The 56,052-nt window shown below is 60.5% G+C and carries 52 protein-coding genes and 2 tRNA genes; 18 read left to right on the plus strand and 36 right to left on the minus strand.

Going from position 1 to position 56,052, the window contains the following annotated elements; translation table 11 throughout:
• Positions 1–96: 96 nt before the first annotated feature.
• From tsaA to rimO, 6 genes are all read right to left on the minus strand, one after another.
• Complete coding sequence (tsaA, locus tag AC07W4_RS21855) at positions 97–795, minus strand: tRNA (N6-threonylcarbamoyladenosine(37)-N6)-methyltransferase TrmO (protein ID WP_495033952.1); 699 nt, start codon at positions 793–795, stop codon at positions 97–99.
• Positions 796–950: 155 nt separating this feature from the next.
• Positions 951–1,721 (minus strand): SDR family oxidoreductase, encoded by a 771-nt coding sequence (locus tag AC07W4_RS21860; RefSeq protein WP_495033953.1) that lies wholly within the window; start codon positions 1,719–1,721, stop codon positions 951–953.
• 287 nt (positions 1,722–2,008) lie between these two features.
• Positions 2,009–2,476 (minus strand): YehS family protein, encoded by a 468-nt coding sequence (locus tag AC07W4_RS21865; RefSeq protein ID WP_008052166.1) that lies wholly within the window; start codon positions 2,474–2,476, stop codon positions 2,009–2,011.
• A 75-nt stretch (positions 2,477–2,551) separates the two neighbouring features.
• Positions 2,552–3,262 (minus strand): rRNA pseudouridine synthase, encoded by a 711-nt coding sequence (locus tag AC07W4_RS21870; protein WP_495033954.1) that lies wholly within the window; start codon positions 3,260–3,262, stop codon positions 2,552–2,554.
• 191 nt (positions 3,263–3,453) lie between these two features.
• Positions 3,454–3,927 carry an acetyltransferase gene (locus AC07W4_RS21875; protein WP_495033955.1) on the minus strand — a complete coding sequence of 158 codons (474 nt, stop codon included), beginning with the start codon at positions 3,925–3,927 and terminating at the stop codon, positions 3,454–3,456.
• A 112-nt stretch (positions 3,928–4,039) separates the two neighbouring features.
• The gene (gene rimO, locus AC07W4_RS21880) at positions 4,040–5,377 is read right to left on the minus strand and encodes a 30S ribosomal protein S12 methylthiotransferase RimO (protein WP_008052161.1); all 1,338 of its coding nucleotides are present in this window, start codon (positions 5,375–5,377) and stop codon (positions 4,040–4,042) included.
• A 293-nt stretch (positions 5,378–5,670) separates the two neighbouring features.
• Here rimO and AC07W4_RS21885 point away from each other — a divergent pair, with 293 nt between their 5' ends.
• The gene (locus AC07W4_RS21885; protein WP_495033956.1) at positions 5,671–7,572 is read left to right on the plus strand and encodes a potassium transporter Kup; all 1,902 of its coding nucleotides are present in this window, start codon (positions 5,671–5,673) and stop codon (positions 7,570–7,572) included.
• A gap of 254 nt (positions 7,573–7,826) precedes the next feature.
• Here the strand turns inward: AC07W4_RS21885 and AC07W4_RS21890 are convergent, their stop codons facing one another.
• The 4 genes from AC07W4_RS21890 to AC07W4_RS21905 all read right to left on the minus strand — a co-directional run bounded on the left by AC07W4_RS21890 (position 7,827) and on the right by AC07W4_RS21905 (position 12,429).
• Entirely contained in the window at positions 7,827–9,122 is a 1,296-nt protein-coding gene (locus AC07W4_RS21890; RefSeq protein WP_495033957.1) for a virulence factor family protein, read from the minus strand.
• On the minus strand, positions 9,122–11,764 hold the full coding sequence (mprF, locus tag AC07W4_RS21895) for a bifunctional lysylphosphatidylglycerol flippase/synthetase MprF (RefSeq protein WP_495033958.1): 2,643 nt from the start codon (positions 11,762–11,764) through the stop codon (positions 9,122–9,124). The genes AC07W4_RS21890 and mprF overlap by 1 nt, the downstream gene beginning before the upstream one ends.
• A gap of 279 nt (positions 11,765–12,043) precedes the next feature.
• Positions 12,044–12,120: transfer RNA gene (locus tag AC07W4_RS21900), tRNA-Met, on the minus strand.
• A 232-nt stretch (positions 12,121–12,352) separates the two neighbouring features.
• Positions 12,353–12,429 (minus strand) — tRNA-Met (locus AC07W4_RS21905).
• A 300-nt stretch (positions 12,430–12,729) separates the two neighbouring features.
• Between AC07W4_RS21905 and dinB the strand changes: the two genes are divergently transcribed.
• On the plus strand, positions 12,730–13,791 hold the full coding sequence (gene dinB, locus AC07W4_RS21910; protein WP_008052157.1) for a DNA polymerase IV: 1,062 nt from the start codon (positions 12,730–12,732) through the stop codon (positions 13,789–13,791).
• 89 nt (positions 13,792–13,880) lie between these two features.
• On the opposite strand, the gene AC07W4_RS21915 is transcribed toward dinB, so the two are convergent.
• The 4 genes from AC07W4_RS21915 to AC07W4_RS21930 form a co-directional block, all read right to left on the minus strand.
• Positions 13,881–14,834, minus strand: a complete 954-nt coding sequence (locus tag AC07W4_RS21915; RefSeq protein WP_495033959.1) for a hypothetical protein — start codon at positions 14,832–14,834, stop codon at positions 13,881–13,883.
• A 19-nt stretch (positions 14,835–14,853) separates the two neighbouring features.
• The gene (locus tag AC07W4_RS21920; RefSeq protein WP_495033960.1) at positions 14,854–16,569 is read right to left on the minus strand and encodes a proline--tRNA ligase; all 1,716 of its coding nucleotides are present in this window, start codon (positions 16,567–16,569) and stop codon (positions 14,854–14,856) included.
• 142 nt (positions 16,570–16,711) lie between these two features.
• Positions 16,712–18,271 (minus strand): AmpG family muropeptide MFS transporter, encoded by a 1,560-nt coding sequence (locus tag AC07W4_RS21925; protein ID WP_008052153.1) that lies wholly within the window; start codon positions 18,269–18,271, stop codon positions 16,712–16,714.
• Between the two features lie 44 nt (positions 18,272–18,315).
• On the minus strand, positions 18,316–18,669 hold the full coding sequence (locus tag AC07W4_RS21930) for an MGMT family protein (RefSeq protein ID WP_495033961.1): 354 nt from the start codon (positions 18,667–18,669) through the stop codon (positions 18,316–18,318).
• 162 nt (positions 18,670–18,831) lie between these two features.
• On the opposite strand from AC07W4_RS21930, the gene AC07W4_RS21935 reads away from it, so the two are divergent.
• Positions 18,832–19,839, plus strand: coding sequence for a DUF481 domain-containing protein (locus AC07W4_RS21935; RefSeq protein ID WP_495033962.1), 1,008 nt, complete (start codon positions 18,832–18,834; stop codon positions 19,837–19,839).
• Positions 19,840–19,988: 149 nt separating this feature from the next.
• Here AC07W4_RS21935 and AC07W4_RS21940 read toward each other — a convergent pair whose 3' ends face one another.
• Complete coding sequence (locus AC07W4_RS21940; RefSeq protein WP_002554837.1) at positions 19,989–20,198, minus strand: cold-shock protein; 210 nt, start codon at positions 20,196–20,198, stop codon at positions 19,989–19,991.
• 353 nt (positions 20,199–20,551) lie between these two features.
• Here AC07W4_RS21940 and dcd point away from each other — a divergent pair, with 353 nt between their 5' ends.
• Positions 20,552–21,118, plus strand: a complete 567-nt coding sequence (gene dcd, locus AC07W4_RS21945) for a dCTP deaminase (RefSeq protein WP_007940589.1) — start codon at positions 20,552–20,554, stop codon at positions 21,116–21,118.
• Positions 21,119–21,225: 107 nt separating this feature from the next.
• Positions 21,226–21,435 carry a hypothetical protein gene (locus AC07W4_RS21950; RefSeq protein ID WP_322616074.1) on the plus strand — a complete coding sequence of 70 codons (210 nt, stop codon included), beginning with the start codon at positions 21,226–21,228 and terminating at the stop codon, positions 21,433–21,435.
• Positions 21,436–21,566: 131 nt separating this feature from the next.
• On the opposite strand, the gene AC07W4_RS21955 is transcribed toward AC07W4_RS21950, so the two are convergent.
• The 6 genes from AC07W4_RS21955 to AC07W4_RS21980 all read right to left on the minus strand — a co-directional run bounded on the left by AC07W4_RS21955 (position 21,567) and on the right by AC07W4_RS21980 (position 28,560).
• Complete coding sequence (locus AC07W4_RS21955) at positions 21,567–22,331, minus strand: ABC transporter ATP-binding protein (RefSeq protein WP_495033963.1); 765 nt, start codon at positions 22,329–22,331, stop codon at positions 21,567–21,569.
• A 13-nt stretch (positions 22,332–22,344) separates the two neighbouring features.
• Complete coding sequence (locus tag AC07W4_RS21960; protein ID WP_495033964.1) at positions 22,345–23,463, minus strand: succinylglutamate desuccinylase/aspartoacylase family protein; 1,119 nt, start codon at positions 23,461–23,463, stop codon at positions 22,345–22,347.
• Between the two features lie 27 nt (positions 23,464–23,490).
• On the minus strand, positions 23,491–24,201 hold the full coding sequence (locus AC07W4_RS21965; protein WP_495033965.1) for an ABC transporter permease: 711 nt from the start codon (positions 24,199–24,201) through the stop codon (positions 23,491–23,493).
• Positions 24,198–24,926 (minus strand): ABC transporter permease, encoded by a 729-nt coding sequence (locus AC07W4_RS21970; protein WP_495033966.1) that lies wholly within the window; start codon positions 24,924–24,926, stop codon positions 24,198–24,200. Before AC07W4_RS21970 ends, AC07W4_RS21965 begins: the two co-directional genes overlap by 4 nt.
• 56 nt (positions 24,927–24,982) lie before the next feature.
• The gene (locus AC07W4_RS21975; RefSeq protein ID WP_008052144.1) at positions 24,983–25,765 is read right to left on the minus strand and encodes a transporter substrate-binding domain-containing protein; all 783 of its coding nucleotides are present in this window, start codon (positions 25,763–25,765) and stop codon (positions 24,983–24,985) included.
• Between the two features lie 344 nt (positions 25,766–26,109).
• Positions 26,110–28,560 carry a penicillin acylase family protein gene (locus tag AC07W4_RS21980; RefSeq protein WP_495033967.1) on the minus strand — a complete coding sequence of 817 codons (2,451 nt, stop codon included), beginning with the start codon at positions 28,558–28,560 and terminating at the stop codon, positions 26,110–26,112.
• 186 nt (positions 28,561–28,746) lie between these two features.
• Here AC07W4_RS21980 and AC07W4_RS21985 point away from each other — a divergent pair, with 186 nt between their 5' ends.
• Positions 28,747–29,304, plus strand: coding sequence for a cysteine hydrolase family protein (locus AC07W4_RS21985; RefSeq protein WP_495033968.1), 558 nt, complete (start codon positions 28,747–28,749; stop codon positions 29,302–29,304).
• 195 nt (positions 29,305–29,499) lie between these two features.
• Here AC07W4_RS21985 and AC07W4_RS21990 read toward each other — a convergent pair whose 3' ends face one another.
• The 4 genes from AC07W4_RS21990 to AC07W4_RS22005 form a co-directional block, all read right to left on the minus strand.
• Positions 29,500–29,706 (minus strand): SEC-C metal-binding domain-containing protein, encoded by a 207-nt coding sequence (locus AC07W4_RS21990; protein ID WP_007955014.1) that lies wholly within the window; start codon positions 29,704–29,706, stop codon positions 29,500–29,502.
• Positions 29,703–30,197: an LEA/WHy family protein gene (locus tag AC07W4_RS21995; RefSeq protein ID WP_495033969.1), complete on the minus strand. Its 495-nt coding sequence runs from the start codon at positions 30,195–30,197 to the stop codon at positions 29,703–29,705. The genes AC07W4_RS21990 and AC07W4_RS21995 overlap by 4 nt, the downstream gene beginning before the upstream one ends.
• Positions 30,198–30,284: 87 nt before the next feature.
• The gene (locus tag AC07W4_RS22000; protein ID WP_008052138.1) at positions 30,285–30,761 is read right to left on the minus strand and encodes a YchJ family protein; all 477 of its coding nucleotides are present in this window, start codon (positions 30,759–30,761) and stop codon (positions 30,285–30,287) included.
• Between the two features lie 4 nt (positions 30,762–30,765).
• Positions 30,766–31,263: a DUF6231 family protein gene (locus tag AC07W4_RS22005; protein WP_495033970.1), complete on the minus strand. Its 498-nt coding sequence runs from the start codon at positions 31,261–31,263 to the stop codon at positions 30,766–30,768.
• A 189-nt stretch (positions 31,264–31,452) separates the two neighbouring features.
• Between AC07W4_RS22005 and AC07W4_RS22010 the strand changes: the two genes are divergently transcribed.
• The 4 genes from AC07W4_RS22010 (at position 31,453) to AC07W4_RS22025 (ending at position 34,118) form a co-directional block, all read left to right on the plus strand.
• Positions 31,453–32,142 (plus strand): PA1041 family peptidoglycan-binding anchor lipoprotein, encoded by a 690-nt coding sequence (locus AC07W4_RS22010; protein WP_495033971.1) that lies wholly within the window; start codon positions 31,453–31,455, stop codon positions 32,140–32,142.
• Positions 32,143–32,233: 91 nt separating this feature from the next.
• Entirely contained in the window at positions 32,234–32,941 is a 708-nt protein-coding gene (locus AC07W4_RS22015; protein ID WP_495033972.1) for a PA1041 family peptidoglycan-binding anchor lipoprotein, read from the plus strand.
• Positions 32,942–33,088: 147 nt separating this feature from the next.
• Entirely contained in the window at positions 33,089–33,367 is a 279-nt protein-coding gene (locus tag AC07W4_RS22020; RefSeq protein WP_008052134.1) for a DUF1145 domain-containing protein, read from the plus strand.
• A complete protein-coding gene (locus AC07W4_RS22025) occupies positions 33,360–34,118 on the plus strand; it encodes a collagen-like triple helix repeat-containing protein (RefSeq protein ID WP_495033973.1) in 759 nt (252 codons plus the stop codon). Before AC07W4_RS22020 ends, AC07W4_RS22025 begins: the two co-directional genes overlap by 8 nt.
• A 143-nt stretch (positions 34,119–34,261) precedes the next feature.
• Here the strand turns inward: AC07W4_RS22025 and AC07W4_RS22030 are convergent, their stop codons facing one another.
• On the minus strand, positions 34,262–34,726 hold the full coding sequence (locus AC07W4_RS22030) for a CopD family protein (protein WP_495033974.1): 465 nt from the start codon (positions 34,724–34,726) through the stop codon (positions 34,262–34,264).
• A gap of 99 nt (positions 34,727–34,825) precedes the next feature.
• Between AC07W4_RS22030 and dinG the strand changes: the two genes are divergently transcribed.
• The 5 genes from dinG (at position 34,826) to pdxH (ending at position 42,889) form a co-directional block, all read left to right on the plus strand.
• Positions 34,826–36,970 (plus strand): ATP-dependent DNA helicase DinG, encoded by a 2,145-nt coding sequence (gene dinG, locus AC07W4_RS22035; protein ID WP_495033975.1) that lies wholly within the window; start codon positions 34,826–34,828, stop codon positions 36,968–36,970.
• Positions 36,971–37,066: 96 nt separating this feature from the next.
• On the plus strand, positions 37,067–39,469 hold the full coding sequence (locus AC07W4_RS22040; RefSeq protein WP_495033976.1) for a beta-galactosidase: 2,403 nt from the start codon (positions 37,067–37,069) through the stop codon (positions 39,467–39,469).
• 242 nt (positions 39,470–39,711) lie between these two features.
• Positions 39,712–40,857, plus strand: coding sequence for an EstA family serine hydrolase (locus tag AC07W4_RS22045; RefSeq protein WP_008052130.1), 1,146 nt, complete (start codon positions 39,712–39,714; stop codon positions 40,855–40,857).
• A gap of 340 nt (positions 40,858–41,197) precedes the next feature.
• Entirely contained in the window at positions 41,198–42,217 is a 1,020-nt protein-coding gene (locus tag AC07W4_RS22050) for an OmpA family protein (protein ID WP_495033977.1), read from the plus strand.
• Positions 42,218–42,241: 24 nt separating this feature from the next.
• Positions 42,242–42,889 (plus strand): pyridoxamine 5'-phosphate oxidase, encoded by a 648-nt coding sequence (gene pdxH / locus AC07W4_RS22055; RefSeq protein WP_495033978.1) that lies wholly within the window; start codon positions 42,242–42,244, stop codon positions 42,887–42,889.
• A gap of 5 nt (positions 42,890–42,894) precedes the next feature.
• Here pdxH and AC07W4_RS22060 read toward each other — a convergent pair whose 3' ends face one another.
• Positions 42,895–43,131, minus strand: coding sequence for a hypothetical protein (locus AC07W4_RS22060; protein ID WP_008052930.1), 237 nt, complete (start codon positions 43,129–43,131; stop codon positions 42,895–42,897).
• A 164-nt stretch (positions 43,132–43,295) separates the two neighbouring features.
• On the opposite strand from AC07W4_RS22060, the gene AC07W4_RS22065 reads away from it, so the two are divergent.
• Entirely contained in the window at positions 43,296–43,760 is a 465-nt protein-coding gene (locus tag AC07W4_RS22065) for an outer membrane lipoprotein (protein WP_007992400.1), read from the plus strand.
• Between the two features lie 104 nt (positions 43,761–43,864).
• On the opposite strand, the gene nhaA is transcribed toward AC07W4_RS22065, so the two are convergent.
• Positions 43,865–45,052 (minus strand): Na+/H+ antiporter NhaA, encoded by a 1,188-nt coding sequence (nhaA, locus tag AC07W4_RS22070; protein WP_495033979.1) that lies wholly within the window; start codon positions 45,050–45,052, stop codon positions 43,865–43,867.
• A gap of 247 nt (positions 45,053–45,299) precedes the next feature.
• On the opposite strand from nhaA, the gene AC07W4_RS22075 reads away from it, so the two are divergent.
• Complete coding sequence (locus AC07W4_RS22075) at positions 45,300–46,397, plus strand: PLP-dependent cysteine synthase family protein (RefSeq protein ID WP_495033990.1); 1,098 nt, start codon at positions 45,300–45,302, stop codon at positions 46,395–46,397.
• 117 nt (positions 46,398–46,514) lie between these two features.
• On the opposite strand, the gene AC07W4_RS22080 is transcribed toward AC07W4_RS22075, so the two are convergent.
• From AC07W4_RS22080 to AC07W4_RS22090, 3 genes are all read right to left on the minus strand, one after another.
• Positions 46,515–48,128, minus strand: coding sequence for an NAD(P)/FAD-dependent oxidoreductase (locus tag AC07W4_RS22080; protein WP_495033980.1), 1,614 nt, complete (start codon positions 48,126–48,128; stop codon positions 46,515–46,517).
• Between the two features lie 95 nt (positions 48,129–48,223).
• Positions 48,224–48,892 (minus strand): COG3650 family protein, encoded by a 669-nt coding sequence (locus tag AC07W4_RS22085; RefSeq protein ID WP_495033981.1) that lies wholly within the window; start codon positions 48,890–48,892, stop codon positions 48,224–48,226.
• 110 nt (positions 48,893–49,002) lie between these two features.
• Positions 49,003–49,599: a short chain dehydrogenase gene (locus AC07W4_RS22090; RefSeq protein WP_495033982.1), complete on the minus strand. Its 597-nt coding sequence runs from the start codon at positions 49,597–49,599 to the stop codon at positions 49,003–49,005.
• A gap of 107 nt (positions 49,600–49,706) precedes the next feature.
• On the opposite strand from AC07W4_RS22090, the gene AC07W4_RS22095 reads away from it, so the two are divergent.
• The gene (locus AC07W4_RS22095) at positions 49,707–50,615 is read left to right on the plus strand and encodes a LysR family transcriptional regulator (RefSeq protein WP_495033983.1); all 909 of its coding nucleotides are present in this window, start codon (positions 49,707–49,709) and stop codon (positions 50,613–50,615) included.
• A gap of 187 nt (positions 50,616–50,802) precedes the next feature.
• On the opposite strand, the gene AC07W4_RS22100 is transcribed toward AC07W4_RS22095, so the two are convergent.
• The 5 genes from AC07W4_RS22100 to AC07W4_RS22120 all read right to left on the minus strand — a co-directional run bounded on the left by AC07W4_RS22100 (position 50,803) and on the right by AC07W4_RS22120 (position 55,806).
• A complete protein-coding gene (locus AC07W4_RS22100) occupies positions 50,803–51,504 on the minus strand; it encodes an ABC transporter ATP-binding protein (RefSeq protein ID WP_495033984.1) in 702 nt (233 codons plus the stop codon).
• Positions 51,505–52,272: a high-affinity branched-chain amino acid ABC transporter ATP-binding protein LivG gene (gene livG, locus AC07W4_RS22105; RefSeq protein WP_008052918.1), complete on the minus strand. Its 768-nt coding sequence runs from the start codon at positions 52,270–52,272 to the stop codon at positions 51,505–51,507.
• Positions 52,269–53,525 (minus strand): high-affinity branched-chain amino acid ABC transporter permease LivM, encoded by a 1,257-nt coding sequence (locus AC07W4_RS22110; RefSeq protein ID WP_008052917.1) that lies wholly within the window; start codon positions 53,523–53,525, stop codon positions 52,269–52,271. Before AC07W4_RS22110 ends, livG begins: the two co-directional genes overlap by 4 nt.
• Positions 53,522–54,445: a high-affinity branched-chain amino acid ABC transporter permease LivH gene (gene livH, locus AC07W4_RS22115; protein WP_008052916.1), complete on the minus strand. Its 924-nt coding sequence runs from the start codon at positions 54,443–54,445 to the stop codon at positions 53,522–53,524. The genes AC07W4_RS22110 and livH overlap by 4 nt, the downstream gene beginning before the upstream one ends.
• 233 nt (positions 54,446–54,678) lie before the next feature.
• Positions 54,679–55,806 carry a branched-chain amino acid ABC transporter substrate-binding protein gene (locus AC07W4_RS22120; RefSeq protein ID WP_008052914.1) on the minus strand — a complete coding sequence of 376 codons (1,128 nt, stop codon included), beginning with the start codon at positions 55,804–55,806 and terminating at the stop codon, positions 54,679–54,681.
• Positions 55,807–56,052 lie beyond the last annotated feature (246 nt).

Consider the following 56,052-nt stretch of genomic DNA (forward strand, 5'->3'; position numbering starts at 1 on the left):
TTTTTATAAGATACAGGGCGGTGTGTCAGTCGACATTAAAGTTGACTGACACACCGCCTTCGCGAGCAAGCCCGCTCCCACAGTTGTTTCTGTCGTTCAGCTTATTGCGGGAATGACTTCCAGGACGCGGATCAGCTCCGGTGTCGGGTAATGCCAACGCACATCCAGATCCCAGAACTGCGCGCCGTATTCCCGCTCCGGTGCAGGGGTTTGATAGGCCGGGCGAGGATCTTGCGCCAGGCATTGCTCGATCAACTCGACCAAAGGCTCTGCAAGGCGCTGGGCATGCTCGTGAGCCTGTTGCAGCGCTGTGTCCGTCCACTGCACGGGAATCAGTTGCGGCGCAGCGCTGGCAATGCTGTTGGCGGCTGTGTCGATGATGTCGGCGTAGGGCACGTAGGGTTTGATATCGAGAATCGGCGTGCCATCCAGCAAATCAATGCCCGAGATCCACAACCGGCCGGCCTCGACCTTGTCCAGTTTCACTACCGACTGCCCGATGCCATTGGGGCGGTGGGTGGCGCGGGTGGCGAACACGCCCATGGATTTGTTGCCGCCGAGGCGAGGAGGGCGGACCTTCAGGCGAGGTTTTTCCTCCAGGGCCTGGTGGAACAGGAACAACAGCCACACGTGGCTGACCTGCTCCAGTCCTTGTACCGCGTCTCCTTGATCGAATGGTGCCACCAGTTCCAGCACCCCACGGGCAGCCGGGGCCAGTTGGGGTTGGCGCGGAATGGCGAACTTCTCCTTGAAGCAGGAGCGCACGAAGCCGATGGGGGAAACGCTGTAGGTCATGGTTTGGGGTCGAGGCGATAGTGGAGGCGGGCATGATAACCCGATCAACCATTGCTTAGGCGGTGCCTGTCAGTCCGTCTTCGCGGGCAAGCCACGCTCCCACAGGTTTTGTGATGGACACAAATTTTGTGTGCGCGAAGGCCGCGCCGCCGATTTCAGAGACTGAACCCGCCATCCAGCGGAATGATATTCCCGGTCATATAGGCTCCGGCAGTGCTCGCCAGACTGATCGCCAGCGCCGCCATCTCCTCCTCGCGGCCCCAACGCTTCATTGGAATCAGCGCCGTATCCTGCGCCAATGCCTGCTCATCATTACCGATGTGCTGGGTCATCTTGCTCGGAAAACGCCCCGGGGCGATTACGTTGACGTTGATGTGCTGGCTCACCAGTTCGCGCGCCAGAATCCTCGACAGTTGATGCAACGCAGCCTTGCTCGGCCCGTAGGCATACGCCTGCTCGCCGAAGGAGGATATGCCGGCCACCGATCCGATGTTGATGATCCGCGCCGGATTCGCTTCGGAACCGGCCTTGCGCAGCAGTGGCAGGAATTGCTGGATGCAGTTGAACACCGAGGTCACGTTGAGCTGCATGACTTTTTCCCAGCCCTTGATCGGGTAGCTCTCCAGCGGTGCGCCCCAGGTGGTGCCGGCATTGTTCACCAGGATGTCCAGATGGGTGATCTGCTCGCCAAGGCGCGCGGCCAGTTGCAGGACGCCTTCTTCGGTGGCGAGGTTCGCCGCGATGGCGCGGCAGCGGCCAAGTGCACCAAGTTCGTCAGCGGTTTGCAGGCAGGCTTCAACGTCGCGGGCACAGACGTACACGGTGGCGCCCGCCTCGACGTAGGCCTTGGCGATCATCTTGCCGATACCACGGGTGCCGCCGGTCACCAGGGCGGTGCGGCCTTGCAGGGAAAAGTACGGGTGCATGGCGAATCCTTCAGAACTGAGGTCTTTAAACCCTAGTCGTCAGCCGCCAGAAGCGGAGCCACTATTTTCGAAGGGAATGAGGGGCCATTAGGCCTAATGCCGGTCAGTTAAACGGTAATGCGATTTGTAGCAGCTGCCGAGCCCGCGAGGCTGCGTTCGGCTGCATAGCAGTCGTGAGCCCAGCTGACGCGGCCTGCCTGACGTATCGCAATAACTGATTTTACGACTGCTTCGCAGCCGAACGCAGCCTCGCAGGCTCGGCAGCTGCTACAAAAGGTGTCGCTGTTTTACGCTCTCACGCGCAGGGTCAGGCCCTTGAGGAAATTGCGCAACAGTTGGTCGCCGCACGGGCGATAGTTGGTGTGGCCGAACTTGCGGAACAGCGCGCTCAGCTCCGGCTTGGACACCGGGAACTCGGCGGCCTTGAGGATCGCGTGCATGTCGTCTTCTTTGAGCTCGAACGCCACTCGCAGCTTTTTCAGGATGATGTTGTTGGTCACCGGCACTTCGATCGGCTGTGGCGGACGGCTTTCGTCCTTGCCGCGCTTGAAGATCACCAGGCCGTCGAGAAAGTGCGCCATGACTTCGTCCGGGCAGCGTACGAAGCCTTCCTCGTCTTCCTCTTTCTTGTCGAGGTAGGTCAGCAAGTCCGGCAGGGTCACGTCCAGGCCGCCGAGCTTGATGATCTCGATGGTTTTCTTGTCGCTGATGTCGAGCATGTAGCGCACGCTGCGCAGTACGTCGTTATGAATCATGTGTGCAGTCCTGATATTCAACTGTGGGCGTCGCGGCCAGGCGCGGCGCCGAAATGTGTGGCGGCGAGAAAAGCCTTAGAACTTCTCTTTGCCGGACAGGTAGCGCCATTGCCCCACCGGCACTTTGCCGATGGACACGCCGCCGATGCGAATGCGACGGATGGCGACGACCTTGAGGCCGACCGCCTGGCAGAGCAGGGCGATGATGCCCGGCTGCGGGTTCTTCATGGCAAAGCGCAGGCGATTCTCGTTCTGCCAGCTGGCCTTGACCGCCGGCAACTCCTTGCCCTTGTAGGTCAGGCCGTGGTTCAGGCGGTTCAGGCCGTGGGCCGCCATCTCGCCTTCAACCTCGACCACGTACTCTTGTTCGATCTTGCTGGAGTCGGCGGTGAGTTTGCGCAGGATTTTCCAGTCCTGGGTGAACACCAGCAGCCCGCTGGCGTTGGCCTGCAGGTCGGTGCTGGCGGTCAGGCGCAGGAAGTGCCCGCGCAACGGGCGCTTGCCGTAGCGGTGCTCTTCGCTCAGGGTCTCGGCGCCGAGGGTGGCCATGGCGGTATCTGCGTCCATGCCGGCGGGCACGTTGAGCAGCAGGGTCACCGGTTCCGGCGCGGTGGCCTTGGCTTCGGGATCAAGCTCGACTTTCTGGGTGTCGACCTTGAATTGCGGCTCGTCGATGACCACACCGTCGACGGTGACCCAGCCGCCCTCGATGAACAGCTCAGCCTCCCGACGGGAACAGCCGACGAGTTCGATGAGGCGTTTGGAGAGACGAATCGGGTCAGTCATGTCAGGGCCGTAACAAAAAGGGGGTGGGCATTGTACCTGCCTGGCGCCGGTTAATCGCGGGTCCATTTACGCCGTGAGGCTTTTTGTGGGAGCGGGTTTGCTCGCGAAAGCGGTTTATCAGCCAATATTGATGTTGAATTTGATGGCCTCTTCGCGAGCAAGCCCGCTCCCACATTTGGTTCCTGGTTGTGTCAGCCATTGCGCGTGAGTTTTTCAGCCTGACGCATACGCATGTGCAACAACGGATACGGCTGCCCCATGCCATCGACTTCCGAGCGACCGATGACCTCGAAGCCCTGCTTGAAGTAAAAGCCCAAGGCTTGCGGGTTCTGTTCGTTGACGTCCAGTTCGCAGGCGTTCAGGTGTTCCAGGGCATAGCGCAGCAATTTCTTGCCCAGGCCCTGGCCGCGATGGTCGGGGTCGATGAAGAGCATTTCGATCTTGCCGGCCGCGACACCGGCGAACCCGGTGATGCGTTGGTTCGAATCCTTGGTGCAGATCAGCATCACCGAGTCGAGATAGCGAGTCAGCACCAGGTTCTTTAGCAGTTCAATGTAGCTGTCTGGCAGAAAATCATGGGTGGCGCGGACCGAGGCCTCCCAGACCCGGGTCAGTTCTTCGTAGTCGCCGAGTTTCGGCGTGTGGATGACCGAATGCTGACGCATGCCTGTCTGCCTCTTGTGCAGTGGTTGATATGAATCCTTTCAACCTCAAACAATAGCCGTAAAAAAGCCCCGCATCTCGTCAGGAGAGCGGGGCTTTGCGTATTTTTTGCGTTTAGATCTGTTCAGCCCACAGATCGTATTCGTCGGCGTCGGTCACTTTGCACCAGACCTTGTCGCCCGGCTTGAGGTTGCTGCCGTTGTCGATGAATACGTTGCCGTCGATTTCCGGGGCGTCGAAGAAGCAGCGGCCTACGGCGCCTTGCTCGTCGACTTCATCGACCAGCACTTCGATCTCGCGGCCGATGCGCATTTGCAGGCGCGCCGAGCTGATGGCTTGCTGGTGCGCCATGAAACGCTCCCAACGGTCCTGCTTGACGTCATCCGGAACAACTTCCAGATCAAGGTCGTTAGCCGGTGCGCCTTCTACCGGCGAGTACTGGAAGCAGCCGACGCGGTCGAGCTGGGCTTCGGTCAGCCAGTTCAGCAGATACTGGAAGTCTTCTTCGGTCTCGCCCGGGAAGCCGACGATGAAGGTCGAACGGATGATCAGGTCCGGGCAGATTTCACGCCAGTTCTTGATCCGCGCCAGGGTCTTGTCTTCGAAGGCCGGGCGTTTCATCGACTTCAGCACTTTCGGGCTGGCGTGCTGGAACGGGATGTCCAGGTACGGCAGGATCTTGCCGGCGGCCATCAACGGGATCAGCTCGTCAACGTGCGGGTACGGGTAAACGTAGTGCAGGCGAACCCAGACGCCGAGGGTGCTCAGGGCTTCGCAGAGTTCAGTCATGCGGGTTTTCACCGGCGCACCGTTCCAGAAACCGGTGCGGTATTTCACGTCGACGCCATAGGCGCTGGTGTCTTGCGAGATCACCAACAGCTCTTTGACGCCGGACTTGACCAGGCGCTGTGCCTCGTCGAGCACGTCGCCCACCGGACGGCTGACCAGTTTGCCGCGCATCGACGGGATGATGCAGAAGCTGCAGCTGTGGTTGCAGCCTTCGGAAATCTTCAGGTAGGCGTAGTGGCGCGGGGTCAGCTTGATGCCTTGTGGTGGCACCAGGTCGATCAGCGGGTTGTGGTCCTGGCGTGGCGGCACGACTTCGTGCACCGCGTTGACCACTTGCTCGTATTGCTGCGGACCGGTCACGGCCAGCACGCTCGGGTGTACGTTGCGAATGTTGCCTTCTTCGACGCCCATGCAGCCGGTCACGATGACCTTGCCGTTTTCCTTGATGGCTTCGCCGATCACTTCCAGGGACTCGGCCTTGGCCGAATCGATAAAGCCGCAAGTGTTGACTACCACGACGTCGGCGTCCTGGTAGGTGGACACCACGTCATAGCCTTCCATGCGCAGCTGGGTAAGGATGCGCTCGGAGTCGACCAGTGCTTTGGGGCAACCCAGGGATACGAAGCCAACCTTTGGATTGGCCGGCGCAGGAGTGGTGGACATGTCTAACCTCGGTATTTTGTGACGCCGCTTGCCGGGCAGGGCAAAACCGACGGACGGGCGCTTGAACTGCGCCTCTGATCAAAAAGTGCGCAATTCTAGCGATGAGTCGCTCACTTGACCAGCTTTATGCAGGGAAATACGACGAGTGCTGCGCTATGCTTCGCGCCGTTACGCTTTACTGGGTTTTTACTGTCAACAAATCGTCTGTAACCTGAAGTAAAACAGCGCATGCTGCACGACAAAGCATAGTGCTTCTTTGAAAGAAGCCCGGGTCTGAGAAGTAGGAGTGGTGGATGGGTCAGGCAAGTAGTCAGGCTGCAGGTGCCGAGCATTCGGCGGTCAAGCCGATCGGCATGCTGGTCGCGGCAGTCGGGGTGGTTTATGGCGATATCGGCACCAGTCCGCTGTACACCCTCAAGGAAGTGTTTTCCGGAGGCTATGGCGTGCCGGTCAACCATGACGGGGTGCTGGGGATCCTGGCGCTCATTTTCTGGTCGCTGATCTGGGTCGTGTCGATCAAGTACATGATGTTCGTGCTGCGCGCCGACAACCAGGGCGAAGGCGGGATTATGGCCTTGACCGCACTGGCGCGGCGGGCGGCGTCGGGGCACGCCAAATTGCGCACGTTGCTGGTGGTCTGCGGACTGATCGGCGCGGCGTTGTTCTATGGCGACAGCATGATCACCCCGGCGATTTCCGTGCTGTCGGCGATTGAAGGTCTGGGGCTGGCCTTCGAAGGCATCGACCATTGGGTCGTGCCGCTGTCGCTGGTGGTGCTGGTCGCCCTGTTTCTGATCCAGCGTCACGGTACGGCGCGCATCGGCATTTTGTTCGGACCAATCATGGTCACCTGGTTCCTTGTGCTGGGTGCATTGGGCGTCTATGGCATCAGCCAGCATCCGGAAGTCCTGCAAGCGATGAATCCGGTATGGGGTGTACGTTTCTTCATGGTCCATCCGGGCATGGGCGTGACGATTCTCGGCGCCGTGGTGCTGGCATTGACCGGTGCCGAAGCGCTGTACGCGGACATGGGCCACTTCGGCCGCAAGCCGATTGCACGTGCGTGGTTCATCCTTGTACTGCCGGCGTTGGTGCTGAACTACTTCGGCCAGGGTGCCTTGCTGCTGGGCGACCCGGAAGCTGCTCGTAACCCGTTCTACCTGTTGGCACCGAGCTGGGCATTGATCCCGCTGGTCGGCCTGTCGACCCTGGCCACGGTGATTGCCTCGCAAGCGGTGATTTCCGGGGCGTTCTCCCTGACCCGTCAGGCGATCCAGCTCGGGTACATTCCGCGCATGCACATCCAGCACACCTCCAGCGCCGAACAGGGCCAGATCTACATCGCCGCGGTGAACTGGGCGCTGATGGTCGGCGTGGTGCTGTTGGTGCTGGGTTTTGAATCCTCCGGTGCCCTGGCCTCGGCCTACGGTGTGGCGGTGACCGGGACCATGCTGATGACCAGTATTCTGGTGTCCGCGGTGATCCTGCTGCTGTGGAAATGGCCTCCGGTTCTTGTGGTGCCGATCCTGTTGGGTTTCCTGTTGGTAGACGGTGTGTACTTCGCCGCCAACGTGCCGAAAATCATTCAGGGCGGTGCATTCCCGGTAATCGCCGGTTTCGCCTTGTTTGTGCTGATGACCACCTGGAAGCGCGGCAAGCAATTGCTGGTGGAGCGCATCGATGAAGGTGGGCTGCCACTGCCGATCTTCATCAGCAGCATCGCCGTGCAACCGCCGCATCGCGTGCAGGGCACGGCAGTGTTCCTCACCGCGCGACCGGACGCCGTGCCCCACGCGCTGTTGCACAACTTGTTGCATAACCAGGTACTGCACGAGCAGGTGGTGCTGCTGACGGTGGTCTACGAAGACATCCCACGGGTACCGCCAACACGGCGCTTCGAGGTGGATTCCTACGGCGAAGGTTTCTTCCGGGTGATCCTGCACTTCGGCTTTACCGACGAGCCGGACGTACCGAAAGCGCTGAAGCTGTGTCATCTCGATGAGCTGGACTTCAGCCCGATGCGCACCACCTACTTCCTCAGCCGGGAAACGGTCATCGCCTCCAAGCTCGAAGGCATGTCCCGCTGGCGTGAGGCGCTGTTTGCGTTCATGTTGCAGAACGCCAATGGCAACCTGCGCTTCTTCAATCTGCCGTTGAACCGGGTGATTGAACTGGGTACTCAGGTGGAGATGTAAGCGACCCACAAAAAGCCCCCATTGCCTTGCGGCAGCGGGGGCTTTTTTGTACCTGAGTACAAAGCTGGAAGACTATGAAGATCCAGTGTGGGAGCGGGCTTGCTCGCGAAAGGGGCGTGTCAGTCGACATAGATGCAATTTGACACACCGCTTTCGCGAGCAAGCCCGCTCCCACAGGGGATTTGTGGCGTGTGGTGGAATGAAAAAGCCCCCGTTGCCGTGAGGTAACGAGGGCTATTTTGCTGGCTGTCAGATCACTCTGTAGCAGCTGTTTCCTTCGGCTGGCGCTTCTCGATGATCTCTACCAGACGCTTGGCCAGCGCCGGGTAGTTCTCGTCGAAGTGGTGGCCGCCGGGCAGTTTCATCGCTTCGCCTACCGCCGTCTTGTCGGTGCAGCCACTCTCGTCGGTTTCTTCTTCACCGTAGATGCACACCACTTTGGCGGCTGGCAGCTTGGCCATTTCCGGGCCGGTGGCGGCTTCCTTGCCGGCGTTGCCGAGCCAGCCTTCGACTTCGATTTCAAAGCTGCCGGTACGGGCGAAGGCCAGCAGGATAATGGCGTCGACGCGTTGCTGCTCCGACTCGGCCAGACGGTTGTAGATCGCCGGCAGTACGTCGGCGCCGAACGAGTAGCCGGTCAGGATGAAGCGCTTGGTGCCCCATTTCTGCCGGTAGTGTTGCATCAGTTCAGCCAGGTCCAGCGCGCTTTGCTCCGGGCTCTTGTGTTGCCAGTAGTAGCGCAGGGTGTCGATGCCGACCACCGGGTAGCCGATCTTGGCCATCTCGCCCGCCACGTCGCGGTCGAGGTCGCGCCAGCCGCCGTCGCCGGACAGGAACAGGGTCACGGTGTCCCTGGCCTGGCCTGCCGGCACTTCGACCACCGGAATTTGCAGGCCGCCAGCGGCTTTGTCGCCGCCGACGAGGATCTTGCGCAGTTCGTTGTTCAGCACTTGCGGCAGGTTGATGTCGTAGTCGCTGATGCTGGTTTCGGCATTCGGTTGATCACGCACGAAGCCGGCACTGGTGTCGTCCGGGTTGTCGTTCCACGCCGCCAGCCAGTGACCGTGGGCGGCGCTTTTGGGCAGCAGGTGAGTGCAGCCACCCTTTTCCAGGGCCAGGTCGACCGAGACGGCGTAGGCTTTGTCGTCCTTTTGCTCGGACAACCAGCGCCAGGCCAGCACCGCGCCTGGGCCGATGCCGCTGACCAGGGTCGCCGGGCCTTTGAGCTCCCGCAGGCCCGATTGCAGGGCACGGCTTTGCAGCAGGCAATCCTTGGGCAGGATCACCTGGACAATTTGCGCCGAGCCACTGCGGCTCAGGGTCATCAATTGCTTGTCGCTGAGTTTCTGGTCTTCGTTGACCGCCACCAACACCTGGGCGCGTGGCGTGGTGCCGGGGATCACACGGGTCATCGCCGCACCATCGGCCGGAGTCAGCCATTCGAGGGTCGGTTCCGGTGCCGGGCGTTTCAGGTACCAGAAACCGCCACCGAGAATCAGGGCCACTATCACCAGCGTGCCCAATACATACCGCAAGGAGCGTTGAATCATCAGCGTTTCACCAATCCGGTCAAGCCGCCCGCGATCAGGGCGGCAGTGTCGGCCAGCGCAACCAGCGGATCGAGTCCGGCGGGCACGGCCATATAACGGGGTTCCCAATCAGGCTGGAACTTGTCTTTGAAGCGGCGCAAGCCCTGGAAGTTGTACAGCTGCTCACCACGGCGGAATACCATCGAGCCCAGGCGCTGGGTAAGTGGTGCGCCACGACGGGGTTGCAACCCCGACAGCGGCACCATGCCCAGGCTGAAACGCGCGTATCCATGGTTTTTATAATGTTGAATCAGGCCGACCATCATGAACTCCATGGTCAGCTTCGGGGCATCCGGGTGCGCGCGCATCAAGTCGAGGCTGGCCAGGTCATGGCCGTAGGTCTCGAGCAGGTTGGCGAACGCCACCGGGCGTCCTTCGAAACGAATCACCGCGATGCGGAAATGCTTGAGGTAGTCATCGCTGAAGCGACCCAGCGAGAAGCCTTTCTCCCGGACGTTCTTGCCGGTCAGCCAGGCATCGGAAATCACCTTGAGCTCGTCCATAGGCGCTTGGCCCGGCTCATGGATTTCCAGGGACAGGCCGTCACGGGTGCCACGGTTCCAGGTGTAGCGCAGGTCCTTCATCTCCTTGCCCTTGGCCTCGAGATCAAAACGCTTGAGGTCGACCCGGGCTTCTTCGCCGAGCTTGATCGCGGTCAGGCCGATGTCCATGTAGTACGGCAGGTTCTCGGCGCGCACTTGATAGAACACGGGACGGGCATGGTGGATGTCGCACAGGTCGCGGAACTGCCAGATCATTTCCGCCCTTTGCTGGCCCGGGCCGATCGGGTCATACAGTGCCACCAGGCTGCGGCCGCGACGGGCGTACATCAGGAAGGCTTCGTCATTGGGGTGAAACAGCAGCGCCTTGTCACCGGTCAGTGCCAGGCCGCCATCCGGTTGGGCCGATGCCATGAGGATCTTGCTGGCGCGCTCCAGTTCGTCGGGCGTGGGCAGGTGAATGACCGGGCGCGCGGTGCGCAACAACCAGGTCAGGGACACCACCACCAGTAGCACGGCAGCCCCGAGCAGCGAGCGCAGGCCGCGAGGGGCGTCAGCGTCGAGGGTGAACTGCCACCAGAGTTGGTGGCTGTACGGAACGTCCTGGTAGGCGAACAGCAGCAGCCACATCGACGCACCGAGTACGCACAGGCTGGCCACCAGATAAAGCGGCGAGAACGGCAATTCGGTCAGGCGGCTGGGGCGATAGAACGAGCGGCGGAATACCCCCAGCAGGCTAGCCGTCAGCACCATCAGGCTGGCTTCTTCCCAGTCGAAGCCTTTGAGCAGCGAGAGCAGGGCGCCGACCAGCAACAGAATGGTGGTCAGCATCCACGCGGCCGACAGCCGGCGGCGAAGGCCCTGGGCCAGTAGCAGGCAAAGCACGCCGACCAGGCTGGCGCCGAAGTGCGAAGCATCGACCAGTCGATGGGGGATCAGAAAACCGATGTGTTCCAGGCGGGTATCGATTTCCGGGGTGGCGCCGGAGAACAGCAGGACAACACCGGACAGGAACACCAGCACCGCCAGTATCGGCGCCGCCAGGCCCGAGGCCGCGCGCAATGTCTGGCGTGTCTGGAACAGGCGCTGACCTTCGTTGACCAACAACAGCAGGCAGGCCACCAGCAAGGGCAGGACCACGTAGATCAAGCGATAGAGCAGCAGGGCGGCCGCCAGTGGCGCAGCACCCAGGGTGTCGGAAAAGGCCGCCAGCAAGATCGCCTCGAACACCCCGACACCGCCCGGCACATGACTGAGCACGCCAGCGGCCAGGGCCAGCAGGTAAACCAGAAGGAACGCACCGAAGGGTGGCGTTTCCGGCAGCAGCAGATAGAGCACGGTAGCGGCGGCCGCTACGTCCAGGGCGGTGATGACCAATTGCAGGAAGGTCAGGCGACGCCCGGGCAGGCGCAAGGTGCGGCGCCCGACCCTGACCAGCAAGTTGTCCGGGTAAGGCTGATCCGGCAGCCGACGACGGTAGATACCGATGGTCAACACGGAAAACAGCACGAGCACGGCGGTCGCCACCACGCCCAGCAACGTCTCGGAGAGTCCCAGGGCGGAGGACGCCGCTGGCAGGTCACTGAGCGTCGCCAGGGCGGCCAGCGGTGGCAGGGCGCAACCCAGCGAGAGGCTGGCGAACAACGTCATGCGGGCGACTTCAGCCGCTCCCAGGCCATGGCGGGCATAGAGGCGATAGCGAACCGAGCCGCCCGACAACATTGAAAGACCGATGGCGTTGCCGATGGCGAAGGCCGTGAAGCCGCCAAGCGCCAACGTGCGCGGTGCCAGGTTCACTTCGGCATAGCGGCTGGCCGACCATTCGTAGCCGAGCAGAATGATGAAGCCCACCATGGTTGCGCCCAGTGCGCCCATCAAGGCAGGTTTTGGAACCTCGAGGATCGAGTCGTGAAGCGCGTCAAGGTCGAGTTCGCTCAACAGGTGGCGACAGGCAATCAGCGCGATCGCGAACAGCAGCAGTGTGATCGCCAGACCGATGGGTTGACGGTACTTGCTCAATCGATCAAGCAGGCGCAGGCGCTCGGCATTGATCGGTTGTGTCGCTGTGACAGTGTCTTGTGAATCAGACGAGTTGGCGCGCATCAATCACCTCTTGGATTGTGCGCGACAGGATGGAGGTATCCAGCCAAGTTACCAATCCCTGTAGAAAAAAATAATCACAAATATTAACGCCTATCACCCGGCAGCAGGGATGGCGCCTCATCAGTCGTGAAGGCTTCAGCCTGTGATTGAGCATAGTCTGAACCCGGCGCATCGGGGCTCCCCGAACGGCTTGCTACACAGTGGCAGGTCATTGTTGCGAAAGGACTTTTTCAACAGATACAAAAAAGGCCACTCTTTCGAGTAGCCTTTTTTGATGTTTGGTTGCGGGAGCCGGATTTGAACCGACGACCTTCGGGTTATGAGCCCGACGAGCTACCAGACTGCTCCATCCCGCGTCTGTGTGGCGGCATTCTATAGAGATACGCCGGGGTGTCAACCGTTAATCCTGAAGCAGGTCAAATAAATGTTGAATCGCGTCAAACGGTCGCAGGGGTGGCCTAAGTTTCGGAATCAGAACGATTTCCGGTTTCGGTCTGGTTGAGCGTCCAGGCGTTGTTTCGTCGTTCGGTGCTACAAAACGAGCGCGCACAAAAAAGGCCACTCTTTCGAGTAGCCTTTCTTGATGTTTGGTTGCGGGAGCCGGATTTGAACCGACGACCTTCGGGTTATGAGCCCGACGAGCTACCAGACTGCTCCATCCCGCGTCTGTGGGGCTCATTCTATAGAGATGCGTTCGGGTGTCAACCTCAAATTCCGATAAAACCTCTTCCTGTTCAATCGGTTAGCGTTAAAAAGTAGAGGCCGGGCGGTCTGTGAGGCAGGCGGGGTAAGGCCTGTGGGTCTATTGGAAGTGATTTTTCGATTGAAAAAATAAATTCATAATCGACTCTTCCTACGATTGGAAAAGAACATTCAGACTACTGGTGCTATATACAGGTGTCGGTGAGATACTGTTTGTCCGGCACGCCATGACGCCTTTTCTTTGCCATGAACACGGCTTTGCTATGACCCAACGCAAGATCATCCACGTCGATTGTGACTGCTTCTATGCCGCCATCGAGATGCGCGACGACCCACGCCTCGCCGGTAAGCCACTGGCGGTAGGCGGATCGGCGGACCGGCGTGGGGTGATCGCCACCTGCAATTACGAGGCACGAGCGTACGGGGTGCGTTCGGCGATGTCCTCCGGACATGCCTTGAAGCTGTGCCCGGACCTGACCATCGTCAAGCCACGCATGGATGCCTATAGAGAAGCGTCCAGGGAAATTCACACGATCTTTCGCGATTACACCGAGATCATCGAGCCGCTCTCGCTCGATGAGGCGTACCTTGATGTGTCGGACAGCGCGCATTTTGCTGGCAGTGCAACGCGAATCGCCCAGGACATCCGGCGCCGCGTCTCCAATCAGTTGCATATCACCGTGTCGGCGGGCGTGGCGCCGAACAAGTTTCTGGCCAAGATCGCCAGTGACTGGAAAAAGCCCAACGGCCTGTTTGTCATCACTCCGGACCAGGTCGAGGACTTTGTCAGCGGTTTGCCGGTGAGCAAGTTGCACGGGGTCGGCAAAGTCACCGCCGACAAGCTCGGCAAGCTGGGCATCACCGATTGCCTGCAATTGCGCGAGTGGGACAAGTTGGCGTTGGTGCGTGAGTTCGGCAGCTTTGGCGAGCGACTCTGGAGCCTGGCCCGTGGGATCGATGAGCGTGCAGTGCACAACGACAGTCGTCGTCAGTCGATCAGTGTTGAAAATACCTACGACGTTGACCTGCCGGACCTGAAGAGTTGCCTGGACAAGTTGCCCGAGCTGCTGGAGACCCTGGCCGGTCGCATGGCGCGAATCGACAGCAGCTACCGTCCGGGCAAGCCATTCGTCAAAGTGAAGTTTCACGACTTCACCCAGACTACATTGGAGCAGGCCGGGGCAGGGCGGGATCTGGGAAGTTATCAGTTGATGCTGACCCAGGCCTTCAATCGCGGCGGTAAGCCGGTGCGGTTGTTGGGGGTAGGCGTGCGGCTGGAGGACTTGCGGGGCGGGTTCGAGCAGATGGAGTTGTTTGAGCGGTAGGCCTGAAGCATAAAAGATCGCAGCCTGCGGCAGCTCCTACAGAAGAACGCGATCTGTTGTAGGAGCTGCCGCAGGCTGCGATCTTTTGGTTAATTGAGTCCCGGATTCGCCACCAGTCGCTCGCCATTGCGGGCCAGTGACTTCAGGAATTCGGTCTGCAATTCGGGATCATTGCGCGTCAGTTCGATCAGGCTCTGTTCCAGTTCGCTGGCTTCTTCTTCAAGACCAAGCTCCGACAGGCGCTTGACCCGGTGGACCCACTGACTGACTTCGTCGCCTTCGAGATCGTCATAAATCAGCCCGTGGGCCTCATAGAGCTTGCTGCGCAAGGTGCTGCTGACGGCCAGCGAGGAGTCGCTGTGTACGTCGTCCTGGGCATCCTCGACACGAATCAGCAGCCGGCTCAGATGATTGATGTCATGTTCGGCGAACGGGTTGTCCAACAGATTCAGGCGCAACACGCCGTTTTTGTCGGTGGTCAGTTCGAAGGTTTCCTTACCGGCCTTGACCTCGACCGGGCGCTCGCTCCAGGGCAGGCTTGAGTACTCCGTGCGCTTGTCGCGCTGGACTTCGTCAATGCCGGCCAGGTTCTGCTGCGCGCGACCATGGGACTGCACATTCATGAGCGGGTTGAGCCCGGCGAAACCGTAGCTCAGCCAGTCCTTGGTCACGCTGTCCGGCAGGTTGCCGAGGGCGAACACATTGACCACGTTGGCACCGACACCCGCCACCACGGCCACCGCGCCCAGCGGGATTTCGTAGATCTCCCGCCAGGGTTGGTACGGCGTATAGCGGTCGTAGTGACGAGTGACTTCGTACTCGGTGACTTCGAAGGTCTTCTGCTCGTGGATTTTCACCCGCCGTTGCGGCAGCTCAAGCACCTTGGGCTCACCGACATCGATCTGCAGGCTGTGATCGAGCAATTTGCGCTCGACCCGTTCCTCGTGCTCGCTGCGTTGTGACATGTGATTGGCACAGCCGCTGACCAGCAGGGCGCCGCACAAGGCGGCACCACCGAGGCCTAAGGTGTTTCGCTTGAACATGACGTCTCTATATCTGCTATCAGCGGCGGATGCGGGCCTGAAGGAAGGACAGTACGTCGGCGACCGGCAGTGCTTGTGCGTCGGCCTCGGTACGGCTCTTGTATTCCAGGTTGCCTTCGGCCAGGCCGCGGTCGCTGACGACGATCCGGTGTGGAATGCCGATCAGTTCCATGTCCGCGAACTTGATGCCCGGGCTGGTTTTCTTGTCGCGGTCGTCCAGCAGCACTTCGAACCCGGCAGCGGTGAGTTCCGCGTACAGCTTGTCGGTGGCTTCGCGAACCTGCTCGGTTTCGTAGCGCAGCGGCACCAGGGCGATCTGGAACGGAGCGAGGGTGTCGCTCCAGATGATCCCGTTTTCGTCGTTGTTCTGCTCGATGGCAGCTGCCACCACGCGGGACACGCCGATGCCGTAGCAACCCATTTCCAGGGTGACCGGCTTGCCGTTTTCGCCCAGCACTTCGCACTTCATCGCTTTGCTGTACTTGTTGCCCAGCTGGAAGATGTGCCCGACTTCGATGCCGCGCTTGATCTCCAGGGTGCCCTTGCCGTCCGGGCTCGGGTCGCCGGCCACGACGTTGCGCAGGTCGGCAACGGTCGGAACAGGCAGATCGCGCTCCCAGTTCACGCCGAAGTAGTGTTTGTCGTCAATGTTGGCACCGATGCCGAAGTCGCTCATCAGCTCGACCGAACGGTCGATGATGATTGGCAGCGGCAGGTTCAACGGGCCGAGGGAACCGGCGCCGGCACCAATGGCCTCGCGCAGCTCGCTTTCGGATGCCATGACCAGAGGGCTGGCAACGCCAGGCTGGTTGGCGGCCTTGATTTCGTTCAACTCATGGTCGCCACGGATGATCAGGGCAATCAGCTTGCCTTTCTCTTCGGCGTGCACCACCAGGGTCTTGATGGTTTTCTCGATCGGCAGGTTGAAGCCTTCGACCAGTTGCGCAATGGTCTTGGCGTTCGGGGTATCGACCAGACGCAGTTCTTCGGTCGGAGCGGCACGCGATGTTTCGCGCGGCACGGCTTCGGCTTTTTCGATGTTGGCGGCGTAGTCGGAGCCGTTGCTGAACACGATGTCGTCTTCACCGGATTCGGCCAGTACGTGGAACTCGTGGGAACCGGCACCGCCGATGGAGCCGTTGTCGGCTTCAACAGGACGGAACTTCAGGCCCAGACGGGTGAACACGTTGCAATAAGCCTGGTGCATGCGGTCGTAGGTGACCTGCAGCGAAGGCTGGTCAGCGTGGAACGAATAGGCGTCCTTCATGATGAATTCGCGGCCGCGCATCAAGCCGAAGCGTGGGCGGATTTCGTCACGGAATTTGGTCTGGATCTGGTACAGGTTGATCGGCAGCTGCTTGTAGCTGCTCAATTCGTTGCGCATCAGGTCGGTGATGACTTCTTCGTGGGTCGGGCCTGCGCAGAAGTCGCGACCGTGGCGATCCTTGAAGCGCAGCAATTCAGGGCCGTACTCTTCCCAGCGCCCGGATTCCTGCCACAGCTCAGCCGGTTGCGTGCTCGGCATCAACACTTCGAGAGAGCCGGCGGCGTTCATTTCTTCACGAACGACGGCTTCGACCTTGCGCATTACCCGCAAGCCCATCGGCAGCCAGGTGTACAGGCCCGAGGCGAGTTTGCGGATCATGCCGGCGCGCAGCATCAGCTGGTGGCTGATCACGACCGCGTCGGAAGGCGTTTCTTTTTGTGTGGCGAGCAAAAATTGACTGGTGCGCATGGTTGGCCGTTATCGATTGCTGATGACGAGAAATGACGGAGCATTGTACGGGCGAGATCCGCTGGCGTACAGGCGTGCGGTCGCTGGTGTGGCGGGAGGGCACGATTCACTCGACCCTCCGCGATTCTTCCTGGGTAAGAGTCTACGACTCTTCGGCGATCGGAGTCTGCACCGGTTCCGGTGTCGGTGTCGGGCCTTCACGGCGGTTCTCCTGGAACCAGTGCAAGGCAATCAACAGCAGGGTCGGGACGCCTAGCAGGGCGGTGATCAGGAAGAAGTCATGGTAACCGAATTTCTCCACCATGACTCCGGAGTAGCCGCCGATCAGGCGTGGCAGCAACAGCATGATCGAGCTGAGCAGGGCGTATTGGGTGGCGGAGAACTTGAGGTTGGTCAGGCTCGACAGGTAGGCGACGAACGCCGAGGTCGCCAGGCCCGAGCTGAAGTTGTCCAGGGAGATGGTCAGCACCAGCATGTTCAGGTTGGGGCCCATGTCGGCGAGCATCAGGAACAGGATGTTGGTCGCCGCGGACGCGACACCGCCGATGAACAGGATCGGCAGGATGCCGAAACGCACGATCAGCAGGCCGCCCATGCCGGCGCCGACCAGGGTCATGATCAGGCCGAAGATTTTGCTGACGCTGGCGATCTGGTCCTTGGTGAAACCCTGGTCGATGTAGAACACGTTTGCCATCACACCCATGACCGTATCGGACATCCGATAGGTGGCGATCAGGCCGAGCAGCAGCAGCGCTTGCCAGCGGTATCGCAGGATGAAGTCGTTGACCGGTGTCAGCACAGGCGCCAGGCCGCGACGGCCCATGGCCGAGAGGCACAGGGCGGTGAGCGTGATATAGAGGATGGCCCGCAGGAAGGCGCGGTCTTCGAGCAGCAGGTCGAGCGGGCTCACGCCTTCGAACAATACGCTGGCAAAGTCGGTGTTATAGAGCTGGGTGAACATGGCCGGCACGGACACCAGCAAAATGATCAGCACGAACACTGAGGCCAGTTGATGCACGAAGCTGTAGCGCCCGGCCTGCAGTTGCGTGCGCAACGGGACCGGCGGTTCGCGCATGAACATGCTGGTCAGCAGTGCCGGGACCATCAGGGCGCCGAACAGGATGTAGGTGCCGGCCCAGGCCGAATGCTTGTAGTTGAAGCCGGTGGAGCCAAAGCCTTCGGCGAAGTAGAGCGCACCTGCGGTAGCCAGCAGCGCAGCGACCCGGTAACCGGACATGTAGCTGGCGGCCAGTGCGGCCTGACGATTGTCTTCGGCGATTTCCAGGCGGTAAGCGTCGACCGCGATGTCCTGCGTCGCTGATGCGAAAGCGACGACGACGGCAATGGCGATCAGCCAGGACAAATGCTTTTGCGGGTCGCAGAAACCCATCCCGATCAGGCCAAGGATGACCAGTGCCTGGGACAGCACGAGCCAGGATCGTCGTCGACCGAGTTTGCCGAGCAATGGCAGTCGCCATTGGTCGAGCAAGGGTGACCAGACCCATTTGAAGGCATACGCCAGGCCGATCAGGCTTGCATAGCCAATGGTTTCACGCGCCACGCCAGCTTCACGCAGCCAGACTGAAAGTGTCGAAAACACCAGCATGTAGGGCAAGCCGGCGGCGAAACCAAGCAGCAACAGCACGAGTGTCGAGGGGCTGGCATAAGCGGCGAGCGCGGCGCGCCAGGTTTTACGGGGCATGGGCTGGAGTCTGCCTCAAGAAATACGGAAACAAAGCGCGCACTCTAACCGCTGTGCTCTACCGGACGCCAGCCATGGCGCTGAATATCAACACGATTATTCAGGATACTGATGCCTTCCATGCGTAATCGTGCGCGCTGCTCATCACCCGAAGGGCTGCCCGCCGGCAGGCTGATACGCCCGTTTGCGGCCAGAACACGATGCCAGGGCAGCTTGCTGTCGCCAGGCAGTTGACTGAGGGTGCGCCCGACCCAGCGGGCGGCGCGACCCAGTCCTGCAAGCTCTGCCAGTTGGCCGTAGCTGACGACTTTGCCCGCGGGTACCTGTGCCAGCGTCAAATACAGCACCGTGCGTCGGATTTGCGCTGCACTCTCGGGTTCATCGGTTGGATCGGTCACGTCCGTCAGTCCTGAAAGGTTTGCTTTACAATCTTTAGAGTAATTCCTTCGCAGGAAGTTGAGAAATGAACTCAACAGAAATAGTCGGGTCAGTCCTTGTCAGGGCCTTGTTCCCACGGATAATGCCGACTTTTCTCGCAAGCCTGAGCCTGTATTTTGTTTATGTTGTCCAGATCCCTGCTGTGTCTCGCCGTCCTTGGCGCATCCCCTCCCTTGCTGGCCGATACCGTGTGGTTGAAGAACGGTGACAAGCTGAGCGGCGAGATCACGCTGTTCGATGGCGGCAAGCTGCTGATCCAGACCGAGTACGCCGGTGCGGTGACGATCGACTGGAAACAGGTCAAGACCCTGGACAGCGATCAAGAGTTGCTGGTCAAGCAGGATGCCTACAGTGGCGAGAAAGCCAAATCGCTGAAAGCGGCGGACGCCGGCAAGGTTACGCTGGCCAACGGCGATGCACCGAAGACGGTCGAGCTGGCGAGCATCCAGCAGATCCTCAAGCCAAAACCTGTGGTCGAGGATCTGGTGTGGAAAGGCAACGTCGATATCGCGCTGGATTACCAGCGGGCGGAAAACGACACCGATGACTACGACATCGATTTCAAGACCAGTGCGCGACACGGTCGCTGGCGGCACACCGCTGAAGGTGAATACAACCGTGAGTTCCAGGACGACGTGGTGACCACGGACAACTGGAGGGCCGAGTACTCCATCGACCGATTCCTGACCGAGCAATGGTTCTGGCAAGGGCGTCTGGTCTACAAGCGCGACAAGGTCGAGGATCTTTCCCGCCAACGCACGGTCGGTACCGGTCCCGGCTATCAGTTCTGGGATAACGAACTCGGGGCGTTCTCCCTGGGCTCGCTGATCAACCGCACGGACTATGAATTCTCCGATGGCAGCAAGGACAATTTCTACGCCCTGGCCATGACGTGGGACTACAACCGTTACCTGGTCGGCAAGCGTGTCGAATTCTTCACCAGTGGCGAGGTTGGCAAGCCGCTGTCGGGTGTGGCCGACTACGCGCTCGATGCCGAAATGGGGTTGCGCTACAAGGTGGCTGACTGGGCTTCGCTGAACATGAAGGCAGAGCGCGACATCATCAGCGGCACTGACGATTCGGATCTGGACAAGACACGCTACACCGCAGGGTTTGGCGTGACCTGGTAAGAGCATCAAAAGATCGCCGCCTTCGACAGCTCCTGGAGGGTCTACCCGGGAGCTGTCGAAGGCGGCGATCTTTTTTGCGTGGACAAAACACCCGCCCACAAAAAAGCCCCGCTGTTGAGGGCGGGGCTTTTTACTAAAGCAAGTACAAGTTAGATAACTTGAACTTCTTCAGCTTGCATGCCTTTCTGACCGCGGGTAGCGATGAAAGAAACCTGTTGGCCTTCTTTCAGGCTTTTGAAGCCGTCGGACTGGATAGCTTTGAAGTGAACGAACAGGTCGTCACCGGATTGTGGAGTGATGAAGCCGAAGCCTTTTTCATCGTTGAACCACTTAACGGTACCGGTTTGGCGATTAGACATGGTGTAACTCCTTGAACAAAGATAACTGCGACTCAGGAAGAACCCTGGCCGAGACTGAGTGCAAAGAGCAGGAAAAATTCTTGTAGATGGTTGGATCGAAATTCAACATATCGTGTAGAGATTCTCAGTGACACAAGCAGCACAGTGACGCCACCTTAACCCTTTTTCCGGGACGTGCCAATGCTTCTTGCGAAGGTTTCTCTGTTTTAAGGATCGGCGGTGTGACGGTTCGTCGCCAGAGCAGGTAATTCCTGCCTGTTCGGCGAGAATTGCACCGCGGACTTTGAACCCGGCGGCGCGCCCGGTAAGATGCCGGACAGAATTTTTCGACCTCGCTATTCAGGACACCCGCCATGAGCATCAAATCGGACAAGTGGATTCGCCGCATGGCGCAGGAACACGGCATGATCGAGCCTTTCGTCGAGCGCCAGATGCGTGGCAGCGACGATAGCCGTGTGATCTCCTACGGCGTGTCGAGCTATGGCTACGATGTGCGTTGCACCAATCATTTCAAGGTGTTCACCAACATCAATTCGGCCATCGTCGACCCGAAGAACTTCGATGCCGGCAGCTTCGTCGACATCCACAGCGACGTGTGCATCATTCCGCCGAACTCCTTCGCCCTGGCCAGCACCGTCGAGTACTTTCGCATTCCGCGTAACGTTTTGACCATTTGCCTGGGTAAAAGCACCTACGCGCGCTGCGGCATCATCGTCAACGTCACGCCGCTCGAGCCTGAGTGGGAAGGCCACGTGACCCTGGAGTTCTCCAACACCACCAATCTGCCGGCGAAAATCTACGCGAACGAAGGCGTGGCGCAGATGCTGTTCCTTGAGTCTGACGAAGAATGTGAAGTTTCCTACAAGGACCGTGGCGGCAAGTATCAGGGCCAGCGTGGCGTGACCCTGCCGCGCACCTGAGTCAACCGTCTGACAAATGTCGGGAATTCCTGAGCGGGCGTACACTCTATGGGGTGTACTGTTCCGATCCGCGCAAGGCGGGTCGGGCCATCGCTCAGGAGTGCCGAATGAAGATCGATCCGCGAATCAGTGCCGAACTGGCAAGACTTGAACCCAATCAGGTTGGCGTTCTGGCCTGGTCCCTGTTGGCACACCCGCCCGTCAGCATGGCAGGGGGCATTCCCGGTCAGCCTGATCCTGATACCCCGAACGAAGAGCCGATGGAGCCTGGTGAACCTACTTTGCCGGATGAGCCACCGCCTGCGCCTGTCGTCTGATAGTCCAGGCACTACAGATCAAAAAAAGTGGGAGCGGGCTTGCTCGCGAAGGCGGTGTGTCAGTCGGCATGAATGCCACTGATACTCCGCATTCGCGAGCAAGCCCGCTCCCACAGTTTTTTCTGTAGACGTTATTTCAGGTTGCCACTGAGGAACTGCTTCAACCGCTCGCTTTTCGGATTGCCCAGCACCTCTTCCGGTGCGCCTTCTTCCTCCACCAGGCCCTTGTGCAGAAACAGCACCTGGCTCGACACTTTGCGGGCGAAGCTCATTTCGTGGGTCACCATGATCATGGTCCGGCCTTCTTCGGCCAGGCCCTGGATCACCTTGAGCACTTCACCCACCAATTCCGGGTCCAGTGCCGAGGTCGGTTCGTCGAACAGCATGACTTCCGGTTCCATGGCCAGTGCGCGGGCAATCGCTACCCGTTGTTGCTGGCCGCCGGACAGGAAGGCCGGGTATTGGTCAGCCACGCGGGAAGCCAGCCCCACCTTGTCGAGGTAGCGCCGGGCGCGGTCCTCGGCTTCTTTCCTGTCGCAGCCCAGCACCCGGCGCGGCGCCATGGTGATGTTTTCCAGCACCGTCATGTGGCTCCACAGGTTGAAATGCTGGAACACCATGGCCAGGCGGGTGCGAATCCGCTGCAGTTCATCGGCGTCGGCCACGTGCATGCCGTGACGATCCTTGATCATGCGGATGTTCTGCCCGTCGAGGCTCATGGCGCCGTCGTTGGGTTGTTCCAGGAAGTTGATGCAGCGCAGAAAGGTACTTTTACCCGAGCCGCTGGCGCCGATCAGGCTGATGACGTCGCCGGTCTTGGCCTTGAGCGAAACACCTTTGAGGACTTCATGGTCGCCGTAGCTTTTATGCAGGCCTTCGATGGTCAATTTGTACATGGGGCGTGCATCCTCAAGGCGAAAGTAGATAGCCGCTGCGATAGGCTTCGGTGCCCGCGACGTGGGCGATCACCATGCCGGCAGTGGCCATGCGGCGCAGCGAGCGGGCATACATCAGCCCGGCTGTGGCGCAATGAACGGGAGTGACCAGATCGTTGACCGGATCAATGATCTCGGCGATCAGTTGCCCGGCTTCCAGGTATTGACCCGGTAATGCGGTGAACACCAGCAGCCCGCCTACCGGCGTGGCCACCGGCTCAACACCGGCCAGTGGTGTGGCCGGGTAGGGCAGCTCGGGCAGGGGCGAGGGTTCGCCGGCGATTGCGCCGAAATGGATCAGGTAATCGATCAGCGCCTGGCAATCCAGGCTGGCGAGCGGGTGGTTGACGTCGCCCTGGCCGCGCAGTTCGACGGTCACCGAAAAACTGCCTGGCGGAATGTCGAAGTGCTCGCCGAAGCGCTCCTTCAACTGCCACCAGAGCAGGGTGAAGCATTCGTCGAACGACTGGCCACCCGAATCGGTTGCCAGCAGGCTGGCTTCGGCGCCGATGTAGCGGGCCAGCGGCTCGACCTGCGGCCAGGCTTCAGGTGTGGTGTAGAGGTGGGCGACCGCTTCGAAATCGCAATGCAGATCGAGCACCATGTCGGCGTCGCAGGCCAATCGTTGCAGGGCCAGGCGCTGGGATTGCAATTGGGTGTCGGCAGTCTGCCGGGCCAGCGCCTCGCGCAGGCTGCTGCGGATCAGTTGCTGGTTGTGCTGCGGATCGTCACCGAGCTTGCCCTCGATCGCGTTGCCGACTTCTTCACTGAGGTCGACGAACCAGCGGTTGAAGTTCTGGCCGCTTTCCAGCTCGTAGCGACCCAGCGGCACATCCATCAGTACCTGTTCCAGGCCCACCGGGTTGGCGACGGGCACCAGCACGATTTCGCTGCGCAGGCGACCGGCGGCTTCCAGCTCCGCCAGGCGTTGCTTGAGGTGCCAGGCCACCAGCATGCCGGGCATTTCGTCGGCGTGCAGGGAGGCCTGGATGTAGATCTTGCCGTTGGCCGGTTGTGGGCCGAAGTGAAAACTGTGGATCTGTCGTGCGGTCCCCGGCAACGGGGCCAGCAGGTCATGTTTCTGGTGGCGCATCTGTTGTTTCCTGAAGCTGGTTGAGTCCTAGTGGGACGGCCCGAGGAAGGCCAGCCATCGGCGTTCGGCAAGGCGGAACAGGCCGACCAGCGCAAAAGTGACGGTCAGGTAGATCAGCGCGGCGATGCCGAACGACTGGAAGGTCAGGAAGGTCGCCGAGTTGGCGTCCCGCGCGACTTTCAGGATGTCGGGGATGGTCGCGGTGAAGGCCACGGTGGTCGAGTGCAGCATCAGGATCACTTCGTTGCTGTAGTACGGCAACGAGCGACGCAAGGCCGACGGCATGATCACGTAGGCATACAGCTTCCAGCCGGTCAGGCCGTAAGCCTTGGCCGCTTCGACTTCACCGTGGTTCATGCTGCGAATGGCCCCGGCGAAGATCTCCGTGGTGTAGGCGCAGGTGTTCAGGGCGAAGGCCAGGATCGTGCAGTTCATCGCATCGCGAAAGAATGCGTCCAGTGCCGGCTGGGCCCGAATGGCGGCCAGGCTGTAGATCCCCGTGTAACAGATCAGCAACTGGATATAGAGCGGCGTGCCACGGAACAGGTAGGTATAGAACTGCACCGGCCAACGGATGTAGAAGTGCGGCGATACGCGGGCGATGGACAGCGGGATCGACACGATAAAACCGATGAAGATCGAAGCGCTGAGCAGCCACATCGTCATGGCCAGGCCGGTGATGTTGTTGCCGTCGCTATAGAGGAAGGGTTTCCAGTATTCCTGCAGGAGTTCGATCATCGTACGGCCTCTCGGGTCCCGGCGGAGTAACGACGTTCGAGCCAGCGCAGGATGAAGTTGGATGCGCTGGTGATCACCAGGTAAATCAACGCGGCAAGCACCAGGAAATAAAACAGCTGATAGGTACTCTTACCGGCGTCCTGGGCGGCCTTGACCAGGTCGGCGAGGCCGATGATCGACACCAGGGCCGTGGCCTTGAGCATCACCATCCAGTTGTTGCCGATACCCGGCAGGGCATAACGCATCATCTGCGGGAACACCACGATCCAGAAACGCTGGCCGCGCTTGAGGCCATAGGCGGTGGCCGCTTCGACCTGACCCCGTGGGACGGCGAGGATAGCGCCACGGAAGGTTTCGGTGAAGTACGCACCGTAGATGAAGCCCAGGGTAATGACCCCGGCACTGAATGGGTTGATCTCGATGTATTCCCATTCCATGTAATCGGTAAGCGACGTTAGCCAGGTTTGCAGGCTGTAGAAGATCAGCAGCATCAGGACCAGGTCCGGAACGCCGCGAATGAGTGTGGTGTAGAGCTGGGCAGGCACGCGCATCAGTTTGACTTTTGACAGCTTGGCACTGGCGCCGAGCAGCCCGAGCAACACGGCCACCAACAGCGACAACGCCGACAACTTGATCGTCATCCAGGTGCCTTCCATCAGCAGCGGACCGAAGCCCTTGAGGCTGAAGGCAGAGAGCCCCAGATTTTCTAATAGGTTTTCGAACATAAATCAGCAACCTGATCGGATGAAAAAAGCGCCCATCGAGAGATGGGCGCCGGGCATTATTTGCCGCTGTACAGATTCAGATCGCCAAAGTGTTTCTTCTGAATGGTGGCGTAGGTGCCATCATCGTGTAACGCTTTGATACCTTTATCCAAAAGTGCTTTCAGCTCGGTGTTACCTTTCTTAATGCCGATGGCTGTCTTGGATGGCAGCAAAGCGTTGTCGACCGGCTTGCTGACATCGTAGTCGGCGCCCTGTGGCGACTTCAGGAAGCCCAGTTCGGCTTGCAGCATGTCCTGAATGCCTGCGTCGAGACGACCGGAAGTCAAGTCGGCGTAGACCTGATCCTGGTTGGCGTAGGCCTGGGTTTTCACGCCGGCCTTGTCCAGAACGGCTTTGGCATAGGCTTCCTGAATGGTGCCTTGTTCGTAGCCGACGGTCTTGCCCTTGAGCGAGGCGACGTCTTCAGTCACGCCAGAACCTTTCTTGGATACGTAGGCGGTTGGGCCGGAGAACAGTTCGCTGGAGAAGTCGATGACTTTTTCGCGGGCTTCGGTAACGGTCATCGACGAGATCACACCGTCGAATTTATTGGCTTTGAGACCCGGAATCATGCCGTCGAAATCGCTTTCGACCCATTTGCACTTGACCTTCAGTTCGGCGCAGATCGCGTTGCCCAGATCGATGTCAAAACCTACCAGGCTGCCATCGGCCGCTTTCGATTCGAACGGTGCGTAGGAAGGGTCAACGCCGAAACGCAGTTCTTTGTATTCCTTCGCCATGGCGGAGCCAGCAGCCATGCACAACGCCAGTGCAGAAAGGGTCAGCAATGCTTTTTTCATTATTCAATCCCTAAAAACCAATATGAGCGCTTGTGGCGCAGAATTATTGTTACTGGAAAGCGTAAGACCTGTTGAAAGTAGCAATTTCCGAACCAGAGTGCCGAACAAGCGTTTTAAAAGGTGCTTGGAAATGGCCGGAGACAGATTTATGCACGAAAACGGGCGCAGGGAAATGGGTGCACCAAATCATCTCGCCACAAAAAACCGTTTGACTGAGCGGGGTGCCAGTCTCTCCACCTCGTCGACACGACTTGTCCTTGCATCAGCGCAACGGCGATGGCGGTCCGACATTCAACCTCTATGTTGAATGTCGGACCGCCATCGCGAGCAAGTAAAGGGCTGGGTTACTTTCCTGGTGTCAACGTCAACCGCGCCTTGCCATAGGCGTTGTCGAAGTTCTGCGGCTGCATCGGCAGGCTCATGTACTGGCCCTTGAGCCACGGCTCGATGCTGTTGAGGTAGTTCGGGCTGGCCGGGTTGCCGGACTGACCGGTGCCGTTCTGCGCCATCAGCGGTTCGGACTGGCCGAAGTCGACGATAAAGCGCATGGCTGGCGCCAGCGTGGTGTTGAAGTCCTGGCCCCAGGCGAAGGCGGCGGTGTTGAGGGTGGTGTGATCGCCGCCGGCCGGCAGGGGGCCGCGTACGGTCTGGCCGCTGCTGTTTTTCCATTCATAGCGATGCAGTTTGCCCCACTGCCAGGCTTTGTGATCACCGCCCAACTGGCTGTCGCCGGCGCTGATTGCGGCGGCGAGGCTGCGAGCGAGGATGGCCGGTTTGTCTTCTTTCTGTGCAGTGCGCACGTCATCCCAGAACGGGCTGTCCTCACGCCCGAGCAAGTGATCGGCCTGGGCCGCGTAGGACAACTTGCCGTCGGTGACAAAGGCTTTCCACGCCGGGCTGCTTTGCGGGCCCAGTTCATCGAGGAAGATCTGCCGCGTGCTTTCCTGCAGAAACAGTTCGTAGATGGCCGCATCGGTGGAGGCCGGGCCGAGCTTGCCGTCGAACGCCATCAAGCGGCTGTAGGCTTCGTGTGCCTTGGCGCGATCGGCCGGCGGCAAGGCGTCCATGGCTTGTTTGAGCGGCTGGGCCATACCCGGCGCTTCAAACATTTTCTTCAGCTTGGCAGCGAAGTTGGTGGTCTGGTCGTATTGCATGGCGATCAGGCTGCGGCTGTCGTGTTTGCCTGCGCCGGCCAGTTCGGCCAGGCGCTCGCCGCGCTCCGGAGCCGCCCATGAATTGGACAGCTGCATGCCGTAGCCATGGGGAATGACTCGCTGGTTGGCGGTGCCGAGCCAACCCTGAGCCGGGTCCTGGTCGTACGGGTGCAGCATTGGGTCGGCGTAACCGTCCCAATCGTAACGACCTTCCCAGCCCGGCGAGGGCAGCAGGCCTTCGCCTTCACGACGGTTCGGGTAACGACCGGTGACTTGCCAGCCGATGTGGCTGGCATCGGCGAACACCAGGTTCAGCGCAATGGCGCGGATTTCGCGGCTGGCATCCGAGGCTTTCTCGACGCTCTGGGCGCGGGACAGGTCGAAGAACGCGTCCAGGGTTTTGTCGTCGGTGAAGTTCGGCGTCTGCAAGGCCAGGCCGAAACCATTGACCAGCGTGGTGCCCTGGGCACTGTTGAGCAGCGGGCCATGGCGGGTTTCGTACACCGCTTCGCGAATCGACCGCTGGCCTTTGACGAAATAGGTTTCGTTGCGCACGATCGCCGGTTGCCACTTCCCGGCGTTTTCGTAGGTGAGCCCGTTGCCCTGGCGCTTGATCTTCTCCAGGAACAGGTCCTGGTTGTCGCCCATCACGGACGTCATGCTCCACGCCACCTTGCCGTTGAAACCGCCAAGCACCATCGGCAGGCCCGCGATGGTCACGCCGGACGCCTGATACTTTGGCGCGCGAATCTGCACGTAACTGAACAAGGAAGGCACGCCCAGCGGACCGTGACTGTCACTGGCCAGCAGGCTCTTGCCGCTGCGGCTGCGTTGCGGGGCGATGGCCCAGTTGTTCGACGAGGTGGCGCCCAGCAGGTTGAGGTCCGACAGTTGGCCAGTGGCCTTACTGAGTTCGGCCAGCCCCGGTACTTGCCCGTTGAGCTTGATGCCTTGCAGTTTTTCGCTTTCGGCGGCCGGCAGTTTTTCGTCGGGAGCCGACGGCGTCAGCCACGCCAGTTTGTCGGTGGTGACGGTCTGGGCCAGTACCAGAGAGGAAATTTCTTCCGGCAGGTTGGTCGACTGGCTGAAGTTCAGCAGGCAGAAAATCAGCGCCGAATCTTCCGGTTGCCAGTATTCAGGCTTGTAGCCGGTGGCTGTCAGATCCGCCGGCAGTTTGTCGCGGTAGCGGAACAGGTAGGCGTTGACCCCGCGTGCATAGACTTCGAAGAAACGCTTGAGGCGCGGCGAAGAAGCCTTGTACAACTCGGCGGCACTTTTCTTCAGGTTGACCGCCCGCATGTAACGGTCGGCATCCAGCAGATCTGCACCGTGCATCTCGGCCAAACGGCCCTGGGCCAGCAGGCGCAGGGTGACCATCTGGGTGATGCGATCGCTGGCATGTACGTAACCGAGGGTGAACAGCGCGTCGTGGAAGCTGTTGCTTTCGATCAGTGGCATGCCCATGGCATTGCGACGCACCGAAACGCTCTGCGCCAGTCCCTTGAGTGGCTGTACACCGGAGGTCGGCGGGAGGGTGTCCTGGGCGTTGAAGTTCTGACAACCGGTCAGGCTCAACACACCGGCCACTGCTGCGGCAACGCCGAACCGGGGTAGAAAATGAGTAAGGGCTGGCGAGGCCATGGCAAAGCTCCTGCGGGGGTGGTGGCGCAATAAAGGCGCTACGTTAGTGAGCAGGCGATGGCCGCGCAAGCGGGGTAAGAGGTTATTTCAGGATTTGTCAAAGATCGCAGCCTCAACAGTGGCTTGCCAGCGGTAATCGGTGATGTTGAAGTGCGACACGCTCAACAATCCAGGAGAACAGTCGGCATGGAGCTCAAGGCAAACGCGGCACTGATCATCATCGATCAACAAAAAGGCATCCTGCATCCCGGGCTCGGTCGCAGGAATAACCCCCAGGCCGAAGCGCGCATGCTGGAGTTGCTCGGCCATTGGCGGCGCACCGCCCGGCCGGTGATCCATGTGCAACACCTGTCCCGTTCGGAGGACTCAGTGTTCTGGCCGCAGCAGTCGGGGGTGGAGTTTCAGGAACGGTTTCAGCCAAAGGCCGGTGAACGATTGATCCAGAAGCAAGTGCCCGATGCGTTTTGTTCAACGGGGCTGGAGGCGCAGTTGCGCGAGGTGGGGATCGGGCAGTTGATCATCGTCGGTGTCGCGACCCACAACTCGGTGGAATCCACGGCGCGTACCGCGGGCAACCTGGGGTTTGATACGTGGGTGGCCGAGGATGCGTGCTTTACCTTCGACAAGGCTGATTTTTTCGGCCATGCCCATAGCGCTGAAGAGGTGCATGGGATGTCGCTGGGGAATTTGCACGGTGAGTATGCGACGGTCACTAGTAGCGCAACAATTTTCTCGGCTGACTGAAAAAACTGTGGGAGCGGGCTTGCTCGCGAAAGCGGTGTGTCATTCAGCATGAATCTGGCTGACACGACGCCTTCGCGAGCAAGCCCGCTCCCACAGGGGGAATGTGTCCACCGTAATAATGTGGGAGCGAGCTTGCTCCGGGCGGCGTTCCGACGATGGCGTTTCAACAGGCGATATCGATATCCGCCCGAAGCATCAAGCGCCGTGGCACTTTTTGAACTTTTTGCCGTTGCCGCATGGGCACGGATCGTTGCGGCCGACGTCTTTCAGGGCGTTGCGCACCGGTTCCTGGTGAGCGTGGCCGCAGTTCGGACCGTGGACATGGCCGTGGTCGTGATCATGGTGGTGATGGTCATGATCGTGGTTGCAGTCAGGGCCGTGGACGTGGGGTTGCTGGGTCATCGGTGTTGCTCCGGAATTAAATCGGCGGCGATTATCACGCCATTGCGCGCCAGGTGCACGTAGTGGGCGATGAATATACCGGTTTCCAGCTCACCTTCCAGACGGTAGGGAATGGGTTGATCGGATTTTTTCAGCAGTTTGGCCATTTCACGGACCTTGGACCACAGGTTGGTGCGGATCGGCACCTTGAAGTAAGCGCTGTGCCTGGGGCTGATGGTGAACCAGTGTTCGTACTCGCCATCGGCCAGCAGTATGTCACCCAGGTGAACGCGATACGCCAGACTGCGCACCGTCAGGTCGCTGTCGTTGGGGTTGTCGATGCGAAAGTGCAGGAGGAATTTCTGTTCCAGCAGTTTGGCGCTGACCACCTCGATTTTCACCAGATGGACCTCGGGGTCCGGCAAGTCGTCGTCGAACCATGACGCACAGCCGCCGAGTCCCAGAGTCAGGAACAACGTGAGCAGACAGAGTGCGCCGCGGCGGATGATCATCGTGGTGTTTCTCCCTTGAGCACCAGTCTAGACCCAAAGGATCGCAGCCTTCGACAGCGCCTGCGTGGTGGGCAGTCATTCCCTGTACTAGCTGCTGAAATACCCCGCACAACATTTCTTGAACTTCTGCCCACTCGCGCACGGGCAGGCGTCATTGCGTCCGATCTTGAGCGGCACGGTCGGGTCGATGAAGTACCAGCGCCCGGTATTTTGCACAAATGCCGAACGCTCTCGATGACTGTGCTCGCCATTGCTGTCGTGCCAGCGCGCGGTGAAGGTCACGAAAGCGTGTTCAGGCTGGCCGCCCAGCACTTCGGAGCTCTCCACCTCAAGGCCCAGCCACGTACTTTGCGCGCTCCAGTCGCTGATCGATTGACGGTCCAGACCGGCCTGTTGGGCGGGCAGGGTGGTGGCCACCAGATAGTCGACCAACCCCAGCACATAGGCGCTGTAGCGCGAGCGCATCAAGGCTTGCGCGCATGGCGCCGGGTGCCCGGCATGGTAATGACCGCAGCAGGCGTCGAGCAGGGTGCCGCTGCCGCATGGGCAAATGGATGTACTCATTGCATTACCACCAGTATTTCCCGAAGTTTTCCGGATTGGCCCAGAAGCGCGAATTGAGCCAGTCGGGGACTTGTTTGTATTCAAGCAGATCGTAGGTAAACAGGGTCAAGACCTGTTCGTCCCGTTGAAAGCGTTCGCTGGCTTGCAGGGCCAGGGAGAAAAAGTCCGTTTCCTGCCAGCCACAGGCCGGCAGATCCGCCAGTACTGCGATGCGGCTGGCATTGAGGTTGCGGATGCCGCCCAACAGGTTCAGGCCGTCGCGCTTGGGCAAATGCTCCAGGCAATCGACCACCAGGGCCAGGTCGAAACGGCGGGCCGCCAGCTCGGCGGGCAACGGCCCGGGGGCAGCGAGTGCGACGCTACTGTCCGGGCGAGCGAGCTTGAAAGCCTCCAGCGCGGGGAACTCGCTGGCGCCGATCAACAACAGGCGCGCGGGGGCATATCGGTCAAGTAAAGCGGCCAGTGCCTGTTGCGGCGTGCGTGAAGAAATACCTGCAATCATCGAAGATCCTCAATCAGATCTGCCAAGACTAGCCTGCCCTTACGTTCGGGCCTAGAGCGTCCTGGCGACAAAAGCGTCAACCTGCCGTTAATACGCGAATAAACAGCATGGCCTATTGCTGGCGGAGTTTAAAACTCGGGTCTTTACTACCTGAATCGGTTCTAAGCCGATCCTTCAGGAGAAAACTAGATGAGCATAGTTCGGACAGCATTACCCTTGGTTCTGCTAACCAGTGTGTTGACTGGTTGCGCAGGTTTGCAGAAAACCGACTGGCCGACCTGTGCGGCGGTTGGTGGTGTCGTGGGGGCGGGCCTCGGCGCGACCGAAAGCTCGGCATGGGCAGGGTACGGTGCTCTGCTCGTCGGCGGTACGGCAGCGGCTTATTGCTGGGTGCACGGCGATGGCGACGAAGACGGCGATGGCGTGCCGGATAGTCGCGACAAGTGCCCAGGCACGCCAAAAGGCGTTCACGTCGATGCCAACGGTTGCCCACCACCAGCGCCTGTGGTCGAAGAAGCGGTTGTGGTCCAGGAAGAAACCATTGTCATCCGCGATGTCCACTTCCAGTTTGACAAAGCCACGCTTACCTCGTCCGACAAACAGGTACTCGACAAGATTGCCACTCGCTTGAAGGCCGAGGCCCCTACCGCTCAACTGACCGTGACCGGCCATACCGACAGCGTGGGCAGTGACACCTACAACCAGAAACTGTCGGATAAACGCGCCCACTCGGTGGTTGAATACCTCATCGAGCAAGGCGTACCTCGTAGTAACTTCGTGTCGGTTGTCGGTGCTGGTGAAAGCCAGCCGGTTGCTGACAACAAAACCGCTGACGGTCGTGCACAGAACCGTCGTACCGAAATTAAAATCCAGCGTTAACCCCCCCTCGCATCCGCGCCTTGTGCAGTCGTGGATGCGGGTCTTTACTCCTGTGTAACCGGTATTGGCCGGGGACACAGGAGCTTTCAATATGATCGTTCTCACAAGGACCGTCTTGCCGGTTCTGCTACTGGGCAGCCTCTTGACCGGCTGCGCGACCCACAGCGATGGCACTGCCCCCCTCAATCAACGCACCTGGCCAATTTGCAGCCTCATCGGCGGCCTGGTCGGCGGTGGTCTGGGCGCAATCGAGAGTGGTGGTTGGGCCGCGGGTGGAGCGGCGCTGGGTATCTTGTCCGGCGGCTTGATCTGCTATGCCCAGGATGGCGACGAAGACGGCGACGGCGTTTTCGACCGACGCGACCGTTGCGCCGATACTCCCGCCAATACCCCGGTCGACCATCGTGGTTGCCAGGTGCCGCAGTACCCGGACAGGGTCCAGACCGAGCCTGCGCAAACCGAAGTCATTACGCTGAGCGATCTACTGTTTGTCTTCAATCAATCCGACCTGACCCCGACGGCCAAGAGTCAACTGGATGCGTTGATGAGCCAGTTCCTGGATGCCGATGTGGTCAGCATCAAGGTGGTCGGCCATACCGACAGCGTCGGTTCGGATGCCTATAACCAGTCCTTGTCGGAGCGGCGTGCCAGCAGCGTGGCGGAATACTTGATCAGCCAGGGCGTGGCGCCGAACAAAGTCACCAGCGAAGGCAAGGGCGAAAGCCAACCGATTGCCGACAACGAAACAGAAGAAGGTCGTGCGAAAAACCGCCGCGTGGAACTGCATATAAACCGCTGAGCCCAGAGATAGAGCCGTCGGGCGACTGATGTGATCGCTGCGACGGCCGTTTGGCGGCCTTCATGAAGATTTTTCCGTTGCCCTCTGGCTTATCCCGCGTGGAAGCCGTTACTGTGCGCGCAAACAATAATTCTCATCGGGGTGCGTATGAAAGTCTTATGGGGACTGGGGCGGTTACTGACCTTGCTGTTCTGGGCGGTAGTGCTGGTCAATCTGCTCACACCGTTCGTCTTTCCGCTGCACCCGTTGGTCAATCTGGCCGGCGGCCTGTTGGGGTTCATCCATCTTCTGGAAGCGTTGCTGTGCTATCGCAGCCTCCGGGGTCGCGCCCATCCCTGGCTTGACCGCCTGAAGATCGTCATTTTCGGCGTGTTCCACCTGCAAACCATTCCAGCCCCCACCGCTTCGAAGGCTTCCCATGCGTAAACTCTGTCTGCTCGCCGCACTCATCAGCCCATTGGCCTGCGCACAGGTGGTGAGTGTCGAAACCAACTCGCTGATGCGCTTGCCCAACACCGCCAGCACCCTGCAACTGGAGCGCCTGGAAGTGGCCGATTACGGCACCTTGCTGATTCCTTCGAACGTCACCGAAGTCACCGTGGGTGAGTTGCATCTGGGGCGTGAAGCGCGCATTGCCATCGTGCCGGGGGCACAGGCGCTGGCGCTGAAGGTTCGTCGCGCTGATTTGTCCGAAGGCAGCCAGATCACCTCCCGTGGCGCCCCCGGGACCTACCAGAAGGCCGCTCGATCAGGGCGCAACCTTGATTTGCAGATCAAGACACTGAACGCAGCGCAATTGATCGTTGATGCTCGCGGTGGCGCGGGCGCACCGGGGTTCGTTGGCCTTGATGGGGCCAACGGCCAGGAACCGGGCTGCACCTGGGGGCAGGCGGGGCGCGGCGCCGATGGCAGTGATGGCAGCAATGGCCAGCCGGGAGCACCGGGGGCGCTGGTCAAGCTGGCCGTGCCCCACGACTTCCCGGCAGAGCGGATCAAGGTTCAGGTGGCCGGCGGTGCCGGTGGCCTGGCCGGCCCCGGCGGTAAACCGGGCGCGGGTGGCAAGGCCAAGGGTTGCCTGGTTTACAAGGCCGATGGCGGCAAGAGCGGTAAACCTGGGGCTGATGGTCAGCCAGGGCCAGAAGGTGCGGCGGGTTCGGTGACTGTGCAGCGGTTGTAATCAGTTAAATCAGTATTGTCTGATCAGTCATCATCGCGGGCAAGCCCGCTCCCACAGGGTCCAGTGGTGTTCACAATACAGTCACCACACTGCAATTCCACTGTGGGAGCGGGCTTGGTCCGGGCGGCGTTCCGACGATGCTTTTAGAGCATCGGCCGAGCCGCAGCAATCGCCACCACAGCCAACCCCACCAACAAATTGATCCCCACCAATCGGCGAATCCGCCCCAGTACCGCCGCCCCGGCCGGCCAATCCTGCTCGGTCACGGCTGCGCGCAACTCCGGCAGCATCAGCGCCTGAATGCGGATAAACAATGCCGTCATCACCACATACAACCCCATCATCACCTGCACATAGCGCGGTGCGGCTTCAAAACCATTGAAATGCATGTGCAGCATGCCCACGCCGCTGACCGGCAACAGCACCACCGCCACCCAGACCCAGCGGAAAAAGCCTTGAAACACTTCTATCCACAGCTTCAGCCGGGCAGGGCCTTCAAGTGCCTTGACCGCGGCGGGGCGCAGGACCATCCAGGCGAAAAACATGCCGCCGACCCAGACCAGGGCGGCCAGTACATGCAGGCTATAAACGAGGCTAAAAGGTGTCATTGGGTTACTCCGTTCTGCGCGGGATTCATTAGCGGGGTATGATAGCCGTCGATCCGAACCACTGAAAATTTATCCAGCGTTTTTTGCGCCCGACAATCCATGATCAGCACTGAACTCAAAACCACGATCCAGGGCGCCTACTCGCGTTTTCTCGAAGCCAAGAGCCTCAAGCCGCGCTACGGCCAACGCCTGATGATCGCCGAAGTCGCCAAGGTCCTGGGTGACATCGACACCGACGACGAAGGCCGGCGCAGTGGCGACCCCGCGATAGTCGCGGTGGAAGCCGGCACCGGTACCGGCAAGACCGTGGCCTACAGCCTGGCGGCGATTCCCACGGCGAAGGCCGCCGGCAAGCGCCTGGTGATCGCCACGGCCACCGTGGCCCTGCAGGAGCAGATCGTCTACAAGGACTTGCCCGACCTTATGCGCAACAGCGGGCTGAATTTCAGCTTCGCCCTGGCCAAGGGCCGCGGGCGCTACATGTGCCTGTCCAAGCTCGACATGCTGCTCCAGGAAGGCCACGCGCAAACGGCCACCGCGCAGCTGTTCGAAGAAGAAGGTTTCAAGATCGAGGTCGACGAGGCCAGCCAGAAGCTGTTCACCAGCATGATCGAAAAACTCGCCGGCAATAAGTGGGACGGCGACCGCGACAGTTGGTCCACCGCCCTGGAAGACGCCGACTGGGCGCGCCTGACCACCGATCACAGCCAGTGCACCAACCGTCATTGCCCGAACTTCGGCCAGTGCGTCTTCTACAAGGCCCGCGAAGGCATGGGCAAGGTCGACGTGATCGTCACCAACCACGACATGGTCCTGGCTGACCTGGCCCTGGGCGGCGGCGCGGTATTGCCGGACCCGCGCGACACCATCTACGTGTTCGACGAAGGCCATCACCTGCCGGACAAGGCCATCGGCCACTTCGCCCATTACACGCGCCTGCGCTCCACCGCCGACTGGCTGGAAACCACCGCCAAGAACCTCACCAAACTGCTGGCCCAGCACCCGTTGCCGGGCGATCTGGGCAAGTTGATCGAACAGGTGCCGGAGCTGGCGCGGGAGATCAAGACCCAGCAGCAGTTCATGTTCACCGCCTGCGAGCAGATTGCCGATTTCAAACCCGGCGAAGACGTTGAAGGCCGCGAGCGCCCGCGTCACCGATTCGTCGGCGGGGTGATTCCCGAGCACATGCGTGAAATGGGCATCGAGCTGAAGAAAGGCTTCGCGCGGCTGACCGACTTGTTCACCCGTCTGACCGAGCTGCTCAAGGAAGGCATGGACGGCGAGGTGAACATCGGCATCGCCAGCAACCAGGCCGAGGAGTGGTATCCGCTGTTCGGCAGTCTGTTGTCGCGTTCTTCCGGTAACTGGGAGTTGTGGACCGCCTTCACCGTCGAAGACCCGGAGGACAACCCGCCCATGGCCCGCTGGCTGACCCTGGCCGAGAGTGGCTCGCTGTTCGACATCGAGGTCAACGCAAGCCCCATCCTCGCGGCGGAAATGCTTCGGCGCAACCTGTGGAACGTCGCCTATGGCTGCCTGGTGACGTCGGCGACCCTGACTGCCCTCGGCACCTTCGACCGCTTCCGCATGCGCGCCGGCCTGCCGAAAAAAGCCGTGACGGCGGTGGTGCCAAGCCCGTTCCATCATGCCGACGCCGGTGTGTTGCGGGTGCCGAACCTGAACGCCGATCCCCGTGATGCAGCGGCGCATACCGCCGCGATCATTCGTGACCTGCCTGAATTGGTCGAAGGCTCGCGGGGCACGCTGGTGCTGTTTTCCTCGCGCAAACAGATGCAGGACGTGTTCGACGGCCTGGACCGCGACTGGCGCAAGCAAGTGTTCATCCAGGGCAACCTGTCGAAACAGGAAACCCTGAACAAGCACAAGGCGCGAGTCGATGGCGGCGATTCCAGCGTGTTGTTCGGTCTGGCGAGCTTCGCCGAAGGGGTCGACTTGCCCGGTGCCTATTGCGAGCACGTGGTCATTGCCAAGATTCCTTTCTCGGTACCCGATGATCCGGTCGAAGCGGCGCTGGCCGAGTGGATCGAAGCCCGGGGCGGCAATCCGTTCATGGAAATCTCCGTGCCGGACGCCTCGCTGAAGCTGGTCCAGGCCTGCGGTCGCTTGCTACGCACCGAAGAAGACCGCGGCACCATCACCTTGCTCGACCGGCGCCTGGTGACCCAGCGCTATGGCAAAGCCATCCTCAACGCGTTGCCGCCGTTCCGTCGAGAAATTTCCTGAAGCACCGGTGGGCAGTTTTGCCCGCCGCGTTGTCTATCTCTCTGCCATCGCTATTCCACTGGCCCATTGAAGGTCGTTAGGGAGAATTTCGTTCTCATGATTTGCCGTTCGTTGCCTGCCGTTTTTGCCCTGCTGTTCGCAACACCGCTGTTGGCCGCCCCCGCCAGCCAGCAGACGCTGTTCAACTTTGTGCGCCCCGCCGACGTGGTCCAGGTGGCGACTCAGGACGCCAGCCTGCCGCAATCCAACGCCGAGCAAACCCCCGAGGGCGAAGTGCTGCGCCGGGTGACGTTCAACCCGGTCGCCCGGCCGACTTTGCGCCTGACCCCGCAGACCGGTGCCTGGGACTGGTCGCAGTCAGGCGTCATGAGTCTGCGGATCCAGAGCGCGATGAACTGGGCCTTGACCCTGTACGTGACCATCCAGAGCAACGACGGCAAGACACTGGTCAGCCGCGTCGATCTGCCGGCGGGGCCTGCGCAAACCCTGCTGGTGCCTTTGCAGGCGACATCGGCGCTGAGCCAGGGCATGAAGGCGGGCCCGCCGATGCCGATGACCGTCGAGGGCCAGCGTGTGTTGCTGGCCAGTAGCGCCGGTGAGCTGGATCGCAGCCAGGTGGTGTCCGTGACTTTGTCGATGGACCAGCCGAAAGCCGCGCAAAGCATCCTGCTGGAGCGCTTTGGTGTGCAGGACGGCGAGTCGGTCACCCAAGCCGTGTTTGGCGGGTTGGTGGACGCGTATGGCCAGTCGACCCGGGCCAAATGGCCGGAAAAAGTCAGCAGTGACGATCAACTGAAAGGCGCCGTCGGCAAGGAGCAGCAGCAACTGAAAACCTGGCTGGCCGAGCGTCAGAAGTCTTCGCTGGACAAATTCGGCGGATTGACCAAAGGCCCGTCATTCAAGGCCAGTGGCTTTTTCCGCACCGAGAAACGCGATGGTCGCTGGTACCTGGTGACGCCTGAAGGCCACCCGTTCTATTCCCTCGGGGTCAATACAGTGGCCCCGGATGTCAACCAGACCTATGTTGCCGGTCGCGAGTGGATGTTCGAATCCCTGCCCAAGGCTGACGAGGCACTGGCCAGTTTCTACGGCGAAGGCGACAACCGTGGCGGTAACGGTGCCGATCAAGGGCGCGGCTACAATGCTGGGCGCTGGTACGACTTCTACGGTGCCAACCTGCAGCGTCTGTATGGCGATCCATGCGCGAAGGGCAGCGATACCAAGGCTGGTGTTGCCGAAGCGGCCAAGACCGAAGCGACGGTAGCGACAGCCGCTGTGTCCAAATCTGTCGAACCGTGCAAGGCGCTGTTCGACGAGCAGCGCTGGGCCAGTCACACCCTTGACCGTTTGCAGGCTTGGGGTTTCAACACCATTGGCAACTGGAGCGCACCCGTACTGGGCAACGCTGATCGCGTGCCCTACACCTTGCCGCTGTCGATCGTCGGTGACTACGCCAGCATCAGCACCGGCACAGACTGGTGGGGCGGCATGCCCGACCCATTCGACCCGCGTTTCGCCATGGCCACCGAGCGTGCAGTGGCGATTGCTGCCCGCGACCATCGTGACGATCCGTGGCTGATCGGTTACTACGCCGACAACGAACTGGCCTGGGCCGGTCCCGGCGACGACCCGAAAGCCCGTTATGCCCTGGCCTACGGCACCTTGAAAATGACCACCGACGTGCCGGCCAAGCGCGCATTCCTCAAGCAGCTGCGTGACAAGTACCGCAATCAGGCGGGCCTGTCGAAAGCCTGGGGCATTGATCTGTCTGCCTGGGAGCTGATGGAGGATCCGGGGTTCGTGCCACCGCTCCCGAGTGCCGAGCACCCGGAAATCGAAGCCGACTTCAAATACTTCCAGAGGGTCTTTGCCGACACTTACTTCAAGACCATCTCCGACTCACTCAAGTGGCACGCGCCGAACCAGTTGCTGCTCGGCGGCCGTTTCGCGATCAGCACCCCGGAAGCCGTGGAGTCCTGCGCCCAGTACTGCGACGTGTTGAGCTTCAACATGTACACCCTGCAACCCCAGGATGGTTACGACTTCGCCAAGCTGCGCAGTCTCGACAAACCGGTGCTGATCACCGAGTTCAACTTCGGCTCGGTTGATCGTGGCCCGTTCTGGGGTGGCGTCACGCCATTGGCGAAGGAGGAAGACCGTGGTCCGGCGTACGCCAACTTCCTCAAGCAGGCATTGAGCGAACCGTCGATTGTCGGCGTGCATTGGTTCCAGTACCTCGATCAACCGGTCACCGGGCGCTTGCTTGATGGTGAAAACGGTCACTTCGGGTTGGTGGGCATCACTGATCTGCCGTTCCAGGGTTTTGTCGACAGCGTTCGCAAGAGCAACCTGGCGACAGTCGAGCAATTGGGCAAAGAAGCCGAGAAGGCTGCGGCCGCCGCCGACAAAGCCAGCCACGATGCCGAGGGCGGCAGGAAGGCCGAGGCCGGCAAGGGCCCGGGGAAGGGCGCTGGTGGGCATTCCGGGAATGGTCATTAATCGCTGAAACCGCGTTATCGTTCTTCGCGAGCAAGCCCGCTCCCACATTCGACCGTGTTCTTCCAGAAGGAATACGGGCAAATGTGGGAGCGGGCTTGCTCGCGAAGGCGTCTATACGGACGCGATAGGTTTCCGATCAGTTTTATGAGTGACTGACCATCCAGCCCAACCCTGTTCCCAAAACCCTCAAGGGCTGGAACAATGCCGACCACTTTGTAGAGCGTTAATCCGGGGAGTTGCGGGTGCAGATTCAGGGTCATTACGAGCTTAAGTTCGAAGCGGTGCGAGAGGCGTTCGCGGCGCTGTTCGACGATCCCCAGGAGCGTGGCGCAGCGTTGTGCATCCAGGTCGGTGGCGAAACCGTTGTCGATCTGTGGGCCGGCACTGCCGACAAGGATGGGGCCGAGGCCTGGCACAGCGATACTATCGCCAACCTGTTCTCCTGCACCAAGACCTTCACCGCCGTCACCGCGCTGCAATTGGTGGCCGAAGGCAAGCTGCAACTGGATGCCCCGGTCGCGCGCTACTGGCCCGAATTTGCCGCTGCCGGTAAAGAGTCCGTCACCCTGCGTCAACTGCTCTGCCATCAGGCCGGTCTTCCGGCATTGCGCGAGTTACTGGCCCCCGAAGCCCTTTACGACTGGCAAACCATGGTCGACGCCCTGGCCGCCGAAACGCCGTGGTGGACGCCGGGCGAAGGCCACGGTTACGCGGCGATCACCTATGGTTGGCTGGTCGGTGAATTGCTGCGCCGTGCCGACGGTCGTGGGCCGGGTGAATCCATCGTCGCGCGGGTCGCCAGGCCGTTGGGCCTGGACTTCCATGTGGGCCTGGCCGACGAAGAGTTCCATCGCGTGGCCCACATTGCGCGGGGCAAGGGCAATGTCGGCGATGCCGCCGCCCAGCGCCTGCTGCAAGTGACCATGCGCGAGCCAACGGCCATGACGACCCGGGCGTTCACTAACCCGCCATCGATCATGACCAGCACCAACAAACCTGAGTGGCGACGCATGCAACAGCCGGCCGCCAATGGCCATGGCAATGCCCGTAGCCTGGCCGGGTTCTATGCCGGTCTGCTCGATGGCAGCCTGCTTGAAAGCGAAATGCTCGATGAACTGACTCGCGAGCACAGCCTCGGCGAGGACAAAACGTTACTGACCCGGACCCGTTTCGGCCTGGGTTGCATGCTCGATCAACCGGACGTTGCCAATGCCACCTTCGGCCTTGGCCCGCGGGCGTTTGGTCATCCGGGTGCTGGCGGTTCCATCGGTTTTGCCGACCCGGAGCACGATGTGGCTTTCGGATTTGTGACAAATACCCTGGGGCCGTACGTCTTGATGGACCCGCGCGCGCAAAAGCTGGTGCGGGTTCTGGCCACTTGTCTGTAAAAATGACTATCGGGTGCCAAGGCTGGAACCCGATAACCTTTCCAGTTTCAAAGCGTCTGTTTACACGGGCCGATGTGGCTAATGCCGATCAGTCAAGCGGTAATGCGATCTGTAGCAGCTGCCGAGCCCGCGAGGCTGCGTTCGGCTGCGAAGCAGTCGTAATTCAATAATCGCGGTACATCAGGCAGGCCGCGTCAGCTGGACTCACGACTGCTTCGCAGCCGAACGCAGCCTCGCGGGCTCGGCAGCTGCTACAAAGGTGTCGCGGCTGAAATTGCTTAACTGACTGGCATTAGGCCAATGTGGCCTGATTTTTTGACTTCATTTTTGTGGATATCCAATGTCATCCAATAAAACCCTCGCCTTGGCCCTGTGCTTCGCTATTACCGGTTGTGCACAGACACCACAGAAAGACGCGACGACACCTGTCGCCAAGACTGAAAGCGGCAGCCACTGGTACTGGCCGTTCGGTTCCGACGACAGTGCCGGCAAGCCCGTGGCCAAGCCGGAGGTGAAGCCCGAGGTCAAACCGGTTGCGGTGGCCAAGGCCGAAACCGATAGCGGCAGCAAGTGGTGGTGGCCATTCGGCGGTAGCGAGCAGAGCACCGCCAAGGCCGTGCCGATGCCCGACCCGAAAGTCACCCAGGCCTGGCTTGACGACTACGAACCGCGTCTGCGCGAGGCGGTCAAGGGCAGCAACCTGCAACTCGAGCGCCGCGAAAACGTACTGGTGGTGACCGCGCCGGTCGAAGGCTCGTTCAACCCTGATCGTCCGGCCATGCTGCTGCCGGTCACGCTCGGTCCGTTCACCCGCGTAGCCAAGATCCTTGAAGCCGATCCAAAGACCGCGGTGTTGATCCTCGGCCACAGCGATACCTCCGGCGCCGCGGCTGCCAACGTCAAGCTGAGCCAGGAGCGTGCCCAGTCCGTTGCGGCGATTTTCCGTCTCAGTGGTCTGCAGCGTGATCGCTTGATGCTGCGCGGCCTGGGCGGTGATGCGCCGCGTGCCGCCAACGACAGCGTGCAAGGGCGTGCGTTGAACCGTCGTGTGGAACTGCTGGTGACCCCGCAAAACACAATGGTCGCGCTGCTTGGCAAGTACAACATGCCGGCTCCGGCACCTGTGACCATGGTCGCTGCCGCGGACGCCAAGCCGGTCGCCAAGCCGGTCGCCAAGCCTGTGACACCGGCCCCAGCGACTAAAAAGGCTGCTGTTCCAGCGACGAAAAAAGCCCCGGCGAAAAAAGCGTCGGCCAAGAAAGCACCTGCGAAAACCGCAACGCCGGCAAAAAAGACCACGCCAGCCAAAGCCTCGACGGCTGACAAGAAAGTCGCCGCCACCGATACTGCAAAGCAGTGATTCGTTAACCAAAAGGAATGCGCCATGACCCAGGGCCTGGCTGATATGCGTCGTGACTACACCCGTGATGGCCTGACCGAGGCACAAGCCCCGGCCGAGCCGTTCGCGCTGTTCCACCAGTGGTTCGCCGACGCGGTGAAAACCGAACAGGCGCCGGTGGAAGCCAACGCCATGACCCTGGCCACCGTCGATCAGGACGGTCGACCGCACTGTCGCATTCTGTTGCTCAAGGGCCTGGACGAGCAGGGCTTCACCTTTTTCACCAACTACGAAAGCGCCAAGGGCCAGCATCTGGCTGCGAATCCGTTCGCAGCCATGACGTTTTTCTGGCCGGCGCTGGAGCGCCAGGTGCGCATCGAAGGGCGGGTGGTGAAGGTAACGCCTGAGGAGTCCGACGCCTATTATCAGGTCCGTCCACTGGGCAGTCGCCTGGGGGCCTGGGCATCGCCCCAGAGCCGCGTGATCAACGGTCGTGGCGAACTCGAAGCGCTGCTCAAGGACACCGAGCAACGTTTCAGCGACACCCAGCCCCATTGCCCGGAACACTGGGGCGGTTATCGCCTGCTGCCTGAGCGCATCGAATTCTGGCAAGGCCGCCCAAGCCGCCTGCACGACCGCCTCAATTACCGCCAGCAGGGCGCCGACTGGATTCTTGAACGTCTGGCACCCTGAGCAGTCTACCGATCGGGATAGCCTGTCGCAGCGGCCTCCAGCCACTTCGGCAGGTCTCGACGCTTGATTTTCTGCGCCCGGGCACTCGCCAGTTGTTCGAGCATGAAGGCTTTTTTCTGCTCGTCCTTGCCCGCCAGCGCTAGCGCCAGGTCGCGGTCCATCCAGCGTTTGATCCGCACGTACAGCCACCAATGGAAGTACAAACCGGCAACAGTCGTGACGACGATGATAAAGTAGTCCATTGAAATCCTTGGCCAGTGGGCAGTTTTCCGAATTTGCCGCTACTGTGTGAGTTCGTGGGGGCGCCTTAACGGAGCCTGAATCAAACCAATTTTACCCGGGCTGTGTCGTGACAGGCGTCAAGCGGCGGAGTTTAATGAACATCTGTTTCTTTGGAGTTGATGCTATGCGTAAGTCTGTTCTACTGGTTGCTTCCTTTTCCACGATGGCGATGTTGCTCACTGGTTGCCAATCGAGCCTGACCGGTGACTCCTATTCCCGTGACGAGGCGCGTCGAGTGCAGACCGTTCGCATGGGTACCATCGAAGCATTGCGTCCAGTGAAAATCGAAGGCACCAAAACCCCGATCGGCGGCGCTGCTGGCGCAGTGGTCGGTGGCGTTGGCGGCAGCTCTATTGGTGGCGGCAAAGGCAGCGTCGTTGCTGCGGTCATCGGTGCCGTGGCCGGCGGCCTGCTCGGTTCAGCCGCTGAAGAAGGCCTGACCCGCACCCAGGGCGTGGAAATCACCGTGCGCGAAGACGATGGCAGCATGCGCGCCTACGTTCAGGAAGTTCAGCCGAACGAAGTGTTCCGTGTTGGCGAGCGTGTGCGCATCGCAAGTGTGAATGGCACCAGCCGCGTTTCGCACTAAGCGCAAACACCGGATAAACAAAAAACCCGATCAGATGGCTGATCGGGTTTTTTGTTTTTCAGCTCAGGCGAGTCTTGATTGGCGCCAGGCGTTATCGCGGGTTATCAGGAGGCCAGCGCAGTGTTCTTGCGGCTGGCCATCGCCGTCACCACATAACCGATCAGCGCCGCCAGAATCGAACCGGTCAAGATCCCCATGCGGTCCATCCCGGCGAAATCACTCACGCCTGGCTCGAAAGCCAGCGAGCCGACAAACAGACTCATCGTGAAACCAATGCCGCAGAGAATCGCCACGCCCAGTATCTGGCCCCAGTTGGCGCCTTGGGGCAGGGCGGCGATACCGGTTTTCACGGCCAGCCAGGTCAGACCGAAGACTCCGACGGTCTTGCCCAGCAGTAGCCCGATGGCGATGCCCATGGGGACATGGTGAGTGAAGCTTTCGACGGTGACACCGCTCAGGGACAGGCCGGCATTGGCAAAGGCGAACAGCGGCAGGATGCCGTAGGCGACCCACGGGTGCAGGGCGTGTTCCAGGGTCAGCAATGGCGATGGTTCGGCATTTTTCGTGCGCAGCGGAATGCAGAAAGCCAGGGTCACGCCGGCCAGGGTGGCGTGGACACCGCTCTTGAGCACGCAGACCCAGAGGATCAAGCCGATGATCATGTACGGTCCGAGCTTGACCACGCCAAGCCGGTTCATCCCGATCAGCGCCGCAATACAGGCCGTGGCCAGCGCCAGGGACAGGGTCGACAACGCGCCGGAATAGAAGATCGCAATGATGATGATCGCGCCGAGGTCGTCGATGATCGCCAGGGTCATCAGGAACAGTTTCAGCGATACCGGAACCCGTTTGCCCAGTAGCGCCAGCACGCCAAGGGCGAAGGCAATGTCGGTGGCGGTCGGGATTGCCCAGCCGTTGAGGGCCGGTGGCGTGTCGCGATTGAGGTACCAGTAGATCAGCGCCGGCACCACCATGCCCCCAACGGCAGCGGCACCGGGCAGGACGATTTGCGATGGTTTGGACAACTGGCCATCGAGGACTTCACGCTTTACTTCCAGGCCGATCAGCAGGAAGAACAGCGCCATCAGGCCGTCGTTGATCCACAGCAGCAAAGGCTTGGCGATTTTCAGCGCGCCGATCTGGGCCACCACGGGGGTGTCCAGCAGGCCGTTGTATAGCCACGACAGCGGCGAGTTGTTGATAATCAGAGCCAGAACGGCAGCGGCGATCAGTAACAGACCGCTGGCAGCTTCCAACTGAAAGAAACGCGTGAAAGTGCTACGCAGAGGCAAGGTCGCTCTCCATCCGTGAGTTCAAAAGGTGTTACACCCTAACAAGTACTGTTAGTTGTTAAAACAAAAGTTATATTCTTTTTTGTTATATGTCGTTACAACGTAAGCCGTCAGCAGCGAACTGAGCCTAGCAGTTGTCGGTCGTATTGGATCTCAGCTGTACCTGTGCTGGATGTAGGTTTTTTCCTAAGCTTGATGGTTGAGCCCTGTGACAAGGCCGACTCTTGCCTGATTCAATGAGAAAACCATCATGAGCGACAACCGACAGTGGTCCCGCGAAGCGATCCGGATCATCGAAGCCGACTACCAGCGCAGCGCAGACACCCACCTGATCCCTTTGCCGCTGCCAGGTTTTCCGGGTATCGAGTTGTACTTCAAGGATGAGTCCAGCCACCCCACGGGTAGCCTGAAGCACCGGCTGGCTCGCTCGCTGTTCCTGTATGCGCTGTGTAACGGCTGGCTCAAGCCCGGTGCGCCGGTCATTGAGGCTTCCAGCGGTTCGACGGCGATTTCCGAGGCGTATTTCGCACGCATGCTGGGCTTGCCGTTCATTGCGGTGATGCCGGCGACCACGTCCAAGGAGAAGATTGCGCAGATCGCCTTCTACGGTGGCCAAAGTCATCTGGTCGACGACCCGACCCAAATCTACGCCGAGTCCGAGCGTCTGGCTCGTGAACACGACGGGCACTTCATCGACCAGTTCACCTACGCCGAGCGCGCCACTGACTGGCGGGCGAACAACAACATTGCCGAGTCGATCTTTCAGCAGATGCGTTTCGAGCAGCATCCCGAACCGAGCTGGCTGATTTCCAGCCCCGGTACCGGCGGCACCACCGCCACCCTGGGTCGGTACGTGCGTTATCGCCAGCATGGCACCCGCGTGCTGTGTGCCGATGCCGAGCGTTCGGTGTTTTTCGATTACTACCAGACCGGCGATGCCAGCCTGCGACTGGACCACGGCTCGCGTATCGAAGGCATCGGCCGGCCGCGCGTGGAGGCGTCGTTTCTGCCCAAGGTGATCGACGCCATGGTCAAGGTGCCGGATGCCCTGTCGCTGGCGGCCATGCACTACCTGGCGGAGCGTCTGGGACGCCATGTGGGCGGGTCGAGCGGGACCAACCTGATCGGCGCACTGATGGCCGCCCAGCACATGAAGGCGGCGGGGGAGACGGGGTCGATGGTGGCGATTCTGTGTGACAGCGGCGAGCGATACGCCACGACCTATTACGATCCGCAGTGGCTCAAGGCTCAGGGGTATGAGTTGAGTGGCTTGATGGCTGCGGTGGCGGCGACGGTGGAGCGGGGGGAGCCGCTGCCGGACTCGGTTTTGCGCGCCAATATCTGACACGGCGAAGATCAAATGTGGGAGCGGGCTTGCTCGCGAAAGCGGTCAATCAGCCAACACATATGCTGGATGTGAAACCGTCTTCGCGAGCAAGCCCGCTCCCACATTAGAGTGGTATCAGGCATCGAGGCCGAGGATGTCCCGGGCCACTGCTTCTGCAATGCGAATACCATCAACACCCGCCGACAGAATCCCTCCCGCATAACCGGCGCCTTCACCGGCCGGGAACAAGCCTTTCACGTTCAGGCTCTGCAACGACTCGTTGCGGGTAATACGCAGCGGCGAGGAGGTACGGGTCTCGATCCCGGTCAACACCGCGTCGTGTAGCGAGTAACCACGAATCTGCTTCTCGAATGCCGGCAGGGCTTCGCGAATGGCTTCGATGGCGAATGCCGGCAACGCCAGTGCCAGATCACCCAGGGCAACGCCCGGCTTGTAGGACGGCTCGACGCTGCCCAGTTCGGTGGACGGTTTGCCCGCGATAAAATCGCCGACCAATTGTGCCGGCGCTTCGTAGTTGCTGCCGCCCAGCACGAATGCGTGGGATTCCAGGCGTTCCTGTAGCTCGATACCAGCCAGCGGGCCGCCCGGATAATCGACTTCCGGGGTGATGCCGACGACGATACCGGAGTTGGCATTGCGCTCGTTGCGCGAGTACTGGCTCATGCCGTTGGTGACCACGCGGTTCGGTTCGGACGTCGCCGCCACCACGGTGCCGCCCGGGCACATGCAGAAGCTGTAGACCGAGCGGCCGTTCTTGGCGTGGTGCACCAGTTTGTAGTCGGCGGCGCCCAGTTTCGGGTGCCCGGCGTACTTGCCCAGCCGCGCGCGGTCGATCAGCGACTGCGGGTGTTCGATGCGGAAACCCACCGAGAACGGCTTGGCTTCCATGAACACACCACGGCCGTGAAGCATGCGGAAGGTGTCCCGGGCGCTGTGGCCGAGGGCCAGGATCACGTGTCTGGAGTGGATTTGCTCGCCGCCATTGAGTTCGACGCCGACCAGTTGGCCGTCCTCGATCAGCACGTCGGTGACACGCTGCTGGAAGCGCACTTCACCGCCCAAGGCACGAATCTGCTCACGCATGTTTTCCACGACGCCGGTCAGGCGGAACGTACCGATGTGCGGCTTGCTGACGTAGAGGATTTCTTCCGGTGCGCCGGCCTTGACGAACTCGTGCAGGACCTTGCGACCGAGGAATTTCGGGTCCTTGATCTGGCTGTAGAGCTTGCCGTCGGAGAATGTCCCCGCGCCGCCTTCGCCGAACTGCACGTTGGATTCCGGGTTGAGTACGCTTTTGCGCCACAGGCCCCAGGTGTCCTTGGTGCGCTGGCGTACTTCGGTGCCGCGTTCGAGGATGATCGGCTTGAAGCCCATTTGCGCCAGCAGCAGCCCGGCGAAAATCCCGCACGGACCGAAGCCTACGACGATCGGCCGCGTACTCAGGTCGGCCGGTGCCTGGCCGACCGCTTTGTAGCTGACATCCGGCGCCACGCTGACGTTACGGTCATCGGCAAACTTGTGCAGTACCGCCGCCTCGTCGCGAACTTCAAGGTCGATGGTGTAGATGAAGCACAGTTCGGAGGACTTTTTACGCGCATCGTAGCTGCGCTTGAACAAGGTGAAATCGAGCAGGTCATCGCTGGCTAGCCCTAAGCGCTGCACGATGGCAGGGCGCAGGTCTTCTTCGGGATGGTCGATCGGCAACTTGAGTTCGGTGATTCGTAACATGGCGGGATCCGGTTCGCGGGGCGCACAACTGCGCCAGGGCGTTTGAAGCCCGCGATTATAAGCCCCAAAGGCGCAGGCCCGTGAGGCTTAAACGATCAGTCGTCGCGCGATCCGCCGAAATAACCGCAACCGCGTTGCACCTGACCGTCGATGCGCAGTTCAGCGCTCATGTGCTGGATGCTGCCGGTGCTGCTGTCGACGCAGCGTTGCGGTGCAACCCACAGTTCGATGTGCTGGTTGTTGGCTTCGGTGCTGAGGTTGAAACGGCCATCGCCCAGCTGCTCTTCGACGTAAGGCACGGCCAACGGCGGCTGGCCGGCCCGGTCGAGGACCATGCCTTTGCCGCTGACTTTCACGCTCCATTCCGGGGTGTGGCCGGCGGCGCGCAGGATCAGCAGCTTGAAATTCGGATCGTCGCACGCGTTGCCCGAGCGCTCGACGCGGTACAACTGCTCCAGATCGAGCTGGCCGTCACCACCGCTGCCGGCCACAACCCGCCCGCGCACGTCGGCAAACAGCTTGCCCTGCTTGTCCGCCAGGTTTGCGGCCTGCTGCAGGACGCTGGTGCCGCCCGTATCGTTGACCACGTAGCGGTTGGTCTGGCTGCACGGCTGGAACAGCAGTTTGCCGTCCGCCGCGGTCAACTGGCCTTGCATGCGTGTCTGGCCGACATGGGAGGCACTCTGCCGTTCACCGTCGAACAACTGGCAGGCGGCGAACAGCGGAAGCAGGGCAACGAGGACTAAGGAACGGGCAACACGCATCGTGGGGTCTCCTGACAAGTGCCGCCACGTTACTCAGCCTGACCGTTCATCACAACCCGTTATCGTCTCCACTTTGTATTGGCGCTGACGCAGGTTGCGATTTTTCATCTTCAGATGTGAAAGGTCTGACCTGTTTGCAGGCCTTCCACGCTTTTAGCGTAGGCCAAGGCCACATCCGCCGCAGGAACCGGCTTGAAGCCACGGAAGTACGGCGCATATTTACCCATGGCTTCGACCAGGACGTTCGGGCTGATCGAGTTCACGCGCAGGCCGCGGGGTAGTTCGATGGCAGCGGCTCGGACGAAACTGTCCAGTGCACCGTTGACCAGTGCTGCCGAGGCACCGCTGTAGATCGGATCGTGACTGAGCACGCCGGTGGTGAAGGTGAACGAAGCACCGTCATTGGCGAACTCGCGGCCGATCAGCAGCAGATTGACCTGGCCCATGAGCTTGTCTCTCAGGCCCAGGGCAAAGCTCTCTTCGGTCATCTCGTTGAGCGGTGCGAAGGTCACGTTGCCGGCGGCACACACCAGTGCATCGAATTTGCCTGTCTGCTCGAACAGTTTGCGAATCGAGGCGCTGTCACTGATGTCCACCTGAAAGTCGCCGCTGGTGCGACCGATGCGGATGATTTCGTGGCGTTGCGACAGTTCCTTGTCGACGGCCGAACCGATGGTGCCGCCTGCGCCGATCAAAAGAATTTTCATGGAGGCTGATCCTCATTGTGGGTTGAACGAGGTATCAGTTTAGGGTGGTTTTTTTCGTAGATAAGCGCACTAATAGGCAACCTTTGGTTTTCAAATGGAAACAATCCATGAGCGAGATGGACGACCTCGCCGCGTTCGCGGTGTTGATCGAAGCGGGGAGTTTTACCCTGGCGGCGCAGCAGCTCGGTTGCAGCAAAGGCCAGCTGTCCAAGCGCATCAGCCAGTTGGAAGCGCAGTTTTCCGTGGTGTTGTTGCAACGTACCACCCGCCGCTTGAGCCTGACCGCGGCCGGCGCTGCGTTGTTGCCCCAGGCACAGGCGCTGGTGGTGCAAGTCGAGCGGGCGCGCCAGGCTCTGGCGCGTCTGAAGGACGACATGGCCGGCCCGGTGCGGATGACGGTGCCGGTGTCACTCGGGGAAACCTTCTTCGACGGCCTGTTGTTGGAGTTCTCCGCCATGTATCCCCAAGTGCAGATCGAGTTGGAGCTCAACAACAACTATCGCGATCTGTCCCGTGACGGCTTCGATCTGGCGATTCGTTCCGACGTGGCCATTGACCAGCGACTGGTGGCGCGTCCACTGCTGGCGTGGCAAGAGCTCACCTGTGCCAGCCCGGCTTACCTTGAGCAATACGGTGAACCGCAAACCCCCCAGGCGCTGGCCGAGCATCGCTGCCTGCTCAACAGCCATTACAGCGGCCGGGAAGAATGGCTTTATCACCAGCAGCACGAGTTATTGCGGGTGCGGGTGTCGGGGCCGTTCGCCAGCAACCATTACAACCTGTTGAAGAAAGCCGCGCTGGTCGGCGCCGGTATTGCGCGCCTGCCGTCCTACTGCTTGCCAACAGAACTGGCCGACGGGCGTTTGCGATGGCTGCTGCGCGATTATCAGACCCGCAGCATGCCGATGTACCTGGTTCATCCGTATCAGGGTGGGTTGCCCAAGCGCACGCAGGTACTGGCGGATTATCTGATCGGGTGGTTCAAGCGCAGCGGGGAGGCGCTGGATCGGTTGTAATGGATTGCACAAAACCTGTGGGAGCGGGCTTGCTCGCGAATGCGGCGTGTCAGACAACAACAATGTCGACTGACCCTCCCTATTCGCGAGCAAGCCCGCTCCCACAAGGGATCTTCAACGTTGTGAAAAAGGTGCCAGGCATAAAAAAACGGCCTGCAAAGGCCGTTTTCTTGTTTACCGCAATGGCTCAACCACCGAGGTACGCGTCGCGCACTTTCGGGTCGGTCAACAGTGCTTCACCGGTACCGGTCATCACCACCCGGCCGTTCTCCAGAACGTAGGCACGGTCAGCGATTTTCAGCGCCTGGTTGGCGTTCTGCTCGACCAGGAACACCGTCACACCGTCCTTGCGCAGTTGTTCGATGATGTCGAAGATCTGCTGGATGATGATCGGTGCCAGGCCCAGGGAAGGCTCATCGAGCAGCAACAGCTTGGGTTTGCTCATCAGCGCACGGCCGATGGCGAGCATTTGCTGTTCGCCGCCGGACATGGTGCCGCCACGCTGGGCGAAGCGTTCTTTCAGGCGTGGGAAAAGTCCGAGGACCTTGTCCATCTGTTCCTGATAGTCGCCCTTGGCGGTGAAAAAACCGCCCATGGACAGGTTTTCTTCCACGGTCAGGCGGGAAAACACCCGACGACCTTCCGGCACCACGGCAATGCTCTTGCGCATGATCTGCGAGGATTCCTGGCCGACCAGTTCCTCACCCATGTAGCGGATGCTGCCGCTGTGGGCCCGCGGCGAACCGCAAAGCGTCATCAGCAGCGTGGACTTGCCGGCACCGTTGGCACCGATCAAGGTCACGATCTCGCCCTGGCGGACTTCGACGTTGACGCTGTGCAGGGCCTGGATCTTGCCGTAGAAGGTGGAAACGTTTTCGAACTGCAGCATTTACGCTTCCCCCAGGTAGGCTTTGATCACTTCAGGATTGTCGCGGATCTGTTCCGGCGTGCCATTGGCCAGAGGCGTGCCCTGGTTGATCACGACGATGTGGTCGGAGATGCTCATGACCAGTTTCATGTCGTGTTCGATCAGCAGCACGGTGACGTTGTGCTCTTCACGCAGCATGCTGATCAGCGCCTTGAGGTCCTCGGTTTCCTTCGGGTTCAGGCCCGCGGCCGGTTCGTCGAGCATGAGGATCCGCGGGCGGGTCATCATGCAGCGGGCGATTTCCAGGCGACGTTGCTGACCGTAGGCCAGGGTGCCGGCTGGACGGTTGGCAAACGCCTTGAGGTTGACCTTGTCCAGCCAGTACTCGGCGAATTCCATGGCCTCGCGCTCGCTTTTGCGGAACGACGGCGTCTTGAACAGACCGGACAGGAAGTTGGTGTTCAGGTGACGGTGCTGGGCGATCAAGAGGTTCTCGACCGCCGTCATGTCCTTGAACAGCCGCACGTTCTGGAAGGTGCGCACCACGCCCTTGAGGGCGATTTTGTGGCCGGGCAGACCTTCGATGGCCTCGCCGTCGAGCAGGATGCTGCCGCCGCTCGGCTTGTAGAAGCCGGTCAGGCAGTTGAACACGGTGGTCTTGCCGGCACCGTTGGGGCCGATCAGCGCAACCACTTGTTTCTCTTTCACGCTCAAGGCTACGCCGTTGACCGCCAGCAAGCCGCCGAAGCGCATGCTCAGGTTTTCTACTTTCAGGATCTCGCGGCTCATTTGCGCAGCTCCATGTGAGGACGTTGCATGGGCAGCAGACCCTGAGGGCGCCAGATCATCATCAGTACCATCAAGGCACCGAACATCAACATGCGGTACTCACTGAACTCACGCATCATTTCCGGCAACAGGATCATCACCGTGGCGGCGAGTACGACACCCAGTTGCGAGCCCATGCCGCCCAGCACCACGATGGCGAGGATGGTCGCCGACTCGATGAAGGTGAAGGACTCCGGTGTCACCAGGCCCTGACGCGCAGCGAAGAAGCTGCCGGCGAAACCGGCGAAGCAGGCACCGAGGGTGAAGGCCGACAGCTTGATGATCGTCGGGTTCAGACCCAGTGCACGGCAAGCGATTTCGTCTTCACGCAGGGCTTCCCAGGCACGGCCCAGAGGCATGCGCAGCAAGCGGTTGATGACGAACAGGGCGAACAGCGCGAGGAACAACGCAACCAGGTAGAGGAAGATCACCTTGTTGATCGAGTTGTATTCCAGGCCGAAGTACTCGTGGAACGTCTGCAGGCCTTCAGCCGCTTTACGTTCAAAGGTCAGGCCGAAGAACGACGGTTTCTCGATGTTGCTGATGCCATTCGGGCCACCGGTGATGTCGGTCAGGTTACGCAGGAACAGTCGGATGATTTCACCGAAGCCCAGGGTCACGATGGCCAGGTAGTCACCGCGCAAGCGCAGTACCGGGAAACCGAGCAGGAAGCCGAACGTGGCTGCCATCAGGCCGGCAATCGGCAGGCAGATCCAGAAGCTCAGGCCATAGTAATGCGACAGCAGCGCATAACTGTAGGCGCCAACGGCATAGAAACCGACGTAACCTAGGTCGAGCAGACCGGCCAGGCCAACCACGATGTTCAGACCGAGGCCGAGCATCACGTAGATCAGCACCAGCGTGGCGATATCCACCGCACCGCGAGAACCGAAGAACGGCCAGACCAGGGCACCGGCGATCAACGCGATGATGATCCAGCGTTGAGTGGTCGGCAGGGTCAGGAAGTTGCTGGCCTTGGCCGGGATCAGCGGCATGCTCGGCGAAGAGCGCCAGGCCGAGCTGATCTGCTGGTCGAACAGCACACGCAGGAACATCAGCACCGAGCACACCGCGATGGTGATCAGGGTGGCGTCGCTGGTGCCATGAACTTCGAGGTTGATGCCGACGATGGTCAGCTTCAGACCGAGTACCGGATAGGCCACGGCCCACACCAGCAAAGCGCTGAACAGCGCCTGTTTAAGATTTCTAGTCATACCTTCTCAACCTCCGGACGGCCCAGCAGGCCGGTTGGCCGGAACAACAGCACCAGAACCAATAGACCGAAAGCCACGACGTCCTTGTACTGGTCGCCGAAGATGTCGGCACCAAAGGCTTCCGCTACCCCAAGCACGATCCCGCCGAGCATGGCGCCGGGGATGCTGCCGATACCGCCCAGTACCGCTGCGGTGAAGGCCTTGAGGCCGACGAGGAAACCGGCGTTCGGGTTGATCACACCGTACTGCATGCTCAGGAGCACGGCGGCGATGGCCGCCAGTGCAGCACCGATGACGAAGGTCAGGGCGATGATGTTGTTGGTGTTGATACCCAGCAGGTTGGCCATCTTGATGTCTTCGGCGCAGGCGCGGCAGGCGCGACCCAGGCGAGAGCGAGAGATGAACAGGGTCAGGCCGAGCATGGCGACCAGGGTCACCACGAACACCACGATTTGCATGTAGGAAATCAGCACTTCATGTGCGCCACCTGGCCCAAAGGCAAAGTTGCCCGGAATCAGGTTGGGAATGGATTTGTCCTTGGAGTCTTGCGCCAGCAGAACGGTGTTCTGCAGGAAGATCGACATGCCGATGGCGGAGATCAGCGGGATTAGACGGTTGCTGCCGCGCAAGGGGCGGTAGGCGATCCGTTCGATGCTGTAGCCGTAGGCACTGGTTACAACGATGGTGGCGAGAAAAGCGGCGGTCATCAACAGCGGAACGCTGTCGAGTCCCAGCATGGCCAGCCCGGCGATGGCGATGAACGCCACGTAGGAGCCAATCATGTACACCTCGCCGTGGGCGAAGTTGATCATTCCAATGATGCCGTAGACCATCGTATAGCCGATGGCGATCAGGGCATACGTGCTGCCAATGGTCAGGCCATTAACCAGCTGTTGGAAGAAGTGATAGATGTCAGGCATTACAGCGCTCCTAAAAACCTGATACGCATTTCACTGGTGGAGTCATTTTCCCGCCCGGGCCCCGTGGATCTGCATCCACTTCGAATCCGGGGTTTGCCAGCGAACCGCTGATGACGGTTTTGAGATTTTCAGGTGGGGAGACTGGCGGATCACGCCAGCGCGGCCCAGATACGTTCGTAAAACAAAGCCCACGGCACGCCGTGGGCTTTGTTGGCAGTCAGTCAGGCAATGCCTTACTGAGGCTTGGCTTCAGTTTTTGGTTTGCCGAAGTGCCACTCGTAAACCACGAATTTGAAGTCTTTCAGGTCGCCTTTTTCGTCGAAGCTCAGGTCGCCGGTAGGTGTCTTGAAGGTGCCGGCGTGGATGGCTTCAGCCACCTTGGCGGAGTCTTCGGACTTGGCAGCCTTGATGCCGTCGGCGATCACGGTCACAGCCGAGTAGGCCGGGAACACGAACGGACCGCTCGGATCTTCTTTCTTGGCTTTGAACGCATCAGCCAGGGCAACGTTGGCTGGATCCTGGTCGAAGGATTTCGGCAGGGTCACCAGCAGGCCTTCGGAAGCGTCCTTGGCGATCTGCGAAATGGAGTCGTTACCCACGCCTTCCGGACCCATGAATTTGGCTTTCAGGCCTTTTTCCTGGGATTGACGCAGGATCAGGCCCAGCTCCGGGTGGTAGCCGCCGTAGTAGACGAAGTCGACGTTGGCTTGCTTGAGCTTGGAGATCATGGACGAGAAGTCTTTGTCGCCGGCGTTGACGCCTTCGAACACGGCGACTTTCACGCCTTTGCCTTCCAGGGTTTTCTTCACGGCGGTGGCGATGCCTTCACCGTATTGCTGTTTGTCGTGCAGAACAGCAACGATCTTCGGTTTTACGAAATCGGCAATGTAGTTACCGGCGGCAGGGCCCTGGGCGCTGTCCAGACCGATGGTGCGGAACACCATTTTGTAACCACGGGCGGTGATGTCCGGGCTGGTGGCAGCCGGGGTGATCATGATCACGCCTTCGTCTTCGTAGATGTCCGAAGCCGGTTGAGTGGAGCTGGAGCACAGGTGACCGACCACGAACTTGACGCCGTCGTTGACGACTTTGTTCGCGACTGCCACAGCTTGTTTCGGATCACAGGCGTCATCGTATTCAACGGCTTCGAGTTTCTTGCCGTCTACGCCGCCCTTGGCGTTGATTTGCTCGATGGCCATTTTCGCGCCACTGAACTGCATGTCGCCGTATTGGGCTACAGGGCCGGTCTTAGGGCCGGCGATGCCGATCTTGATGGTGTCAGCTGCGAACGAATGGCTGGCAACCCCGGCCAGAACCATAGCGGCAAACAGTTTGGAAATCTGCTTAGTAGCCTTAGTCATAGTGCTCCACTCTTACTGTTGTAGTTTTTATAGTCCTGGCGCCGAAAGCAGCAGAACCGGGTCAGATATCTGCGACATTCCCCGGAAAAGTCCCTCGGCAACTGTACCGGTACAGTGTAGAGCGCCGATTGTCAGCCTGGGAAGGCGGCGCCGGGGGACAAAACCTGCAAGTGTCGCTTTATTGAAAGTAAAAGACAGAATTGCGGCGGGGTGTTGAGGGGCTTATAGCCGGATTCAAAGCATTCC

It is taken from the genome of Pseudomonas sp. GW821-FHT02A08, from assembly GCF_059422045.1.

Excerpts from the sequence above, each read along its gene's own strand:
- AC07W4_RS21960 (WP_495033964.1), bottom strand. The coding sequence starts at position 23,463 with ATGCGCCACCAGAAACATGACCTGCTGGCCCCGTTGCCGGGGACCGCA.
- AC07W4_RS22100 (WP_495033984.1), bottom strand. The coding sequence starts at position 51,504 with ATGCTGCAGTTCGAAAACGTTTCCACCTTCTACGGCAAGATCCAGGCC.
- AC07W4_RS22050 (WP_495033977.1), top strand. The coding sequence starts at position 41,198 with ATGTCATCCAATAAAACCCTCGCCTTGGCCCTGTGCTTCGCTATTACC.
- tsaA (WP_495033952.1), bottom strand. The coding sequence starts at position 795 with ATGACCTACAGCGTTTCCCCCATCGGCTTCGTGCGCTCCTGCTTCAAG.
- AC07W4_RS22005 (WP_495033970.1), bottom strand. The coding sequence starts at position 31,263 with ATGATTGCAGGTATTTCTTCACGCACGCCGCAACAGGCACTGGCCGCT.
- dinB (WP_008052157.1), top strand. The coding sequence starts at position 12,730 with ATGACCCAACGCAAGATCATCCACGTCGATTGTGACTGCTTCTATGCC.
- AC07W4_RS21990 (WP_007955014.1), bottom strand. The coding sequence starts at position 29,706 with ATGACCCAGCAACCCCACGTCCACGGCCCTGACTGCAACCACGATCAT.
- AC07W4_RS21875 (WP_495033955.1), bottom strand. The coding sequence starts at position 3,927 with ATGCGTCAGCATTCGGTCATCCACACGCCGAAACTCGGCGACTACGAA.
- AC07W4_RS21915 (WP_495033959.1), bottom strand. The coding sequence starts at position 14,834 with ATGTTCAAGCGAAACACCTTAGGCCTCGGTGGTGCCGCCTTGTGCGGC.
- AC07W4_RS21970 (WP_495033966.1), bottom strand. The coding sequence starts at position 24,926 with ATGTTCGAAAACCTATTAGAAAATCTGGGGCTCTCTGCCTTCAGCCTC.
- AC07W4_RS21920 (WP_495033960.1), bottom strand. The coding sequence starts at position 16,569 with ATGCGCACCAGTCAATTTTTGCTCGCCACACAAAAAGAAACGCCTTCC.
- livG (WP_008052918.1), bottom strand. The coding sequence starts at position 52,272 with ATGAGCCGCGAGATCCTGAAAGTAGAAAACCTGAGCATGCGCTTCGGC.
- AC07W4_RS22030 (WP_495033974.1), bottom strand. The coding sequence starts at position 34,726 with ATGACACCTTTTAGCCTCGTTTATAGCCTGCATGTACTGGCCGCCCTG.
- AC07W4_RS21980 (WP_495033967.1), bottom strand. The coding sequence starts at position 28,560 with ATGGCCTCGCCAGCCCTTACTCATTTTCTACCCCGGTTCGGCGTTGCC.
- AC07W4_RS21950 (WP_322616074.1), top strand. The coding sequence starts at position 21,226 with ATGAAGATCGATCCGCGAATCAGTGCCGAACTGGCAAGACTTGAACCC.
- AC07W4_RS22020 (WP_008052134.1), top strand. The coding sequence starts at position 33,089 with ATGAAAGTCTTATGGGGACTGGGGCGGTTACTGACCTTGCTGTTCTGG.
- AC07W4_RS21890 (WP_495033957.1), bottom strand. The coding sequence starts at position 9,122 with ATGATTCAACGCTCCTTGCGGTATGTATTGGGCACGCTGGTGATAGTG.
- AC07W4_RS22095 (WP_495033983.1), top strand. The coding sequence starts at position 49,707 with ATGAGCGAGATGGACGACCTCGCCGCGTTCGCGGTGTTGATCGAAGCG.
- AC07W4_RS22110 (WP_008052917.1), bottom strand. The coding sequence starts at position 53,525 with ATGACTAGAAATCTTAAACAGGCGCTGTTCAGCGCTTTGCTGGTGTGG.
- AC07W4_RS21955 (WP_495033963.1), bottom strand. The coding sequence starts at position 22,331 with ATGTACAAATTGACCATCGAAGGCCTGCATAAAAGCTACGGCGACCAT.
- mprF (WP_495033958.1), bottom strand. The coding sequence starts at position 11,764 with ATGCGCGCCAACTCGTCTGATTCACAAGACACTGTCACAGCGACACAA.
- rimO (WP_008052161.1), bottom strand. The coding sequence starts at position 5,377 with ATGTCCACCACTCCTGCGCCGGCCAATCCAAAGGTTGGCTTCGTATCC.
- AC07W4_RS22120 (WP_008052914.1), bottom strand. The coding sequence starts at position 55,806 with ATGACTAAGGCTACTAAGCAGATTTCCAAACTGTTTGCCGCTATGGTT.
- dinG (WP_495033975.1), top strand. The coding sequence starts at position 34,826 with ATGATCAGCACTGAACTCAAAACCACGATCCAGGGCGCCTACTCGCGT.
- AC07W4_RS22065 (WP_007992400.1), top strand. The coding sequence starts at position 43,296 with ATGCGTAAGTCTGTTCTACTGGTTGCTTCCTTTTCCACGATGGCGATG.
- AC07W4_RS21995 (WP_495033969.1), bottom strand. The coding sequence starts at position 30,197 with ATGATCATCCGCCGCGGCGCACTCTGTCTGCTCACGTTGTTCCTGACT.
- AC07W4_RS21885 (WP_495033956.1), top strand. The coding sequence starts at position 5,671 with ATGGGTCAGGCAAGTAGTCAGGCTGCAGGTGCCGAGCATTCGGCGGTC.
- AC07W4_RS21975 (WP_008052144.1), bottom strand. The coding sequence starts at position 25,765 with ATGAAAAAAGCATTGCTGACCCTTTCTGCACTGGCGTTGTGCATGGCT.
- AC07W4_RS22080 (WP_495033980.1), bottom strand. The coding sequence starts at position 48,128 with ATGTTACGAATCACCGAACTCAAGTTGCCGATCGACCATCCCGAAGAA.
- AC07W4_RS21940 (WP_002554837.1), bottom strand. The coding sequence starts at position 20,198 with ATGTCTAATCGCCAAACCGGTACCGTTAAGTGGTTCAACGATGAAAAA.
- AC07W4_RS22060 (WP_008052930.1), bottom strand. The coding sequence starts at position 43,131 with ATGGACTACTTTATCATCGTCGTCACGACTGTTGCCGGTTTGTACTTC.
- AC07W4_RS22025 (WP_495033973.1), top strand. The coding sequence starts at position 33,360 with ATGCGTAAACTCTGTCTGCTCGCCGCACTCATCAGCCCATTGGCCTGC.
- AC07W4_RS22040 (WP_495033976.1), top strand. The coding sequence starts at position 37,067 with ATGATTTGCCGTTCGTTGCCTGCCGTTTTTGCCCTGCTGTTCGCAACA.
- AC07W4_RS21935 (WP_495033962.1), top strand. The coding sequence starts at position 18,832 with ATGTTGTCCAGATCCCTGCTGTGTCTCGCCGTCCTTGGCGCATCCCCT.
- pdxH (WP_495033978.1), top strand. The coding sequence starts at position 42,242 with ATGACCCAGGGCCTGGCTGATATGCGTCGTGACTACACCCGTGATGGC.
- AC07W4_RS21870 (WP_495033954.1), bottom strand. The coding sequence starts at position 3,262 with ATGACTGACCCGATTCGTCTCTCCAAACGCCTCATCGAACTCGTCGGC.
- AC07W4_RS21985 (WP_495033968.1), top strand. The coding sequence starts at position 28,747 with ATGGAGCTCAAGGCAAACGCGGCACTGATCATCATCGATCAACAAAAA.
- AC07W4_RS22010 (WP_495033971.1), top strand. The coding sequence starts at position 31,453 with ATGAGCATAGTTCGGACAGCATTACCCTTGGTTCTGCTAACCAGTGTG.
- AC07W4_RS22085 (WP_495033981.1), bottom strand. The coding sequence starts at position 48,892 with ATGCGTGTTGCCCGTTCCTTAGTCCTCGTTGCCCTGCTTCCGCTGTTC.
- livH (WP_008052916.1), bottom strand. The coding sequence starts at position 54,445 with ATGCCTGACATCTATCACTTCTTCCAACAGCTGGTTAATGGCCTGACC.
- AC07W4_RS22090 (WP_495033982.1), bottom strand. The coding sequence starts at position 49,599 with ATGAAAATTCTTTTGATCGGCGCAGGCGGCACCATCGGTTCGGCCGTC.
- AC07W4_RS21860 (WP_495033953.1), bottom strand. The coding sequence starts at position 1,721 with ATGCACCCGTACTTTTCCCTGCAAGGCCGCACCGCCCTGGTGACCGGC.
- AC07W4_RS21965 (WP_495033965.1), bottom strand. The coding sequence starts at position 24,201 with ATGATCGAACTCCTGCAGGAATACTGGAAACCCTTCCTCTATAGCGAC.
- AC07W4_RS21865 (WP_008052166.1), bottom strand. The coding sequence starts at position 2,476 with ATGATTCATAACGACGTACTGCGCAGCGTGCGCTACATGCTCGACATC.
- AC07W4_RS22015 (WP_495033972.1), top strand. The coding sequence starts at position 32,234 with ATGATCGTTCTCACAAGGACCGTCTTGCCGGTTCTGCTACTGGGCAGC.
- dcd (WP_007940589.1), top strand. The coding sequence starts at position 20,552 with ATGAGCATCAAATCGGACAAGTGGATTCGCCGCATGGCGCAGGAACAC.
- AC07W4_RS22000 (WP_008052138.1), bottom strand. The coding sequence starts at position 30,761 with ATGAGTACATCCATTTGCCCATGCGGCAGCGGCACCCTGCTCGACGCC.
- AC07W4_RS21925 (WP_008052153.1), bottom strand. The coding sequence starts at position 18,271 with ATGCCCCGTAAAACCTGGCGCGCCGCGCTCGCCGCTTATGCCAGCCCC.